General features: G+C 53.0%; 45 protein-coding genes and 2 pseudogenes. 32 read left to right on the forward strand and 15 right to left on the reverse strand.

From position 1 onward, the window contains the following. Positions 1 to 167: 167 nt before the first annotated feature. Both FD30_RS05785 and FD30_RS05790 read right to left on the reverse strand, forming a co-directional pair. Positions 168 to 1,406, reverse strand: a complete 1,239-nt coding sequence (locus FD30_RS05785) for an MFS transporter (protein WP_056944247.1) — start codon at positions 1,404 to 1,406, stop codon at positions 168 to 170. A 573-nt stretch (positions 1,407 to 1,979) separates the two neighbouring features. Then, the gene (locus tag FD30_RS05790; RefSeq protein ID WP_056944248.1) at positions 1,980 to 2,690 is read right to left on the reverse strand and encodes a B3/B4 domain-containing protein; all 711 of its coding nucleotides are present in this window, start codon (positions 2,688 to 2,690) and stop codon (positions 1,980 to 1,982) included. A 328-nt stretch (positions 2,691 to 3,018) separates the two neighbouring features. Between FD30_RS05790 and arcA the strand changes: the two genes are divergently transcribed. The 5 genes from arcA (at position 3,019) to FD30_RS05815 (ending at position 8,882) form a co-directional block, all read left to right on the forward strand. Next, positions 3,019 to 4,251 carry an arginine deiminase gene (arcA, locus tag FD30_RS05795; protein WP_024747426.1) on the forward strand — a complete coding sequence of 411 codons (1,233 nt, stop codon included), beginning with the start codon at positions 3,019 to 3,021 and terminating at the stop codon, positions 4,249 to 4,251. 56 nt (positions 4,252 to 4,307) lie between these two features. Continuing rightward, positions 4,308 to 5,339: an ornithine carbamoyltransferase gene (argF, locus tag FD30_RS05800; protein WP_056944249.1), complete on the forward strand. Its 1,032-nt coding sequence runs from the start codon at positions 4,308 to 4,310 to the stop codon at positions 5,337 to 5,339. A 216-nt stretch (positions 5,340 to 5,555) separates the two neighbouring features. After that, positions 5,556 to 6,500: a carbamate kinase gene (gene arcC, locus FD30_RS05805; protein ID WP_024747428.1), complete on the forward strand. Its 945-nt coding sequence runs from the start codon at positions 5,556 to 5,558 to the stop codon at positions 6,498 to 6,500. A gap of 134 nt (positions 6,501 to 6,634) precedes the next feature. Further along, a complete protein-coding gene (gene arcD, locus FD30_RS05810; protein ID WP_056944250.1) occupies positions 6,635 to 8,104 on the forward strand; it encodes an arginine-ornithine antiporter in 1,470 nt (489 codons plus the stop codon). 91 nt (positions 8,105 to 8,195) lie between these two features. Further along, entirely contained in the window at positions 8,196 to 8,882 is a 687-nt protein-coding gene (locus FD30_RS05815) for a Crp/Fnr family transcriptional regulator (protein WP_024747430.1), read from the forward strand. A 315-nt stretch (positions 8,883 to 9,197) separates the two neighbouring features. On the opposite strand, the gene FD30_RS05820 is transcribed toward FD30_RS05815, so the two are convergent. From FD30_RS05820 to FD30_RS05830, 3 genes are all read right to left on the reverse strand, one after another. After that, positions 9,198 to 9,647, reverse strand: a complete 450-nt coding sequence (locus tag FD30_RS05820) for a hypothetical protein (RefSeq protein ID WP_056944251.1) — start codon at positions 9,645 to 9,647, stop codon at positions 9,198 to 9,200. A 544-nt stretch (positions 9,648 to 10,191) separates the two neighbouring features. Further along, positions 10,192 to 11,025, reverse strand: a complete 834-nt coding sequence (locus FD30_RS05825; RefSeq protein ID WP_056944252.1) for a DNA-binding domain-containing protein — start codon at positions 11,023 to 11,025, stop codon at positions 10,192 to 10,194. A 2-nt stretch (positions 11,026 to 11,027) separates the two neighbouring features. After that, the gene (locus tag FD30_RS05830) at positions 11,028 to 12,323 is read right to left on the reverse strand and encodes an ATP-binding protein (protein ID WP_056944253.1); all 1,296 of its coding nucleotides are present in this window, start codon (positions 12,321 to 12,323) and stop codon (positions 11,028 to 11,030) included. 109 nt (positions 12,324 to 12,432) lie between these two features. On the opposite strand from FD30_RS05830, the gene argF (FD30_RS05835) reads away from it, so the two are divergent. From argF (FD30_RS05835) to FD30_RS05850, 4 genes are all read left to right on the forward strand, one after another. Continuing rightward, positions 12,433 to 13,431, forward strand: coding sequence for an ornithine carbamoyltransferase (gene argF, locus FD30_RS05835; protein WP_024747433.1), 999 nt, complete (start codon positions 12,433 to 12,435; stop codon positions 13,429 to 13,431). Positions 13,432 to 13,444: 13 nt separating this feature from the next. Beyond that, positions 13,445 to 14,371: a carbamate kinase gene (arcC, locus tag FD30_RS05840; RefSeq protein WP_056944254.1), complete on the forward strand. Its 927-nt coding sequence runs from the start codon at positions 13,445 to 13,447 to the stop codon at positions 14,369 to 14,371. A 186-nt stretch (positions 14,372 to 14,557) separates the two neighbouring features. Then, the gene (locus FD30_RS05845; protein ID WP_056944255.1) at positions 14,558 to 16,114 is read left to right on the forward strand and encodes a YfcC family protein; all 1,557 of its coding nucleotides are present in this window, start codon (positions 14,558 to 14,560) and stop codon (positions 16,112 to 16,114) included. A gap of 179 nt (positions 16,115 to 16,293) precedes the next feature. Next, positions 16,294 to 17,880, forward strand: coding sequence for an ATP-binding cassette domain-containing protein (locus FD30_RS05850; RefSeq protein ID WP_056944256.1), 1,587 nt, complete (start codon positions 16,294 to 16,296; stop codon positions 17,878 to 17,880). 58 nt (positions 17,881 to 17,938) lie between these two features. Here FD30_RS05850 and FD30_RS05855 read toward each other — a convergent pair whose 3' ends face one another. The 4 genes and pseudogenes from FD30_RS05855 to FD30_RS05870 all read right to left on the reverse strand — a co-directional run bounded on the left by FD30_RS05855 (position 17,939) and on the right by FD30_RS05870 (position 23,127). Beyond that, complete coding sequence (locus FD30_RS05855) at positions 17,939 to 19,108, reverse strand: MalY/PatB family protein (protein WP_056944257.1); 1,170 nt, start codon at positions 19,106 to 19,108, stop codon at positions 17,939 to 17,941. Beyond that, positions 19,098 to 19,958, reverse strand: a pseudogene (locus tag FD30_RS05860) (DUF3737 family protein). Before FD30_RS05860 ends, FD30_RS05855 begins: the two are co-directional and overlap by 11 nt. A gap of 187 nt (positions 19,959 to 20,145) precedes the next feature. Continuing rightward, positions 20,146 to 22,101, reverse strand: a complete 1,956-nt coding sequence (locus tag FD30_RS05865; RefSeq protein ID WP_056944258.1) for a hypothetical protein — start codon at positions 22,099 to 22,101, stop codon at positions 20,146 to 20,148. Between the two features lie 12 nt (positions 22,102 to 22,113). Then, positions 22,114 to 23,127: a glycosyltransferase family 2 protein gene (locus FD30_RS05870; protein WP_056944259.1), complete on the reverse strand. Its 1,014-nt coding sequence runs from the start codon at positions 23,125 to 23,127 to the stop codon at positions 22,114 to 22,116. Positions 23,128 to 23,661: 534 nt separating this feature from the next. Here FD30_RS05870 and FD30_RS05875 point away from each other — a divergent pair. From FD30_RS05875 to FD30_RS05905, 7 genes are all read left to right on the forward strand, one after another. Continuing rightward, positions 23,662 to 24,858, forward strand: coding sequence for a GH25 family lysozyme (locus FD30_RS05875; protein ID WP_056944260.1), 1,197 nt, complete (start codon positions 23,662 to 23,664; stop codon positions 24,856 to 24,858). A 30-nt stretch (positions 24,859 to 24,888) separates the two neighbouring features. Then, positions 24,889 to 25,539, forward strand: a complete 651-nt coding sequence (locus FD30_RS05880; RefSeq protein ID WP_225426525.1) for a hypothetical protein — start codon at positions 24,889 to 24,891, stop codon at positions 25,537 to 25,539. Positions 25,540 to 25,958: 419 nt separating this feature from the next. Next, on the forward strand, positions 25,959 to 27,263 hold the full coding sequence (locus tag FD30_RS05885) for a GH25 family lysozyme (RefSeq protein ID WP_162255431.1): 1,305 nt from the start codon (positions 25,959 to 25,961) through the stop codon (positions 27,261 to 27,263). Between the two features lie 17 nt (positions 27,264 to 27,280). Then, positions 27,281 to 27,931: a hypothetical protein gene (locus FD30_RS05890; RefSeq protein WP_056944286.1), complete on the forward strand. Its 651-nt coding sequence runs from the start codon at positions 27,281 to 27,283 to the stop codon at positions 27,929 to 27,931. Positions 27,932 to 28,634: 703 nt separating this feature from the next. Further along, positions 28,635 to 29,849: an AI-2E family transporter gene (locus FD30_RS05895; RefSeq protein WP_056944263.1), complete on the forward strand. Its 1,215-nt coding sequence runs from the start codon at positions 28,635 to 28,637 to the stop codon at positions 29,847 to 29,849. Positions 29,850 to 30,032: 183 nt separating this feature from the next. Further along, positions 30,033 to 31,475 carry an ABC transporter permease gene (locus FD30_RS05900; protein WP_056944264.1) on the forward strand — a complete coding sequence of 481 codons (1,443 nt, stop codon included), beginning with the start codon at positions 30,033 to 30,035 and terminating at the stop codon, positions 31,473 to 31,475. A 12-nt stretch (positions 31,476 to 31,487) separates the two neighbouring features. Beyond that, the gene (locus FD30_RS05905; RefSeq protein ID WP_056944265.1) at positions 31,488 to 32,153 is read left to right on the forward strand and encodes an ABC transporter ATP-binding protein; all 666 of its coding nucleotides are present in this window, start codon (positions 31,488 to 31,490) and stop codon (positions 32,151 to 32,153) included. A gap of 154 nt (positions 32,154 to 32,307) precedes the next feature. Here FD30_RS05905 and FD30_RS05910 read toward each other — a convergent pair whose 3' ends face one another. Continuing rightward, a complete protein-coding gene (locus FD30_RS05910) occupies positions 32,308 to 32,787 on the reverse strand; it encodes a pyridoxamine 5'-phosphate oxidase family protein (RefSeq protein WP_056944266.1) in 480 nt (159 codons plus the stop codon). A 151-nt stretch (positions 32,788 to 32,938) separates the two neighbouring features. Here FD30_RS05910 and FD30_RS05915 point away from each other — a divergent pair, with 151 nt between their 5' ends. From FD30_RS05915 to FD30_RS05955, 9 genes are all read left to right on the forward strand, one after another. Further along, entirely contained in the window at positions 32,939 to 34,333 is a 1,395-nt protein-coding gene (locus FD30_RS05915; protein WP_056944267.1) for an FAD-binding oxidoreductase, read from the forward strand. Between the two features lie 679 nt (positions 34,334 to 35,012). Then, entirely contained in the window at positions 35,013 to 36,653 is a 1,641-nt protein-coding gene (locus tag FD30_RS05920; protein WP_056944268.1) for a glycoside hydrolase family 13 protein, read from the forward strand. A 268-nt stretch (positions 36,654 to 36,921) separates the two neighbouring features. Continuing rightward, the gene (locus FD30_RS05925; protein ID WP_147000051.1) at positions 36,922 to 37,344 is read left to right on the forward strand and encodes a MarR family winged helix-turn-helix transcriptional regulator; all 423 of its coding nucleotides are present in this window, start codon (positions 36,922 to 36,924) and stop codon (positions 37,342 to 37,344) included. A gap of 350 nt (positions 37,345 to 37,694) precedes the next feature. Continuing rightward, positions 37,695 to 38,474 carry a nicotinamide riboside transporter PnuC gene (gene pnuC, locus FD30_RS05930; RefSeq protein WP_056944270.1) on the forward strand — a complete coding sequence of 260 codons (780 nt, stop codon included), beginning with the start codon at positions 37,695 to 37,697 and terminating at the stop codon, positions 38,472 to 38,474. Positions 38,475 to 38,591: 117 nt separating this feature from the next. Then, entirely contained in the window at positions 38,592 to 39,509 is a 918-nt protein-coding gene (locus FD30_RS05935; protein WP_024747452.1) for a magnesium transporter CorA family protein, read from the forward strand. 734 nt (positions 39,510 to 40,243) lie between these two features. After that, entirely contained in the window at positions 40,244 to 40,657 is a 414-nt protein-coding gene (locus tag FD30_RS05940; protein WP_082604816.1) for a MarR family winged helix-turn-helix transcriptional regulator, read from the forward strand. Between the two features lie 18 nt (positions 40,658 to 40,675). Then, a complete protein-coding gene (locus FD30_RS05945; RefSeq protein ID WP_056944272.1) occupies positions 40,676 to 42,073 on the forward strand; it encodes an MFS transporter in 1,398 nt (465 codons plus the stop codon). Positions 42,074 to 42,244: 171 nt separating this feature from the next. Beyond that, positions 42,245 to 42,670: a hypothetical protein gene (locus FD30_RS05950; protein ID WP_056944273.1), complete on the forward strand. Its 426-nt coding sequence runs from the start codon at positions 42,245 to 42,247 to the stop codon at positions 42,668 to 42,670. A gap of 224 nt (positions 42,671 to 42,894) precedes the next feature. Beyond that, positions 42,895 to 43,302 carry a hypothetical protein gene (locus FD30_RS05955; protein WP_056944274.1) on the forward strand — a complete coding sequence of 136 codons (408 nt, stop codon included), beginning with the start codon at positions 42,895 to 42,897 and terminating at the stop codon, positions 43,300 to 43,302. 666 nt (positions 43,303 to 43,968) lie between these two features. Here FD30_RS05955 and FD30_RS05960 read toward each other — a convergent pair. The 3 genes from FD30_RS05960 to FD30_RS05970 all read right to left on the reverse strand — a co-directional run bounded on the left by FD30_RS05960 (position 43,969) and on the right by FD30_RS05970 (position 46,367). Beyond that, positions 43,969 to 44,217 (reverse strand): hypothetical protein, encoded by a 249-nt coding sequence (locus tag FD30_RS05960; RefSeq protein ID WP_024747457.1) that lies wholly within the window; start codon positions 44,215 to 44,217, stop codon positions 43,969 to 43,971. A gap of 72 nt (positions 44,218 to 44,289) precedes the next feature. Then, positions 44,290 to 45,675, reverse strand: coding sequence for a sensor histidine kinase (locus FD30_RS05965; protein WP_056944275.1), 1,386 nt, complete (start codon positions 45,673 to 45,675; stop codon positions 44,290 to 44,292). After that, on the reverse strand, positions 45,672 to 46,367 hold the full coding sequence (locus FD30_RS05970; RefSeq protein WP_056944276.1) for a response regulator transcription factor: 696 nt from the start codon (positions 46,365 to 46,367) through the stop codon (positions 45,672 to 45,674). Before FD30_RS05970 ends, FD30_RS05965 begins: the two co-directional genes overlap by 4 nt. A gap of 235 nt (positions 46,368 to 46,602) precedes the next feature. Between FD30_RS05970 and FD30_RS05975 the strand changes: the two genes are divergently transcribed. Next, entirely contained in the window at positions 46,603 to 46,890 is a 288-nt protein-coding gene (locus FD30_RS05975; RefSeq protein ID WP_024747460.1) for a hypothetical protein, read from the forward strand. 142 nt (positions 46,891 to 47,032) lie between these two features. On the opposite strand, the gene FD30_RS05980 is transcribed toward FD30_RS05975, so the two are convergent. After that, positions 47,033 to 47,692 (reverse strand): SDR family oxidoreductase, encoded by a 660-nt coding sequence (locus FD30_RS05980; RefSeq protein ID WP_056944277.1) that lies wholly within the window; start codon positions 47,690 to 47,692, stop codon positions 47,033 to 47,035. Positions 47,693 to 48,005: 313 nt separating this feature from the next. Between FD30_RS05980 and FD30_RS05985 the strand changes: the two genes are divergently transcribed. The 4 genes from FD30_RS05985 to FD30_RS06000 all read left to right on the forward strand — a co-directional run bounded on the left by FD30_RS05985 (position 48,006) and on the right by FD30_RS06000 (position 53,030). Beyond that, on the forward strand, positions 48,006 to 49,208 hold the full coding sequence (locus tag FD30_RS05985; RefSeq protein ID WP_056944278.1) for an NAD(P)/FAD-dependent oxidoreductase: 1,203 nt from the start codon (positions 48,006 to 48,008) through the stop codon (positions 49,206 to 49,208). A 454-nt stretch (positions 49,209 to 49,662) separates the two neighbouring features. Continuing rightward, positions 49,663 to 50,229, forward strand: a complete 567-nt coding sequence (locus FD30_RS05990) for a TetR/AcrR family transcriptional regulator (protein WP_056944279.1) — start codon at positions 49,663 to 49,665, stop codon at positions 50,227 to 50,229. Positions 50,230 to 50,537: 308 nt separating this feature from the next. Beyond that, positions 50,538 to 51,956 (forward strand): NAD-dependent succinate-semialdehyde dehydrogenase, encoded by a 1,419-nt coding sequence (locus FD30_RS05995; protein ID WP_056944280.1) that lies wholly within the window; start codon positions 50,538 to 50,540, stop codon positions 51,954 to 51,956. 324 nt (positions 51,957 to 52,280) lie between these two features. Then, on the forward strand, positions 52,281 to 53,030 hold the full coding sequence (locus FD30_RS06000) for a glucose 1-dehydrogenase (protein ID WP_024747465.1): 750 nt from the start codon (positions 52,281 to 52,283) through the stop codon (positions 53,028 to 53,030). Between the two features lie 340 nt (positions 53,031 to 53,370). Here FD30_RS06000 and FD30_RS06005 read toward each other — a convergent pair whose 3' ends face one another. Next, on the reverse strand, positions 53,371 to 54,747 hold the full coding sequence (locus tag FD30_RS06005; protein WP_056944281.1) for an Nramp family divalent metal transporter: 1,377 nt from the start codon (positions 54,745 to 54,747) through the stop codon (positions 53,371 to 53,373). A 425-nt stretch (positions 54,748 to 55,172) separates the two neighbouring features. On the opposite strand from FD30_RS06005, the gene FD30_RS06010 reads away from it, so the two are divergent. Together FD30_RS06010 and FD30_RS11770 are read left to right on the forward strand one after the other, a co-directional pair. Then, entirely contained in the window at positions 55,173 to 56,027 is an 855-nt protein-coding gene (locus tag FD30_RS06010; RefSeq protein WP_024747467.1) for a DegV family protein, read from the forward strand. A 491-nt stretch (positions 56,028 to 56,518) separates the two neighbouring features. Then, positions 56,519 to 57,394, forward strand: a pseudogene (locus FD30_RS11770) (alpha/beta hydrolase). The last annotated feature ends 277 nt before the right edge of the window (positions 57,395 to 57,671 follow it).

Consider the following 57,671-nt stretch of genomic DNA (forward strand, 5'->3'; position numbering starts at 1 on the left):
CAAAGGCCGAGCTTGAAGACCTGGGGCTTTCAGGGCTCCAAGTCGTGCCCACCACGTTCCAGCCTCTTCAGGGCCAACCGGTAAGGCGGGGGGATTGCTACCGTCTACCTCTTAGCTAAACGTAAGAAAAAGCCTGGGCACTAGTCCCAGACTCGATGATGCGACTTTTATGAATGGGTGGTGGCGGGAGCTTGCCGTTTGCGAATCTCGGGAACTAACCACCAGACTAGGGTCAGGTTGATGACCATCAGGGCTGCCGTTGAAATGAACACGGCGTTGTAGTTGAAGATTCCGGCAATCCAGCCACCCAGGAGGGAACCTAACATGTTCCCAATGGATTGGAAGGATTGGTTCCAGCTGAAGACGGTCGAGGTCAATTCGACCGGGGTGTTCTTGGTCAGCAGGGTCTGAATCTCGGGAAACAGGGCCCCGTCGGAGATACCGATCATGAACCGTAGAATTCCCAGCATCCAGACACTGGTGACGAACCCTTGTGGCAGGTACATTAGCGTGGCGAAGATGTAGCCGAAGATCAGGACCCGGCCGGACCCGTGTTGATCCCCGTACCGTCCTAGCCGCGGCGAGGCGATGATGTTGGAGATCCCGGGCAGCGCCGCGATGATCCCGGCGACCACGGTGATGGGTCCCACGTTATGCATCAGTTCCTTGACGTAGAGACTGATGATTGGTGAGATGGAAATGTTCCCGAACTGGACGATCAACGTGGAGGACAGGAGCACTAAAATCAGTTTAGGGTTCGGGAAGGCCGCCAGAGGGTTGTGAGAAGTCGCTTGACCCGACTGGTGAACCACCGGCTTGAACTTCTCTTCGACCAGGCCCCAGCTCATGAAGAACGTGACCAGTAAGAGGAAGCCCGTGATGAAGAAGGTGATTCGAATCGAGAAGACTTGGGCCAAGATTCCCCCGAAGACGGGTCCCAGCAACATTCCGCTGGTGGGACCGGTCATGAGGGTACTTAGGGAGGCCCCACTGTGTTTCCGGGGGGTCTGGGAGGCGACCAGCGCTTGGGCGTTCGAGATGAACCCCGCGAAGACGCCTTGGAGCGCCCGCAAAGCGACCAACTGCCAGACGCTGTTGGCGAAGCCCATTAAGGCCATGGCCACGCCCATTCCTAACGAAGACCGTAGGAGCATGATCTTCCGGCCCTTTCGGTCGGCCACGATGCCCCACAGAGGTGAGGCGATGGCGCTGACGAAGAAGTCGGCGGCGTAGACCAAGCCACTGTACATGGTGACCTGGGCTTTGGTGTAGTCGCCAAGACTACTAATATATAACGATAAAAATGGCATGATTTCGCTGAAGGCCATACCGGCGACGAACGTACAGAACCACAGGACGTGGAGGTTACGTTGCCAAGGGCTGCTTTCGCGTTCAGCTTCATCCAAACTGCGTCAACTCCTTCTATAGTAGATTTAGTAATCTTCCGTGTGGCGGATTGGGTCGTCCTAAGCGACCCCGCCGCCTACTCAGCGGAAGTTAAGTGACCGGGTGTTACCGCTGTAACGACCCGGAAACGAACATTTTTCGTTGAAGACAACGCTATTTAAGATACGCGCATAGCGCCGAAAGGTCAACGATTAAGCAATTGTTGTATGCGCTCGCAATTGATAATATTATAGCATGGTCGCCGATGGACGGAAGGCAAAAAGGCCCAGTGGAACCGGTCTGAACGGTAACTGACCATTCACAGTCACAAAATATTACAATGTGGTTAAGTTTGAGCGGGACAGACTGCAGGCCCCCGCGCCGGTGTTCCCTTAGTCTGGAAGAGATAAAGTGAATAAAATCACACAAAATATTAGCCAAACTGAAAAACCCGTGTAAACCGGAAACGGCTTACGCGGGTTTTAAGATTTTTGTATATACAAAATTGTCCCAAATATATACATTTTCTGAAATTAAGCGAATTTAACTGGAAATTTTTGCAGATTCGAAGAAACCTGGTTTTCAAGCACTGATTAGAAGGTAACTTCGGGGTGGTCGCGGGTGACCAGATGGTCTTCGAGGTCCACGTTCAGGTATTCCTTGAAGCTGTCTTTGAGCATCTGAACGGCTTTTTCGTGGTCTTCCTTGCGTTCCGGTTGGATGTTTTCCATATAGAAGAGAATGTTTTGGGTGTCTTCCGTGGATTCGACCCGTGCGCTGTCCCGCCAAGCCCAGCAACGGGAGATTACGCCCTGGTCATCGCGGTAGATGACCTCACCAGGGAGCGCTTCTTCGGGTTCTTCGTCGGCTTCACCGATCGGGTAGAAGGGTTCGCCCCCCTTAGCAACGCCCAGGTGGACGTCGCCAACGATCTTATCCATGTCTTCGGCCGCTAGTGGGAAGGCGTAGGTTAGGGAGACCGTGTTGTAGAGATCCACGACGGGGTTGATTGCACCCACGCCGTTGCCCTTGCTGGCCCGCTTGAGCAGGGCTTCGACGGCACACCGCGCGCCCTTCTTGGTCTTGAACTTCCGGAAGGCTTCCCGCCAAGCTGCGATGATCGGGTTCTTACTGATTGGGGAGTACGGGACCCAGTCCTCAGCTTTTTCGTTAGCTTCCATTAACCGGGACTTTTTGAGGTGGCCGTAGCTGTGGTTATCCACACCGTGGGCGGTCAAAAAGGCAATTTGAACGTCGGGGAAGATTTCCCAGAACTCAGGATCGACAATGAATTTCTGTGACATATAAAACGCCTCCATCAATAGTTTACCCTAAGTATACCAAATTATTGAAGGGCCACAACCGTTGACCTGCGGGGGAATTCGGGACGACTCGGTTTGACCGGTCGACAAATTATCATCAAATTTTAATGAACAAATTTTATGCAGTTAAAAGTAAGTGTTTTCATTGAAAATATGCAAATATACAGCTTAAATGCATAAACGGCAATTGATATTCATCGGCCGACTTAAAGTGTACAATCCTTCACATTTTGAATGCCAAGCACTACTAGAAAGCGGTTACATTCCGGGTTATGATGGTCACGTAATCAAGTGATGGGAGGAAACAAACATGACCAGTCCAATTCACGTAATGTCCGAAATCGGCAAGTTGAAGGTTGTTATGCTCAAGCGGCCAGATGTTGAAGTTGAAAACTTCACGCCTGACATGATGCCTCGGTTGTTATTCGATGACATTCCATACTTACCAATTGCTCAAAAAGAACACGATAACTTCGCTGACGTTCTTCGTCAAAACGGTACTGAAGTGCTCTACTTGGAAAAGCTGTCTGCTGAAGCTTTGGATGACGGTGGTGAAGAAGTTAAGCAAAACTTCTTACAACAAATGTTAGCTGAAAGTGGCTACATTGCCGGCGTTACCCACGATGCTTTAAAGGAATACTTACTGTCAATGTCCACCCAAGACATGGTCAACAAGATCATGGGTGGGGTTCGGAAGAACGAACTCGACTTCGTCCCAGCTGACTTAGTCAGTGCAGCCGAAGAAGACGACTACCCATTCTTCATGGACCCAATGCCTAACTTGTACTTCACGCGGGACCCTGCGGCCTCCATCGGTGATGGGTTAAGCATTAACCACATGACCTTCGCTGCTCGTCAACGCGAATCGCTCTTTATGGAAACCATCATTAAGTACCACCACCGGTTTGCTAACAAGGGCTTGAACGTCTGGCGCGACCGGAACCACGATACTCGGATCGAAGGTGGGGACGAATTAGTTCTCTCCGACCACGTCTTAGCTATCGGGGTTTCCCAACGGACGTCTGCTGATGCCATTGAAGACATCGCCAAGAACCTGTTCGCGAAGAGCCACTTCGACAAAGTCATCGCAATCAAGATTCCACACAACCACGCGATGATGCACTTGGACACGGTGTTCACCATGATTAACAAGGATCAATTCACGGTGCACCCAGGAATCTTAGGTGAAGGCGGCCACATCGATACCTGGACGATCACGCCGGGTAAAGATGGCGAACTGAACTTAGACCACCGGACGGACTTGAAGCAAGTTCTGAAGGACGCCTTAGGTTTGGATGACCTGGACTTGATTCCAACGGGTAACGGTGACCCAATCATCGCCGGTCGTGAACAATGGAACGACGGCTCCAACACCTTAGCCATTGCCCCAGGTGTTGTAGTGACCTACAACCGGAACTACGTTTCTAACGAACTGTTACGTAAGCATGGCTTGAAGGTTATCGACGTCTTATCAAGTGAATTATCTCGGGGCCGTGGCGGTCCTCGTTGCATGAGCATGCCACTGGTTCGGGAAGACCTCTAATAAGCATTAATCCTTAAAATTCGAAACATTTAAAGAGAATAGGAGCGAGAAAGATTATGGCAAAAGATTTTCGTGAAAATGTATTCCAAGGACGGAGTGTTCTTGCAGAAAAGGACTTCAGTGCTGCTGAACTCGAATACTTGATCGACTTTGGACTGCATTTGAAGACGTTGAAGAAGATGGGTATCCAACACCACTACCTGGAAGGTAAGAACATTGCCTTGCTGTTCGAAAAGTCCTCAACGCGGACCCGTTCAGCGTTCACCACGGCGGCGATCGACTTGGGTGCTCACCCAGAATACTTGGGTCAAAACGACATTCAATTAGGTAAGAAGGAAACCACTTCCGATACGGCTAAAGTCTTGGGTAGCATGTTCGATGGAATCGAATTCCGGGGCTTCAAGCAATCCGATGCTGAAATCTTAGCTCGCGACTCAGGTGTTCCCGTTTGGAACGGCTTGACCGACGAATGGCACCCGACGCAAATGCTGGCGGACTTCATGACGGTTAAGGAAAACTTTGGTCACCTTAAGGGCTTGACCTTGACCTTCATGGGTGATGGCCGGAACAACGTTGCCAACTCCTTGCTGGTAACCGGTGCCATCTTAGGGGTCAACATCCACATCGTTGCACCTAAGGAACTCTTCCCAACTCAAGAAACGCAAGACTTAGCCAAGAAGTTTGCGACTGAATCCGGCGCTAAGCTGTTAATCACGGATGACCTCGACGAGGGGATGAAAGGTTCCAACATCGTCTACACCGACGTCTGGGTATCTATGGGTGAATCCAACTGGGAACAACGGGTTAACTTGTTGAAGCCATACCAAGTTAACATGGAAGCCTTGAAGAAGACTGGCACGCCAGATGATCAACTGATCTTCATGCACTGCCTTCCAGCCTTCCACAACACCGACACCAAGTACGGTGAAGATGTGAAGGAAAAGTACGGAATCACTGAAATGGAAGTTACGGATGAAGTCTTCAACAGTAAGTACGCTCGTCAATTTGAAGAAGCTGAAAACCGGATGCACTCCATTAAGGCTATGATGGCTGCAACGTTAGGTAACTTATTCATCCCACGTGTTTAAAGCTTAACGGGATTGAAAAAGGGGAGTTAATCCGTGTTGATTAACTCCCCTTTTTGCTTGAAAACCGCGATGCTGTGCTGGCTTAGGAGAATTATTAAAAAGTGAGCTAGTTAAGTCAACTGATGTTAGTTCTTCTAACGTCATTACTACAGCCACACGAGTCAAAATTGTACGCATTAATCTGATTAAATTGCACACTAGAAGGAGAATTCGACTATGACAAAACGTCGCATTGTAGTGGCCCTTGGGGGTAACGCTATTTTATCAAAGGATGCTTCCGCTGAAGCACAACAACAAGCCCTGCGGGACACGGCGAAGTACCTGGTTCAATTCATCAAGCAAGGAGACGACCTGATTGTCTCCCACGGGAACGGTCCGCAAGTCGGGAACCTGTTGTTGCAACAGGCCGCCGGCAGCACGGCTAAGAACCCGGCGATGCCGCTGGATACGGCCGTGGCCATGACCCAAGGAAGCATTGGGTACTGGATGCAAAACGCGTTGGGTGAAGAGATCACCAAGGCGGGTCTGGACAAGGATGTCACCACGGTGGTCACCCAAGTCGAGGTCGACCCTAACGACCAAGCCTTCACCAACCCAACCAAGCCCATCGGCCCGTTCTACACCAAAGATGAAATTGGCGCGATCAAGGACGCCCACCCGGACCAGACCTTCGTCGAAGATGCGGGTCGGGGTTACCGGCGGGTAGTGCCTTCTCCACGGCCAACCGGGGTCAAGGAATACAAAGCTGTGAATGCCATGGTCGAAGCCGGCATCGTGCCTATTTCCGTTGGGGGCGGTGGGGTACCCGTTGTGCAAGAGGGTAACCGCTTAGTCGGCCGCGAAGCCGTGATTGACAAGGACTTCGCTTCTGAAAAGCTGGCAGAACTGGTCAACGCCGACCTGCTGATCATCTTGACGGCGGTGGACAACATCTACATCAACTTTAACCAGCCAGATCAAAAGAAGCTGGAAACGGTCAACGTTGCTGAGTTGAAGCAGTACATCGACCAAGACCAATTCGCCAAGGGGAGTATGTTGCCTAAGGTTCAAGCTGCGATCGACTTTGTCGAAAACAGTGCCAATGGTAAGGCGGTCGTCACGTCACTCGAAAACGTCGGGAACTTCCTGAAGAATGGTGACGGGACCATCATTACCAAGTAGTGTCACACAGTTAGAGCCACGGAAGATTCAGTGAACATTGGGTTTGCCGGCAGCAGTTGGCAGATCCTAGCTATTATATTTTTCCATATTCAATCATCTTGCTGAATCCCGTCCGTGGTAAAGGAGATGTCACCATGGAGGAATCCAAAGGGAAACTTAATTTACTTGAACTAATCGCGTTGGTCGTGGGATCAATCGTCGGTGGTGGGGTATTCAACTTAATGCACGATATGTCCGCCAACGCCGGTGCCGGGGCCATCATCATTGGGTGGATCATCACCGCTTTCGGGATGATCATGTTAGCCTTGACCTTCCAGAACTTGACCATGAAACGGCCGGACCTGGATGCCGGGGTCTACTCGTACGCTGAAGCCGGCTTCGGGAAGTACATGGGGTTCAACTCCGCTTGGGGTTACTGGGCCTCCGCTTGGTTGGGGAACGTGGGGTACGCGACACTGTTAATGAGTGCCGTGGCCTACTTCTTCCCAATCTTCGGCGATGGTCAGAACATCTGGTCCATCGTTGCGGCCTCTTTCATTCTCTGGGGCTGCCACTTCATGATTTTACGCGGAGTCGAATCCGCGTCCTTCGTTAACACCATTATCACCATTGCCAAGTTGATTCCAATCTTTATCTTCTTGGTCACCATGATTATCGCCTTCAAGCTGGGCGTCTTCACGCACGGCTTCTGGTTCACGCCTTCCGGGAGTTTCCAGTTCGCCGATGTCATGAAGCAAGTTCAGAGCACCATGTTAGTGACGGTCTGGGTCTTCATCGGGATCGAAGGTGCGGTGGTCTTCTCTGGCCGGGCCAAGAAGCGTGAAGACGTTGGTCGGGCAACCGTCTTAGGAATCATTACGGTTATCCTGATTTACATGTTGATTACCTTGCTCTCCTTAGGGGTTATGCGTCGGGGTGGCTTAGCCAACTTAGGTCAACCAGCCATGGCTTACCTGTTACAGAGTGTCGTGGGTAAGTGGGGTGCTGTCCTGGTTAACGCCGGACTGATCATCTCCGTTGTCGGGGCCTGGTTGTCCTGGACCATGTTCGCCGGGCAACTGCCTTACGAAGCCGCTAAGGAAGGTTCCTTCCCGAAGTTCTTCGCGAAGGAAAACAAGAACGGGGCGCCCGTCAACTCCCTGCTCTTCACCAATATCTGTGTTGAAATCTTCATGTTCTCTTACCTGATTACGGCCAGTGCTTACAACTTCTTCTACTCCGTTGCGTCGGCTGCGATTCTGATTCCATACATGTTCTCAGCCTTCTATCAACTGAAGTTCTCGAAGAACGAAAGTCTGGACACACCGGGTCGGAGCTGGAACATCACCGTTGGGGTCATCTCCAGTATCTACGCCTTGTGGCTGTTATACGCCGCTAACTTAGGCTTCATCATGCTGATGTCCTTGCTCTTTGCCTTGGGGATTCCGGTCTTCATGCAATTGCAGAAGAAGGATAACCACGCCGAAAAGGTCTTCACGTCGGGCGAACGGATCGTGGCTATCGTGATTGGGGTCTTAGCCATCATCACGATTATCGAACTGTTCCGTTTAGGCATGAACGACTTCTTAGGCTTAACTTGGGGCGACTTCGGGAAGCTGTTCTAGTTAACCTTTAAAATGCAAAATCATTAACATTTAAGGTCCCCTTCATTTAGGCTATACTAATGGTATTAGCCTAAATGAGGGGGACCTTTTCATGATTCGAAAAAGCGAATATCCACGTTATTTGCAATTATTGAAACGGCGACCAGAATTCAGTGCGTTTACGGCAGAGCAGTTCGCCGAGTTGGCGCACGTGATGCGGGTCAAGCAGTTACCCAAGGGTCAACTCCTGTTTGACCAAGCCGATCCCCGGGACCGGTTCTTCTTCGTCTTTTCTGGTCTACTACGCACGGAACGTATCGATGAATCGGGGGACTTTACGTTTTATTCGTTTATTCCTAAGGACAAGGGATTTCCGTACCGGGGCTTGTTCCACGATCAGGAGTACGCCTATTCCGTGAACACGTTGACGCCGGTGGAAATCGTGTCGTTTCCCATGACGGTCTTCGAGGGACTCTTGACGGAGAATTCCGAGGTCATGCGGCGAGTGATCGTTGAGATGGGTCAGATTATTAACGAGAATGAAAACCAGCTGCAGACCATGGTCACGTCGAGCGCCAGTGACCGGGTGCATAACGCCTTGAAGATCTTAAGTCAGCAGATGGGGCAGCCGTTGGATGATGGCCGCATTCTGATTCCCTATCCCATCACGTTGATCGAGCTCAGTCGGATGGCGGGAACCACCCGTGAGACGGCGGGGCAGGTGGTCCAGCGGTTAGAAACGGCGGGCCGGGTGGTCTACGAACATAAGCGCTTCACGTTTAATCCTTACATCGAGTAGTCTTAGTGAGCGCCTTAAGGGGAAAGAGGGGGCTGTAGTTAGCCTCTAGACACAAAAAATAGACGAGAAAGCGTATTTTGGTTTCTCATCTACTACTTCCCCTAAAATGGATGATCACGTTGACTAATTTTTAGGGCCATTACGATAATTCTAGTTTCTTTACTTAGCGGACTAGTGATTGGCAGATTAAATTACTTTGAAAATAGGCCTCGCACTTGCGAGGCCTATTTGATGATGAAATATTGGACTTCTATACACATTGATTAATTATAGATAAGAATATATGTCACGCTAGTACTGAAAGTTGAACTATATCTATTTAATCTTAGATGGATACCATATTCTAGTGTAATCATGTTTAAGGCCAGGATATGAAACCAGCTCTTTGAGTGCGTGCATTTTTTTACCTTTTTTAGTGACCGTTACTCCCTTGTAAAAGGCCTGATAAGCGTCACTCTCACCAAGCTCAGTTACATAATAAGAATTAAATTTTGAAATGCTTAATTGTGGGTATGAACCATTAAGTATTTTCTTCCCTGATAGTTTGTGGGACTTGCCAATTTTATAGGTATACTTGGTAAATTTAACTCTAGACCATTTATGACTTTTCTTAAAATAGTGATGGTAAGTTCCCCGTAAGTTCTTGGGAACAACAGTGTATTTTACGTGGGCACTAGCTGATGGCGTGTTAGTAATATTTAATAAAAACAAGCCAAAACTAAGTGTCGCTAGAAATAATAAGCCATAGTAATAACTTCTATGCATGTGATCTCCTCCTGTATGTATACGTAATTAAAGCTTGTCACACGTTTAAAGTATAGAACGATAAATGTAAATAGTCTAATTTGAAGCCGCGTGTAATAGTGTTACTAATTTCGTAACTAATATTGTTAACCGTTCGTAGCCATGAAGTTAACTAAGCAAGTGTATGATGATGCATACCAACGATTCGAGTTTATCTGATTGTTTGGTTTTAACGGCCCCCCATGTTGATATTTTCAATTTCAAACATTGAGAAGTCCTGTTTTGGGTCCGTTCAATTTAGCCGTGAGGTTGGGCCTGAAGAGGCTCAGTGGTGTCGTTTGGGTTAGTCAGCGTTTTGGGCTGGCTTACCCAAAGGCCGAGCTTGAAGACCTGTGGGTTTCAGGGCTCCAAGTCGTGCCCACCACGTTCCAGCCTCTTCAGGGCCAACCGGTAAGGCGGGTGATCGCCACCGTCTGCCCCTTGACTAGATGTAAGAAGAAGCCTGAGTGTTGTCTCAGGCTTCTTTTGCATCTAAATTGCAGATAGGTTTTGGCCCCGTCAATCCTCAGATCTCGTGGGTCAGTCCGTCGAAGAAGTGTTGTAGGGAGACCTTGCCGCCAGATTCGCGCTTGCCTTGGTGGTAGGCCATCTCGGCCCGCACGTTTTTATATTCGTAGAGGGCGTTGGCGTATTCGACCAGGATCTCGTCGCCCATGTTATCGATGTACAGACTCGCCAGGTTGGTCAGCCCCGCTTTGACGGCGCGCCGAATCCGCTGGAAGAGGATCTTCTTTTCGTGGTCGTCGATGGCGTATTCCTGGTTGAAATCGATGGCTTTAAAACTCAAGTTCTTGTCGATCATCAACTGGCAGACGGAGAGAATGTCGGACGACCCGGACTCGGAGGTGATTCCCAGGTAGCGGAGGATGGCGAGAATCTTTTCCTTTTGCTCGGCGTGCTGGTTAACGGCGGGTTCACTGTTGACGATGCCCCCATCGACTAAGGTTTGGATGTTACTCAGCTTGGCGGTCATCTGGATGTTTTGGACCACCTTTTGAATCACGGTCTTGACCTCGACGATGTTGATGGGCTTGTCGATGAAGAACTCGATGCCGGCCTGGTAGGCTTCCGCCCGTAAGTCGCTGTCGCGGACCTGGGAGATCATGATGAAGCGCAGGTTGGGCTTGGCCGTCTTCAGCTTCTTGACCAGCTCGGTTCCCGAAATCACAGGCATCAACAGATCAATCAGGACAATATCGACGTTGGTCAGCATCAGGTCGGCCAACGCCATTTTGGCATCGGTGGCGGTGCCCACCACGTCATTTTGCGGGTCCTGTTCGAGAATTTGTTGCAGAATCATGGGAATGGATGGGTCGTCATCAACGATGTAGAATTTCATGATTATTCCTCCTGAAGAAGATGGGCTTTATTCAGACGAACTTGAAAGTCGGTGCCGCGCCCCAGCTGCGAGTCAACGGTGATGTCGCCATCGAACTGTTCTTGGGCGATGATTTTGACGTGGGATAACCCGATGCCGCGGTAAATATTGCCGGTCGTCGCGTTGAATTTAGTCGAGAACCCCGGCTGAAAGATCATGGACTGGGTCCGATCATCCATCCCCTGGCCGTTGTCACTCACGGTCAGCAGGATGTCGGCACCGGCACTGGTGACCGTGACTTGGATACAGCCGTTGAGTTTATCCTTGGGCAACGCGTCGACGCTATTGAAGATCAGGTTAGACAGAATCGTGACCACGTAATAGTGCTTGGGAATCAAGAGGTCGACCTGGTTATGGACTTCGATCACCACATTGGGGTGGTGGTGTTTGATGGCCGCTTGGATGTAGGTGGTGGTGACCTTCAAGATGTCTGAGAGTTGCATGGGTGCGTCCTGGTTGCTCCCGAAGTATTCGCCTAGTTCTAGTGTAACATTGCGGTAGTCTTTTTTGATTTCGTGAACATCGCGGGCCACCGCCAGCGCCATGTCGCGGTATTCCTGGGGGACGTCTAGGTCCTCAAGCTTCTGGTTCAGGAGGTAGGCGTTCTTCATAACCCGTTCGATTCCCCCCAGACTCTTCTGCATAAAGTACACGTCGCTCTTCACGGAAGACGCCACCCAGATGAAGTGGTAGTAGCGTTGTTCGTGGCTTTCCTTGCGCATCAACAGGGTGAAGTAATGGTAGGCGAAGGCCAATAGGCAACTGAACAGGCTGCGGACCAATGCGGCCACGAAGAGGAGTTGGAACAGGTGGTAGCTGTAGTTGTGGAAGTCGGTCAGCAGGCTGACTTCTAAAAGATTGGATAAATAATCACAAAGGACGATGGTTAGGAAAAAGGAGCTGTTGTTGCGCTGGGTCCGCCGCCAGTAGAGCAGGTAGTACAGCCCGCCGTAGCAGAGGTAGAAGGCCATATCGGTCACCACAAAATGGAGGATGGTCTCGGTCTGAGAGGCGTGACCGATAAACAGCAGGATCCCCCGAAAGATGGGGGAGGCGATGGCGATCATACCGGACAGTAGCAGGGGATTCAGGTCAGCGTTGAAGTAGAGGAAGATGGGCAACAGGAGCGCCGAGAGGGCGATGATGAAGCCGGGGGTGTAGACCTGAAAGCTGACCTGGGAGGCCAGGGCGATACAGACCGCGGCAATCAGGATGCGTTGCCGGCGACTGCGATGGATAATTGAGGCTTGTTTGAACAAAATAACCCACTCCTAGAGAATTTTTTAACAAAGAATTGAAGCTTCTTGAAGCTTTATGAAACCGCTTACTAAACTAATACTTGTAAATATCAATTAGGAGGAACACAACATGTTTAATTTACGTAACCGGAATTTCTTAACCTTAGCTGATTTTACCACGCGCGAAATGCGTTACATGCTCGATTTAGCCGAAGACTTAAAAAAGGCCAAGTACGCGGGCACGGAACAAAAGAAATTATTAGATAAAAACATTGCGTTGATTTTTGAAAAGGCTTCCACTCGGACGCGTTGTGCGTTTGAAGTTGCCGCTAAAGATGAAGGGGCTCACGTCACTTACTTAGGCCCTTCCGGTTCCCACATGGGCAAGAAGGAAACCGCTAAGGATACCGCTCGGGTCCTAGGCGGCATGTTCGACGGGATCGAATACCGGGGCTTCTCCCAACGGACGGCCGAAACCTTAGCCGACTACTCCGGTGTGCCAGTCTGGAACGGATTGACCGATGAAGATCACCCAACCCAAGTCTTAGCCGACTTCTTGACGGCCCACGAAGTCCTGAAGAAGGACTACAAGGACATCAAGTTCACCTTCGTGGGCGATGGCCAAGACAACGTGTCGAACGCCTTGATGTTAGGGGCCGCTGTAATGGGTATGACCTACCACGTGGTATGCCCTAAGGAATTAGCGCCTAAGGCTGACCTGTTGAAGCGAGCAAACGACATCGCTGCCAAGACCGGTGCTCAGATCGAAGTCTTCAACGACATCGCTGAAGGGGTCAAGGGCTCTGACGTCATCTACGCCGACGTATGGGTCTCCATGGGTGAACCTGACAGTGTCTGGGCTGACCGGATCAAGTTACTGAAGCCTTACCAAGTGACCCAAGAAGTCATGGACCAGACGCAGAACCCGAATGCCATCTTCGAACACTGCTTGCCAGCCTTCCACAACACGGATACTAAGGTCGGGAAAGAAATCGAAGAGAAATTCGGAATCTCCGAGATGGAAGTTACGGATGACGTCTTCGAAAGTGACGCTTCCGTAGTCTTCCAAGAAGCCGAAAACCGGATGCACACCATCAAGTCCGTGATGGTCGCAACCTTAGGCGAATAACGGGAGGCAGAACATGGCTAAAATTGTTGTGGCCTTGGGCGGGAACGCCTTAGGCAAATCACCAGAAGAACAGTTACAGTTAGTCAAGCACACGGCGGCTTCCCTAGTGGGGTTAGTGGCTGCGGGGCACAAGGTCGTCATCAGTCACGGGAATGGTCCCCAAGTCGGGGCCATCAACCTGGGGATGAACTTTGCCGCGGAAAACGGCAAGACGGCAGCCTTCCCGTTCCCTGAATGTGGGGCCATGAGCCAAGGCTACATTGGTTACCACCTGCAACAAAGCTTGCAAAACGAGTTGCACCGGCAAAACATCCAAAAGGACGTGGCGACGGTGGTCACCCAGATTGAAGTGGATCCTAGCGATGCGGCCTTTGAAGACCCTACCAAACCAGTCGGTGACTTCTACTCTAAAGAAGACGCGGCCAAGATTCAAGCCGAAAAGGGCTACACCTTCAAGGAAGACGCTGGTCGGGGCTACCGGCAGGTCGTGCCATCACCGCTTCCAAAGCGAATCATTGAACTCAACAGTATCAACAACTTGATCGAATCCGGCAGCTTAGTGATTGCCGGCGGTGGTGGCGGGGTGCCCGTCGTTCAGACCACCCAGGGCTTAAAAGGTGTCCCAGCCGTAATCGACAAGGACCGTTCCAGTGCGCTGTTAGCGGCTAACCTCGATGCGGACCAACTGATCATCTTGACGGCGGTCGACGACGTGTACGTCAACTACGGCCAACCCGACCAGAAGGCTCTCCGGGAACTGTCCGTTCAAGACGCCCAGAAGTACATTGACCAAGGTCAATTCGCACCAGGCAGCATGTTACCTAAGATTGAAGCTTGCTTGGACTTTGCCAAGTCCGGCGCGCAACGGACGGCTTTGATTACGTCCTTAGACCATCTCGACGACGCACTCGCCGGAAAAGTCGGGACCCTGATCAAGTAATCCGGGTCAATCAACCATAGAACGCGGTCTAAAGGATGTGGTGGGGAATCAGTAACGTCTTAGTCATCCAATTGCTCAGAGAAGTGAAGCGGATAGTGAGACGGACGCCCCAGTACCTCCTGGTGACCGCGTTTTCTGGTGCGTATTGTTAGCGAAACTGCCATCATATTTTAGAGGTAAAAACTTATGAGTGATAATCCAACAGTAAAAAAGCGACATTTTAAATTAAAAATGCCCGGAGCGTTCTTCATTCTGTTCATTCTGACCGTGGTCGCGGTGATTGCGACCTGGACGATTCCGGCCGGAAGTTACTCGAAGCTGTCGTATAATAGTGCCAACTCCGAGTTGCGGTTACAGAATCCCCACGGACACGTGACCAGCTTACCTGCGACCCAACAAGAGCTAGATAAGCTGGGGGTTAAGATCAAGATCGGTCAGTTTAAGTCGGGGGGGATCACCCAAGCCGTTTCGGTGCCCCACACCTACGAACGACTGGCGCAACACCCGGCGAAGTTAAGTGACATCACGGGAAGCATGGTCAACGGGACCATCGAGTCCGTCGATATCATGATCTTCATCTTCGTCCTAGGGGGCCTGATTGGGGTGGTTAAAGCCAGTGGGGCCTTCGAGACGGGGCTGATGGCGCTGACCAAGAAAACCAAGGGCCACGAGTTCTTACTGATCTTCTTAGTCTCGGTTCTCCTGGTCCTCGGGGGGACCCTGTGTGGGATCGAAGAAGAGGCCGTGGCCTTCTACCCGATTCTGGTGCCCGTCTTCATTGCGATGGGCTACGATTCAATCGTGAGTGTCGGGGCCATCTTCCTGGCCAGTTCGGTCGGGACCTCGTTCTCTACGATTAACCCGTTCTCCGTGGTGATTGCCTCCAACGCGGCCGGCATCAACTTCACGGAAGGGATCATGTGGCGGGCCGGTGGTCTGGTCATTGCCACCATCTTCCTGTTGTTCTATCTGCATTGGTACAGTAAGAAGGTTAAGGCGGACCCTGAGTTCTCCTACACCTGGGATGACCATGAAGAGTTCAATAAGATGTGGTCAGTGGAATCCACCAGCGGCGGTCAAGAGACCGGCTTTACGTTCCGGAAGAAACTGATTCTGATTCTCTTTGTCGTGACGTTCCCGATCATGGTTTGGGGAGTTATGGCCAAGGGTTGGTGGTTCCCAACCATGGCCTCATCCTTCCTGACCTTCGCCATCATCATTATGTTTATCGCCGGAACCGGGAAATACGGTTTGGGTGAAACGGGCGTGGTGGACGCCTTCGTTGCCGGGTCATCCGGTCTGGTCGGGGTTTCCCTGATCATCGGGCTGGCACGGGGAATCAACCTGGTCTTGAACAACGGGTTGATTTCGGACACGATCTTACAATTCGCGTCCTCGCTGGTTACCCACATGAGTGGCCCAATCTTCATCATTGTGATGTTGCTGATCTTCTTCGTGTTAGGGTTTATCGTGCCATCCTCATCTGGTTTAGCGGTACTGTCGATGCCGATCCTGGCCCCCCTGGCAGATACGGTCAACATTCCCCGGTTCGTGGTCGTTACGGCCTACCAATTCGGGCAATACGCGATGCTCTTCTTAGCCCCAACCGGGTTAGTCATGGCAACGCTGCAGATGTTGCATATGCGCTACTCCCACTGGTTCCGGTTTGTCTGGCCCGTTGTGGTCTTCTTACTGGTCTTCGGTGGCGGGATCTTAGTGACCGAAGTGTTAGTTTACAAGTAATCAGATAGATGTAAAATGCCGTCCTTTCGTTAGAAAGGGCGGTTTTTGTGTCGGGGTTATCATCCGCCGACTATGCTGGGCGTTTGTTAGGTCAGTGACGTTTTAAATTAAAATATGGTTAAAGCTAGCGGGCTGTTTTATAATTAAATCTCAATGGAAATTGAGAAGGGATTGATTGGATGGTTTACAAATATTACCCCCATTGGAAGTTCTTTTTAATGAACTTGACGGGATGGATTTCGAGTTGTGAGAATCTGGTGATTGCGACCGTTGTGGCAACGCTGACGACCTTTGCGACCCGCCGAGAGTTTGACCGGTTACCAGAATTTTTAGGGGTGGCATTCGGGAGCCTGTTAGTGACCTATCTGGCACAGGTCTGCTTTAACTGGTTCACCACTGATGCCGTGCGCCACTTGAACCGGACCTTGCGTGCGCAGGCCTTTCGGGGGATGGTCACTCAGCCGACGGGGACGGACGACGCGGCGTTGGGATTCCTGACCAACGACTTTAAGTTACTGGAGACCAACCGCTTCCAAGCGGAAATCAACATGTTGATTTCCGCGTATACGCTGGTGATGGCGTTCGGCTACGCCCTGTACCTGAACTGGCTGATTACCCTGATCTTTTTCGTGGGCAGTTGTGCACCTATGCTAGTCTCCAACCTATTTCAAAAGCCGTTGGAGCAAGCCTCGGAGAACTGGTCGCATCAAAATGACCAGTACGTGAACCAGACCAAGAATTTCTTGGCGGGAGCCGGAACGATTGCCCGGTATCACGCCCAGGACGCCTCCGTGGCGAAGAACCAAGCCATGGTCGATCTCCTGGAAGCCGCACTGGCGAAGATGAATCTGCGGAACCTAGTCGGTAACGCCTGCATCAACGTCACGGCCAATCTGTGTACGTTCCTGTTGCCTTTCTTAGTGGGGGTCTACTTGATCGTTCGCGGCCAGACCACGTTAGGCGTCTTGTTCGCTATCGTTCAGTTATCGAATTCTTTCGTCAACCCCATCTTGACGATCCTCGCACAACGCAATAACCTGGCCACCACGCGTCAAATCGTTGAGCGCCTGAACGGATACGTTGCCGCTGGGCAACAGACGGTACCCGCGCCCGCACCGGCCTTAGAGGAGCTGGCCTTTCACCAGGTAACGCTCCAACGTCAGCAACGCACCTTACTACATAACTTAGACCTGACGATCCACGCAGGGGAGAAGATTGCCGTGATCGGTCGTTCGGGGAGCGGTAAATCCACGCTTTTAACGTACTTATGGTCCGGTCAATTTGGGCATGCCCAGACGGTTCAGCTGAACCATCAGCCCGTCCAAGCCAGTCAGTTAGCGGGCGTCTTTGCCTACGCCAGCCAAAGTCCGGTCATTTTCGCCGGGACCTTGCGCTTTAACCTGACGCTGGGGGCTCCGGTAAGCGATGACCGGTTGACCGCGCTATGCCGGGAGCTGGACTTGGGGGACTTGGTCGCAAAGGAGGGCCTGGATTACTCACTGGGCAGCAACGCCGACCAGCTATCCGGGGGGCAGTTGGCCCGGATCGAGTTAGGTCGGGCCCTGTTGTCCCAGCGGCCGATTCTGTTGCTGGATGAAATGACGGCGGCCCTGGATAAGCAGACGGCGTTGGATATCCACCAACGACTCTGGCACTCGAAACTGACCATCATCGAGGCGATTCACCATTACACGCCCGCTGACCTGGTGCACTATGACCAAGTGGTCAACGTGGATGCGTTAGTCACCGCTTCGGCTGGTCGTTAGGCGAATGAAAAAACAGCCCCTGGAAGATCACCATCTTCCGGGGGCTGTTTGGGAGTCATTAAGCCTGTTTTTCGAATTGGTGAACGCCATCGGCCAGGCGGTTCAGCCCGTCTTGCAGCCGTTCTGCGGGGCAAGCTACGTTGATGCGGATGAAGTCGTGACCGTCACCGCCGTAAACGGCCCCGGCAGTGATGAAGAGTCCGGTCTTTGCCCGGATAAAGTCCGCTAGCGCGGTGGTGTCGGAAGTGACGTGGCGGCAGTCGATCCAGACCAGGTAAGTGGCGTGACCTTCAATGACCTGGAGTTCGGGCAGCTGGGCGGCGATGAACTGGGTCAGGGTCTGCTTGTTGGCCGTGACCTGCGCGTTCATGGCGTGTACCCAGTCGGAACCGGTGGTGTACGCGGCGATCACGCCGGGGATGGCGAATGAGTTGGGTTCAGCTAACTCGTCGGTGTTGATGCCCCGGTCGACTACGTTACGCAAGGCCTCGTTAGGGACAATGACCGTCGCCGCGTGCAGGGCGGCCACGTTAAAGGTCTTGCTGGTCGAGACACAGGTGATGCTGTTTTGGGCGTTAACATCGTTGACGGAAGCGAACGGCGTGTAGGGGTGACCGGCGTCGGTGATGTCGCCGTGAATCTCGTCGGACAGAACGGTCACGTGGTGCTTAGCGGCTAATGCGCCGATCTGTGCCAGTTCGTCGGCCGTCCAAACCTTACCCACGGGATTGTGGGGGTTGCAGAGAATCATCATGGTGGTCAGGGGGTCTGCCAGCTTGGCGTCTAAGTCGTCCCAGTCGATGGCGTATTGGCCGTCGTGGTCGACTAGGTCGCTGGAAAGGACGTGCCGACCGTTATTGACGATAGAATTGTAGAAGATGTTGTAAACGGGGGCTTGGACTAAGACGTTGTCGCCCACGTTGCTGACGCGTCGAACCGCTGACGAGATGGTCGGGACGACCCCGGTCACGAAGCGCATCCACGCCGTGTTGGGCGCCCAGTTATGTTCCGTGGCGTACCAGTGTTGGACGGCTTCGAAGTAGGCTTCGGGAACTTCCTCGTAGCCGAAGATACCGCTAGCGGCTTTGTCCTGGAACGCTTTGATGATTCCGGGAGCCGTGCGGAAGTCCATGTCGGCGACCCACATGGGCAGTTCGTTATCCTTCACGTCCCACTTAACGGAGTTGGTGTGCCGACGGTCAATCATTTCTGAAAAGTTATTTGCCATGAGTTGTTTCCTCCTGAGTCGTAATCGTGGTTTGCTTAGGGTCAATGGCGGGGTCGTCAAAGATAATCTGGCCAATCTTAGGGGCGGTGATCTGGCCGTTGACCGGGTTCTTTACACTATCAATGCTGGTTTTAATTGTCGCATCAATGTCGGTGCAGTACTCGAACGACAGGTCGGTGTTGATCAGTGAACAGTTGCGCATGGTCAGGTGATCGACGTAGCACAATCCCTGGTCGCTTTCGAGCCAACAGTCGATAAAGGTGATGTTCTTGGCGTTCCAGGCCAGGTACTCCCCGATGATGGTCGAGTTGTAGATGGTGACGTTCTCGCAGTTCCAGAACGCGTCGTGGGTGATGAACGTGGAGTCGTGGACTTCGATGTTCTTCCCACCGTCGAAGACGTAATTCCCGGTGACCTTGAGGTTGTGGGCCACCACGTTATTGGTGTTCATCCCGAAGTAATCGCCATTGACCGTTACGTGGTCGAGTTGGACGTCGTCGCACCACCAGAGGGTCTCCCCGGCGTCCGAGAAGTCCACGTTCTTCAACCGGAGCTGCTGGGCGTGCCGGAAGGTCTTGGTGGCCCGTACCGTGGTGTTGGTCATGGTCATGTCTTGAGTGTACCAGATACCGGCGTGGGCGTCGGGTTGCCAAGTTGTGTGATTCAATTTGGCGTGGTGGGTGTACTACAGGGGGTACTTCCATTTAAAAATCGTGTGGTCGATGGCAACGTTTTGACTGTGTTTGAGCGGGGATTCCCCGTCGACAAACGTACTATTGGTGATGTGGAGGTCGCGCCCCTGAAAGAGGGCCCGTTCTCCAGTTAGAACTTGTTGATTAATTTCCTTCAAATTTCTCGACTCCCTTTGTCTGGTAAAAACGTTTAAAACGTCTAAAACGTCAACGGTGGTAAGCATCCGCCTTACCGGGCGCCCAGCTGGTTAAGGCCATCCGGTCCAGCCAGCCGATTGGCAGGGCCGTGACGCCAGTGGGCACGACTTTAAGCCGCGCAAAGCCCGCCCGTCTTAAAGCTCGGCCTTAGCCTAAGGCCACAAAACGGAGATATTGGTGCGGGTACTGCCGCAATGCGTGGGGCAATAACGGGTAGTCCGCCGGCGCCGTGACCACAGCTAGCGGTTGCCTGCCCGAATTGGTCACCCGGAGTTGGTAAGTCCCGGCGGGTTGATCGGGGAGCTTCACGTTGGCCAGGGAGATCTGTTTTGCTGAACGCCAGATAAGCTTGCCTTGGCGAGTCTCGAGGGTCAGTTGCCCCCGGGTCCCCCGGTTAGGGTCCACTACCAAGCGGTTGAACGTGACCGGAGCGGTGAAGGGTTGCGTCAGGTGCTGGCCCGCGCGTAGCCGAATCCGGTGGTCTTGGTAGTACCGGCCCTCGTTTTGACTGACCGCATCGACCAATTGCGTGACGGGGCGCGTGTGCACCACACCGCCCCAAGTCAGTGCGCCAACCATTAGGACGCTAAAGCTAGCGACCAGGGTTCGCGACCAGACTTGAGGACGACGGACGGAGTACCTTTCGGGGAGGCGAAAGCTGCTGGCGGCCCCCGCTAATAGGAGGGGCAAGAGTGGCAGGGCGTAGCGTTCCTCGGTTTCCCAGAAGATCACGTGAAAGGCGGTCAGCCCCAAAGCGAAGAGCCCCCCGACCCAGAAACCGGCGGAGAAGTGACGCCGGCGCCATTGGGCCCAGCCCCAGCAAAGGTTGATCAGGAGCAAGCCGCAGTAAGCCGCCTGGGTCAGGTTGGCCAACAGCCATTCGCAGACGGGTTGGTGCCGGCGGTAGGCTGTGGGTAAGCGGTCAAAGGCCGAGTTGACCTGAAAGCTATCGAAGGTTCCGGTGGCCAAGAAGAGCTGGGCCTTACGGAAAAGGTGGACGGCCACGCCGCTGGGACCTAGCTGGTCGAAGTCTCGGGTCAGATGTTCCTGAGCCAGCGTGGTCTTGGCTTGCGCCGTCGGGGCCGCAATTACCGTGTCGGCATCTTGCTTATTGTAATCACCGTGGTAGGCGGGATTCCAGCTCATCGCGATCCAGCTGAGGGCTGGCAAGGCTTGGTTAGGGTCGGTTTGGTAGCCGGCAGTCGTCTGGGTCCACCGGTTGGCGCCCAATCCGCCCGCAAAGCACAGCGCAATCAGGAGGGTCACGCCCAACTTTCCCCAGCCGACCCGGGGTAAGTGATTGGGGAGTAGCCACAGACCCAGTAACACGGCGATGGTGAGCACGATGAAGTTTGCCTTGAAGAGGTAGCTGACGGCCAGAAGCAGGCCTAAGACCAGTCCCCGTCCCAGTCCTTGACGCCAGGTGACGGCCCGGCGGAACCGGAAGAGGGCGACTAGGACCAGATACACGGCGGGTAGGACCACGGTGTCGCTATAGGTGTTGAGCGCGTAGGCGTAGAGCGGCACGCTGGTCGTGACCAGAATCAAGAACAGGTTGGCTCGTAATGGGGCGACCTGGCGGCGAAGGTGGTGGGCCATCACCGCGATGCCCGTATCGAGCCAGGCGAACTGGACCAGGTTGAGCCAGACCCCCGAATCGCCACCGGTGATCCAGCGCCCCAGCTTGAGGACCCCCGCTAATAAGAGGGTGAGGGGCACATTGTTGGGATAGGTGTAAAAGTAGGCGTTCCACTGGTGGTCGCCGTTGAGTAACGCGACGGCTTGCTGGTGCACGAAGTACAAGTCGGCCCGGGGCGCGGCGACCCAGTGATAGGCAATGATCAGTTGTCCCGTTACTAGGACGGCCCATAGCCCCCAGCCAATCCACCGGTGGGTGCGGGGGGCGCAGCGGTGCAGGTACCAGTAGGCGATGCCCAAGAGTCCCAGATAGATTAAACTAGTTAGCCCCACCAGTAATGGGGACCACCAATGGCGGTCAGCGCGATAAGCCACGGGGCATATCAGGGCTAGTAGTCCAGTGATTGCCAGGAGGCCAGTGATCAACAGACCGCCACTGGTGCGTAATTTTTGACGAAGCGACATAGAACGACTCCTCTATGAGGGTTGGTGCTGGAACCGCGTCCCCTCAGTGATTTTTTGGGCGAACTCGTTGGAGTAGGTATCGGTCTCGACGATGAAGGCGGGACGGTGCTTACTCTGAGCGAAAGTCCGGCCAACGTATTCCCCAATGATGCCTAGCGCCATCAGTTGAAGACCGCCAAGTAGCCACAAGGAAGCCATGATGGGGCCGACGCCAGCGGTCGTAATCCCGCGTAACGCATCGATTCCTAACCAGCCGAACGCCACTAAGGCGGCCAGGCAGACCAGACTGCCTACTCCCATAATCGCGCGAATTGGCACTAATGAGAAGGAAAAGATCCCGTTTAAGGCTAATTTGAGCATCTTACTGAACGGATACTTGGAGACGCCAGCCGTTCGGGGACGCCGCTTATAGTACAGCTTGGTGGACGGGAAGCCCAGTTGTGGCACGATACCGCGAATGAATGGGTCCGTTTCGTGGTAGCGTAGTAAGGCGGTCAACGCACAACGGGTCATCATCCGGTAATCCGCGTGGTTGGGAATCAGGTGCACGCCAATCTTATTCATTAACCAGTAGAAGCGCTGAGCCGTGGTGCGCTTGAACCAGGTGTCGCTGGAGCGGTCGTTGCGGACACCGTAGACGATGTCGAACCCGTCGGCGGCTTGTTGGACCATGGTCGGAATCAAGTACGGGTTGTCCTGTAGGTCGGCATCAATCGTGATCGTGAGGTCCGAGTAGGGCGCGGCGGTCCGGAGACCGGCCATCAGGGCGACCTCTTGGCCGTAGTTTCGACTGAACTTTAAGCCGGTGAACAGTGCATTTTGGGCCTGAAGGGTTTGAACGGTCTCCCAGGTCTGGTCGTGACTGCCATCGTCGACGAACAGAATCTTACTGTCGGTCGTGACTTGTTGACCGGCAATCAGTTTGGTTAAAATCTCACCCAGGGTTTTTGCACTGGATGGTAGAACAGCTTCTTCGTTATAGCAAGGCACCACGATAGTTAACCGTGGTAGTTTTTTGGTCATCATAGAACTTCCTCCCCAAAGTAAACCATGCGCGCTGGCTAGTTCCCCCGCCAGCCAAACGTCTTTCCTTAGGATAGTGCCAAACGGGTGGTAGGGGACTAAAAAACACTCGCAAGCGGGGGCATGATACGGGGAACTAACTTTGCGACTGAATCACTGGGGTGGGGCTGGGGTAACTTGGCCTCCAAGCGCGGTCTTCAGGATTGACCTGAGGGTAAGCTAACCCCAAGGGACGCCACTGAGCCGCTTCAGGTCCCACCTCACGGCCAAATTGAGCGTCCCCACCTGACGCTTGAACTCGGAAATGTTAACAGGTGGCTCACAAAATAGCTTTGCGGCAAAGGGATTGGGGGCGAGTATGATTGGCCGACTTATCAGTTTAACGAATAACTAATGTTATAAAAACTTTTAACTAATGGTAACCGAATTGAAACCTTCCTGTCACCTAAGCGGGGTGTTTTGGACCTACAGTAGGACCTGAGGTGTTATCGCGAGAAACGTGATGCCCTTATCGGCAGGGAGAGGGGAGTTTTAACCATGTTTAAAAATCATCATCGCTTCGGTCACCGGGTAGTTCAAACGGCGGCCATGGTTGGTGCACTAGCGGGGTTGGCTTGGGGAAGCCAGACCGTGGCCCACGCCAGTACATTAGCCGTTCCAGATATTTCTGAATGGCAGGGCCGACTGTCGGCCGGCGAAGTTGCCGGTCTTAAGAATCAAGTTTCCTTTGTGATCAACCGGCGGCAATATGGTGCCGGCTACCAAGACCTGTATGCCACCAATAATACGAACCTATACGTTCGTTATGGCGTTCCGTTTGGCGAATACGACTACGCGCGGTTTCACGATGCCGCGAGCGCTCGGCAGGAAGCCCAGGACTTCTATGCGCGGTCGAATAAGCACGCCAACTTTTACGTCTTGGACTTTGAGGAGAACGACGTGACGTCCGGGTCCACCAACGCCGCCGTTCGGGCTTGGGCGGATGAGATGCGGTCGTTGACGACCAAGCACTTAGTCTTTTATTCCTATCAATCATTCGCCACGACCTACGCCAACAGCGCACGCCAAGCGTTCGATGCCCAATGGATCGCCAACTACTCGTCAACGCCAACGATTCCGTTTGCCCTCTGGCAGTACACGGATCATAACTACCTATCCGCGCTGGGGCAGTATACGGATAACAGTCGGGTCGCAACCAGCGTTCACCCGGTTTCGTGGTGGGCGGATAGTGCGGCACTGGCCTTGACGCACGCACCAGCCACCTCCAGTGTGACCACGCCGCCGGCTAACACGAACGTGAACCCCACGGTCGCGGCCCCGAGCACCAGTGGTACCGGCGCAACCTTTACCGGCTACCCAGTTGGGGCGTACGCGGAGCTGCATAAGCACGCGACCCGCTACACGGATGGCAAGGCCATCCCCGTATCCCGGCGCCAACGGCTCTACAAGATCACTAAGGTTTCCGGGCAGAAGCTCTACCTCAAGACCCTGCATCACTGGGTCTGGGCGCGGGACGTGACCGGCTACTGGGGTGGCAGTCACCAGAGCTTCAAGTTGACCCATAAGCTGAACCTGTACCGCAACGCTAGCCTGACCCGTCGGACGGGTGGGTATTACGTGGCCGGCGATACGGTGCACGGAAGCCTGGTTAAATCACCGAATGGACGTGCTTACCGGATCAAGACTAAGTTGGGTTACTTGACGGCGAACGTCCGGTATTCGAATTTGGCATAACGGTCATGATGTGAATCGAGGGAAAAAATCATGAAGAAGACAAAAAAGATGTTCGTGACCAGTGTCGCCGGTCTGGCGTTGGTGGCCACGTTAGGCTCGGGGACTCTGATGACCATGCACGCCGCTAACGACGTCAGTTCGGTCAGTCAAACGGCCGCGCCCACCACGGCAACGACGGCCGGGACTAAGTTGGCGGCAACTAGTGCGAGTGGCACGCGCCAGAATTACACCGTGCAGTATCACGGGAATGGTCAGCACGCGACCTTCCAAAAGCGGACCTTAGGTAGTGCCGCCACCGCGGCCGACCAAGTCGACTATGTCGGCCGGGGCACCCAGGGCGCAACGGTCGCTTTGAATGATCAGACGCATGCGGTGATGCAGGGGGTCATGGGCCACACCTACGTTCACTGGAACACGGGGAATTGGTCAGTGACCGCGATTACGAGTAATGCGGACCAGAGTGGGACCCCCACGCAGTTCGCCAAGCAGGTCAATGCGCAGTTGAAGCAGGCCAAGTTACCGGATAACGCGACGACGGGGGCGGTGACGGTCTATAGCCAGACCACCGCGGCCAATACGCCGACCAGTACGGTCAAGTGGCAACAGGGTCATCAGCTCTATACTGTGAGTGGTCAGACGGCAAACAGCGCCGTTAAGTTGGCCCAAAATAGTGCGAAGTAGCGGGACATGGCCCGCTTGTGACCGGTTTAAGTAATTGTTTGAAGCCTAATTTAATTAATCTGAGACGTCTCTGCATGCGACAGAGACGCCTTTTTTGATAGAGAAGAAAATAGTGGTAACGGTTGATATGCCGGCATTTCAGCCGGATGAATTATCCGTCAACTACTCAGTTGAGTGCCTGATTGGTGGTCAATCAAACTGTAACTTGGGGTAACGGAATTGCAAACGGCTTGTTACGGGATGCACACCTAAGTTCGTTACAGTAGAAACCGTGATACCACGGAGGTGAAACGGCATACGGGTCACGAGACGTCGTGAATGGGCGTCTCCAGAATTCAAAATTAACCTTAGTAAGGAAGTGCCAAGATATGTTTATCACGCAACATCCATGGGCGCGGCGCCTGGCGCAGACGGTCGCGATGGTCGGGGCCATGGCGGGACTGGCCTGGGGCAGTCAAACACCGGTACAGGCCAGCACGCTCGCGATTCCCGACATTTCAGAGTGGCAGGGGAAGTTAACCGCCAGCCAGGTCGCCAACTTAAAGAGTCAAGTGTCGTTCGTGATCAACCGCCGGCAGTACGGGTCCTCGTACGTGGACCTTTATGCGGCCAACAATACGGCGTTGTACGCCAAGTACGGCATCCCGTTTGGCGAATACGACTATGCCCGGTTCACCAGTGCGGCCAGTGCCCGGCAGGAAGCGAAGGACTTTTATAATCGGTCGAATAAAAACGCCCAGTTCTATGCATTGGACTTCGAAGAAAACGACGTGACGTCCGGGACCACGAACGCGGCAGTCAAGGCTTGGTACGATGAGATGCGGTCATTGACGGATAAGAAGCTGATCTTCTACTCCTACCAAAGCTTTGCGACCAGCTACGCCAATACGGCCCGGCAATCCTTTGATGCTCAGTGGATTGCCAACTACTCGTACACGCCCACGATTGCCCACGCTTTGTGGCAGTACACGGACCACAATTACCTGTCGGCGTTAGGCGAGTATACGGATAACAGTAAGGCCATTACGTCCGTGCATCCCGTCTCATGGTGGACGGATAGTGTCACCACGGCGTTGAGCCATACTACCTCGTACGCTTACAGTAGCTATAAGAAGGGGCAACACATTTATTTACATAAAAATGCCTCGAGCTACCAAGACGGGACCAAAATCCCAACCAGTGCCCGCCAGAAGTTCTATAAGATCAGCAAGGTCAAGTCCGTCGCCCAGTCGAAGTCACTTCAGGCCCTGTACATCTCCTCGCTAGGGAAGTGGGTCCTCTCGCAAGATGCGAGTGGGTACTGGGTCGGCCAACACGGGTCATTTACCCTAAAGCACAAGCTGAACCTGTACTCGGATTCTAGTTTATCGAAGAAGACGGGGAGCTACTACGTCAAGGGTGACCAAGTTGCCGGTAAGGTGGTCTTAGCACCTAGTGGCAAGTCCTACCGCATCAAGACCAAGCTGGGCTACATCTCGGCGAACAATCAGTACTCTAACCACGCGTACTATGAGTCGTTGAATAGTAGCCGGCAGATCAAGACCAAGAAGAAGGTTTACCAGTACACGGGGTCCAGCTTTAAGAAGAGTCAACGTGCTGTTGCGGTACCTAAGGGCAAGACCTTAACGGTGACGGCGGTCAAGAAGCGTTCGACGGGGTCGCGTTATTTCGTTTTGAGTAACGGCCGATACGTCACGGCACTGCACAGTTACGTCAAAGAATAGGAAGGTGGAAAATGAGCATGCGACGAACCAAAAAACTTTTGTTGGGGACTGCCACGGGCCTAGCCGTCCTAGCGACCCTGGGTTCCGGGACGTTGTTGACCATGCACGCGGCCAACAACGTTAGTTCGGTCACTCAGACGGCCGCGCCCACCACGGCCACGGCTGACGGGACTAAGCTGACGGCCACTAAGGCCAGTGGAACCAAGCAAAATTACCGGGTCACCTACCATGACCAGACCGGGGATAGTCAGGCCACGTTCAAGCAACAGACCCTAGGTAACGCACAGACGGCCAAAGATGAGGTGGATTACGTGGGGAAACAGACGACCGGTGCGCCGGTCAAACTGACCAAGCAGACCAAGGCCGTGGCCCAAGGCGTCATGGGCCACACCTACGTCCACTGGAATACGGGCAAGTGGTCGGTCACGGCGGTCACGGATAATGCGGACCAGGCGGGGACTCCTGAGCAGTTTGCCAAGCAAGTTAACCGGCAACTGAAGCGGGCCAACTTACCTAGCCAGGCCAAGCGTGGGGCGGTCACCGTCTACAGTGGGGATGAAGCTGAACAGGCCAACACGGTTCAGTGGCAGAGCGGCAAGCACCTCTACACGGTCAGTGGCCAGTCCGCAGCCACAACGGTCAAGTTAGCGCAGAATAGCCAAGACTAAGGGATACCTGTAATTTTGTGACGTTCTTTAAAGGATGAAGCAGCCACTAATCTTCCAATGATTACCTGTCATTGGAGGACTAGTGGCTTTTTCGTATTGGCAAAGTTAGGATGAGAGTTGGCCGCCCTCCGGCGCTTAGGGGCTGGAACGCCTGCGGGCACGATTTTGGACCTCGCAAGACCCGCGAGTTCCAAAACTCGGCCTGATGGTAAGTCAGCACAAAACGCTAACTAACCATCATTTCGCTGGCTGAGCCCCTGCTCGCCTCCGGGCTGAATATTGGTGGGTTAAATTAATTTTGATTTGACGGGTATTCCTAGATTGTGTTTTTAAGCGAGCAAAAATTGGACTTTGGTAATACCCACTAAACGGTAGTTGGAGATCATTGTAGAACGGTTTTGCGTGATGGTAAGCCGTGAGGGGGGCCAGACAGGGCTCAGCCGTGAAATTTTCCTTGGTGAGCGTTCCTCAGCTCGCCTAGGAAAAGGCCCAACTTCGAGACCGCTCTGTGGCTCGAAGTGGTGCCCACGGCGTTCCAGCCCTGTCTGGCCCCCCGGTAAGGCGACGCACCGTGTTCAGTTTGAATTTTCAGTTAGAACTATGGGAAAATCAAAACATTTGTATCAGAAACGCTCGGAAGACTGGTCAGGGCGGGGCGGACGCCGTACACTAGGGGTACTGAAACCTTACAGGGGGAATTGTCGTGAATAAGTTGCACCAGTCCCAATCCGGGTTATCCTGGTTTTACCAACGCTTCTTAAATAATCACATTACGATTTTGCTATTAAACGTGTTCTTATTTCTACTAGTGGTCAACGAAGTGGTCCAAAATGCCGGTCTGCTGGACCCGGTGTGGAAGTTCATCGGAATCGCCGCACCCGCCATCATCGTCGCCGGTATCCTTTACTACGTCTTGGATCCATTGGTCCACTTACTTGAACGGCGCTTACACCTGAAAGAGGGGTTCGCCATTGCCATCGCGATGGTGCTAACGGTCGCCATTTTAGTTCTGGTCTTCTTGAACCTGATCCCGTTTCTGACCAAGCAGACGGCGGGGGTAATCGGGTCGCTGCCCCAATTCTCCAACGACGTGATTCAAAAGCTGAACCACGCGAACCAGCAACACCATTGGTTAACCAATGACAACTTAGCCGAGATCAACCGGCGGGTCAGCACCTACTTCTCTAAGCGGGGCTGGAACCTGTTGACCGGGACCCTGAGTTCAATCGGCAACGTGGTCACGACCGTCAGTGACTGGGTCATCACGTTGATCACTGCGCCGCTGGTCCTGTTCTTCATGTTAAAGGACGTTAGCCGGTTTCCGCACTACTTAAGCAAGGTGGTGCCCACGGCTTACCGGGGCCGCTTCGTGACCATGCTGGACCAGATGAACGTCAAGGTCAGCTCCTACATCCGGGGACAACTGACCGTAGCCTTGTGCGTCTTGATCATCTTCACCACCGGGTATTCGATCATCGGCCTGAAGTACGCGTTGCTCTTAGGGGTGATTGCCGGGCCGTTGAACTTGATTCCGTATTTCGGGTCCGCCATCGCGTTGATCCCCGCCTTGATTATCGGCGCGATTACCAGTCCCTCGATGCTGCTGGGAGTGGTGATCGTGTACCTGATTGAGTGGGTCTTAGAGACGCAGGTCCTGTCGCCGTTGATTATGGGAAACAGTCTGGAAATGCACCCCATCACGATTGTGTTCGTCCTGTTGGCGGCCGGCAAGATGTTCGGCCTGACCGGGGTGATTCTGGGGGTTCCCGGATTTGCGGTGTTGAAGGTCTTCGTGACCACCATTTTCCACTGGTACCAAGAATATTCGGCGCTCTACCCCGACGTTTTGCCCGATGAGGAAGCCCTTGCGCAGGTGCCCCACTTGCCTACGCCGAAAACGAAAGACTCATCAGATTAACGTGAAGGTCGCTCCCAACTGGGGCGGCTTTTTTCTATGGCGTCATCCCGTGGTTTGCCGGGAACCTTAACGGGAGGTTAACCGACGCGTCTTCGTTTTAGGTTGCGATAAGCCAGGTTTGCTATAACCGAAACATGGCTTTTGACGAACCTGTCAAGCACACGAAATGGAGGCGACCACCACATGAATTTTATCAAACGTGCCGGACTGAACGTCTGGGCGAAGAAGGGCCGGTCACTGTTGTTGATTCTGGTATCCGCAGCGATCCTGATGTTTGTCCTAGCGGGACTGCTGATTCGCAGCGCTGCCGTGAAGGCGACCAATCAGGCTAAGGCGGATGTCGGCGCGACCCTGACGCTCTCGGCGAACCGGCAAGCGGCGTTTAAGAAGATGAATCAGAGTAGCAGTTCCACCACCAAGCGTAGTCGGCCTAAGCTGACGTTGACGCCGGTCAAACTCAGCGATGCGACCAAGATTGCCAAGCTGAGTCACGTGGGCAGCTATAACGTGACCAGTAGTACTTCGGTCAACGCCAAGTCCTACGATACGGTCTCGACCAGTACGGGGATGGGCAGTAGTGGCGGCGGTCCTGGTGGGATGAAGTCGGCCGCCAGTTCGGGCGACACGCAGATTAACGGGGTCAGTGCCACCAGCCTGACCAGTGACTTTAGCAATCAGCAAAGTAAGATTGTGAAAGGTCGCGGCATTACCAGTACCGACCGGAATACCAACCACGTGGTGATCGAAAAGGAACTCGCCAGTCAAAACGACTTGAGCGTGGGCGACACCCTGACGGTCAAGGAGACCAGTGGGAGTAAGGACACGGTCAAGCTGAAGGTGGTCGGCATCTACCGGGCCAGCTCCAGTAGCTCGAGTTCGGCCGGCCCTATGAGTACGGACCCGTCGAACACCATGTACACCTCATACACCTTAGCCAACACGGTTAAGGGCAGTAAGTACGCCAACACGGCGGATTCGGTGACCTTTAACGTCACGGCACCTAGCCAAGTCAGCAGTGTGAAGAAGTCTGGAAAAGCGTTGATCAATACCAGCAAATACACGCTGAGTACCGACGATGCCAGCTACCAGATGGTTAAATCTTCCATGGCGAGCGTTGAGAGCTTCGCCAACAAGATTGTCTGGTTGGTGGCGATTGCGGGGACCATTATCTTAGCGTTGATCGTAATCTTGATGATTCGCGAGCGGCGATTTGAAATTGGGGTACTCCTCTCCCTAGGGGAAGCCCGGTGGAAGATCGTAGCCCAGTTCTTGACGGAAATGATTATGGTCTTGGTCGTGGCCCTGGTCATTGCGGGTGCCGGTGGTAAGTTGGTCGGGAACCAATTGGGCGCCCAGCTGACCAAGCAGACAGCGCAGACCACCCAGGTCACGCAAACGCAGTCCGGCGGGCAAAACGGTGGTCAACCGGGCGGTCAATCCGCTGGTGGTCACGGTGGCCCGGGCAGTCGCACCCAAAGTACGCAACAGGCTAAATTGGCGATTACGGTCAGTGCCGTTGACTTAGCGGAATTGGGAGGCTTCGGTCTGGCCATCATGTTTCTGTCGATTATGTTGGCATCGGGCGGCATTCTACGCCTGCAGCCGAAGAAAGTCTTGATTGAGTAAGGAGGCGTCGCGATGTTAAAAACCAAAGATTTAGGATACTGGTACCAGACGGCCAATGAGCCGCTCTTTAAAAACGTGAACCTGGAATTTGAGACCGGCCAATCTTACGCCATCTTGGGGCACAGTGGGACGGGAAAGACCACGTTTTTGTCCCTGATAGCGGGCTTGGATCAACCTAAAGCGGGGGAAATCACCTTGGATGACCGTTCCCTCAAACAAATTGGGTTGACCGCTTACCGCCGGCACCATGTGGCCATCGTCTTTCAGGCCTATAACCTGTTCACCTACATGTCGCCGCTGAATAACCTGATGACGGCCATGGCTATCACCAACGCCAGTCACGCGGGCGATACCGACTATGCCCGACAGATTCTCCGGAATCTGGGGATCGGCGAGGATCAGATGACGCGTAACGTCCAGCGCCTCTCCGGGGGGCAGCAACAGCGGGTTGCCATTGCGCGGACCATGGCTTGCGACGCCCAGCTGGTGGTGGCCGACGAACCCACGGGGAACCTGGATGAGGACAACACCCGAGCGGTAATTGCGCAGTTTCAAAAGATTGCGCATGACCAGCATAAGTGTGTGATTATCGTGACCCACGAACCCGACGTGGCCGCCCAGTGTGACCACCAGTTCCGACTCGAGAATAAACAGTTTAAGGCGTTAGATCCGGCTTAAACGCGAATTAGACACCAAAGCGTCTGGGATAAAATGCCCAGACGCTTTTATTTTTGGTAATAATGATCCGGTGCTGAAACGTGCGACCCAAGGCAGCCAGCTCCGCTTACGACGTTAATGCTCACTGCCTAACCGTCTTTTGTCCCACTTTCTTCTAGGACTGAGGCTGGTGTTGCTTGGCGGTCAGGTGGGTCACGTCGATTCGGATGGCGCCCAAGTGGTCCAGGTTTTTCCCACTGAGGTCCAGGTGAGCTTGGTCGCCGGCTTCGTGTTGGAGCAAGCGCTGTAGGGCCAGTTCTTTGGCTGGGCGGTCGGTCAAGAGCGTGGCCAATCCGGTCCCTAAGACACTCTTGAACCAGTAAGTGCAACTGTTAGCCGAGTGTTCGAACGCTTGGTCCGCGACGATGCTAAAAGCAACGTGGGGGTCGTGGGCAATCAGGTCGCGCTTCTGGCCCACGGGTGCGCCGTGGACGTAGAGGTGTAAGGTCTGGTCCGAATCGAAGATGTAGCCGTAATTCACGGGGACAACGTACGGGTAAGTCCCGTTGTTGAGTGCTAAGTTCAGGACGTGCCCGTCTTGGATGAAGTGGCGAATCTGAGTAAAATCGGTGACTGCTGATTGTGGCTGATGCATGCTACCGCCTCCCTATCCTTTTAGTATAGTCGCTTATTCTGTAAGCGGTTTAGATAAATGGTTAAAAACCATTGACGATGGGGAAACGCTGGTTCTATAATAGTCAACAATGTCATTAATGACATGGTTATCAAAAAAGAAGGTCTTAGGAATGACGGTATTTAGTGCATTTTCAGACGAAGAGATTTTGACGTTTCTCAAGCAACAGGTCACGGACGGTACGGTGACGACCGACCCGCAAACCTTGCGGCAACAGTCGTTCAACGGTAACGCGACCGGGGGCGAGGGCGGTTTGGCCCGGGCATTTGTTGAAGTCGGCAGTGTAGCTGATATTCAGGGGGTCTTGAAGACGGCCCGCAAGTTCCATTTAGCGGTGGTTCCGCAAACTACGGCGACCAGTACTGTGGTGGGATCCGATGGTATTACGGGCGCCATCATTCTGTCCACCCGGAAGATGAATCGCATCTTGGAGATCAGTAAGGACGATTCCTTGGCCGTGGTCCAACCGGGCGTGGTCAACGGCGATTTGGACCAGGCCGCGCGGAAGCAGGGCTTGTTCTACGCACCGGATCCGGGGTCGAAGCCCTTCTCATCGATTGGCGGTAACGTCTCCACGAACGCTGGTGGGATGAGCACGGTCCGTTACGGGGCCACCAAGGATAACGTCTTGGGTCTGAAGGCAGTCTTGGCCGATGGTCGGACCATTTCCTTAGGCGGCCGGACCCTGAAGCAGGCCTTCGGGTATGACCTGACGCAGCTCTTCGTAGGGTCGGAAGGTACGTTGGGCATCATCTACGAAGTCACGGTCAAGCTCTTACCGATTCCGCTGGGGCAGTCCATCATGGGGATGGCCTTCTTCGAGAATATGGGTAAGTTAGCGAAAGGCGTGGCCGCGATTCGGATGTCCGGAGTGAATCCGACCATGCTGGAAGCCCTCGACGGGAACACGGTGGTTGCGCTAGACCGGTACGAAAAGACCCACTACGCGGACAATAGTGGTGCCATGCTGATTTTCCGGCTCGATGGTAGCAGTGACAAAAACGTGCAAGTTTTACAAGACTTGTTGACTAAGTATGATGGGCAACACGTTCAGGTCACGGCGGATGCCCAACAACAAGCAGACTTAGAGCAACTCCGGCGCGACATGTTGCCAGCCGTCTTCGCGGGGCGGAACCACTTAATGGAAGACATGGCCTTACCGTTGTCCCAGTTGGCCCCGATGATGGACTACTTGCAAGACCTAAGTCAGCGTCTGGGCGTTATGATCTATACGGCGGGCCATGCCGGTGACGGGAACGTCCACCCTACGTTTGTCTGGGATAAGGCGGAGGATCAGGTGCCCGCAGCGGTCCTGGAAGCCTTACGGCAAGCGTTCCGTAAGACGCTGGAACTGGGCGGCACCATCTCCGGGGAACACGCCGTGGGGATGATGAAGAATCAGTGGAACAATCCCGAGTTGGGCGATAATGTCGATTATCTGCAACACCAGATCAAGACCTTGTTCGATCCCATGAACATCTTGAACCCCAAACGCAAAATCGACTAGGTGCCACGGAGGTGTACGCCTTACCGGGCGCCCAGACAGGGCTGGAACGCCGTGGGCACCATTTCGAGCCAAAGAGCGGTCTCGAAAATGGACCTTTGACTAGGGCGACTGAGAAACGTCACCCAAGTCAAATTTCACGGCTGAGCCCTGTCTGGGCGCCCTCACGGCTCACGGTAGCGCCTGGTTTGGTCATCCGCACCATAAGTTATCATACCGTCACGTGAGGTCCCGGTAACTAATAGGAATTAGCCAGCGACATTAGCGTTAAAACAGGGGGTTACTGGCCTCAGGCTAAGGCCGAACTTTGCGTAAATCGAAGTTGAGTCCATTCACGTTCCAGCCCTAGCTGACCGCCCGGTAAGGCGGAGGACTATCACCTCAGCAAGTTCACATCAATTTAAGCGGGGGACTCCTGGTGGGGTGCCCCGTCTTTGTGAAATTTAGACAGCGGCATGGTGGGGAATGGTCTGATGGCTTGTAAGGGGAATACAGGGGGCTATCGGTGACTTTACTGGAATTGGTAAGGGTTGCCCCTAGCGCTTTGACGGAACCAACCAGGGAGAAATTTGCTAAATTGGCGGACAAATGCGCAAATGTTCGTTACAATTGGAAGCGAATGCAAACCGGAATTACCGCGAAGACAACCGGTTGTTGACCAGGGCACGAAAGGAAGAGCAGGATGACCGATACGCAATGGTGGCGCCAAGCCGTAGGGTACCAGATTTACCCCCAAAGTTTCTTTGATAGCAACCAAGATGGCATTGGGGACCTCCCCGGCATCCAGGCTAAAGTCGCGTATCTCCAGTCGTTAGGCGTCGACTTTGTCTGGATCTCTTCCTTCTACGCCTCGGGACACGTGGATAGTGGGTACGATGTGACCAACTACCGGGACGTGGACCCTCAATTTGGCACGTTGGCGGATTTTGACGCCCTGATTCAAGCCCTACACGCCGCGGGGTTGAAGGTGGTCTTGGACTTAGCACTGAACCATACGTCAGACCAACACCCTTGGTTCCAAGCGGCTCGGCGCGCGAAGGACGACCCGCATCACGACTACTACATCTGGCAGCCTAGCGATGGGCAGACTCCACCGAACAACTGGGAGTCGGTCTTTGGCGACTCCGCGTGGACCGCTAATCCGGCGACGGGCGAAGCCTACCTCCATTCGTTTGCGGTCGCCCAACCCGACCTGAATTGGGAGAACCCGGCGGTCCAACGGGAAATGCAGGCCATCATTCAGTGGTGGGCCGATCGGGGCGTCGACGGGTTCCGCTTAGATGGCGTGACCCACTTGAAGAAGAACGCAGACTTCGCCGACGTGGCGAACCCACGGACGGACTACGCCCGGGACTTTGCCGGAACAGCACCGTATTTGGCGGCACTCAAACCCGTCCTGACGCGAAATCACTTATTGGTGATTGGCGAAGCCGGGGGCGTGGACATGGCAACGGCTAAGCAATGGTTGGATCCAGAACAGGGTATCTTTGACCTCTTATTGGAGTTCGACCACGTCCACTTCTGGGAGGCCAACGAGTCGAAGCTGCCCATGACTGCGTTGCGGGAGAACCTCAGTAAGTGGCAGTTGGCCTTAGAGAACCACGCGTGGAATGCGCTCTTCATCGAGAACCACGACCTGCCGCGGGCCGTATCCTATTACGGTGACGGGACCGCGTATCCTCGTCGCTCTGCGCAAGCACTGGGCATGTGGTACATGTTGATGAAGGGGACCCCCTTCATCTATCAGGGACAGGAACTGGGCTTGCCGAACGCCCACTTCCACCATATTCAGGATTATCGCGACCTGGACAGTCTGAACTATTACCGGCGTCAGCTGGCAGCCGGGACTCCGGAGACGGCGGTGCTGGGACAGCTCGCTACCAAGAGTCGGGATAACGCCCGGACGCCGATGCCGTGGACCCCGGACCAGTATGGGGGCTTCTCGACTCACCAACCCTGGATTGGGTTGACCCCGGGCCTGGCAACCCGCAATGTTCAAGTGGAACAATCGGACCCGCATTCTGTACTGACTTTTTATCAGCAGTTGATCCAGTTAAAGAAATCAGTGCCGGCATTGCAGTTGGGACGATACGAATTAATTGATACTCACGATAACCAACTTTATGTATATCGGCGTAGTTATAATGGTGACAATTGGCAAGTTGTGGTCAATATGAGTAGTCAGCTGGCCACCACCCAGGAGTTCGACTTGACCGCGAGTGAATTGATTTTGACCAATCTACGGGTCGATGCCGATTCGGATGATCAGGAGATTCAACCCTGGGAAGCCCGGCTCTACCACTTGCGGAAGTTGGAACAATAGGATTATCACGTGATTACCCCAGAAACTGGAAATTGGTTCATAGGGTAGAATCGTTAAAGTCGTTGCTTTTTCTTAAAATTCATTGTTGACCTTGCATTTCAGCTGAATATTCTTTATTATCAATTGTATAGATAATTCTGTGGGGTAGTGAATTATTCTAAAGATAATTGGTCGAAACTATGTGCAGTTCGACTAGTTTACGGAGATTGGATCTGATACGATGGTAGAGAGTAAAGCAGTGCATGCAGAAAGCTTCTTCGAATCCTACATGCAACTTAAACGAGAATTGGAAAAGTCAGCGACGCGTTTTCAACGGAAGACGGGGATTTCGGTGGACCAATACGCAATCCTGCATCAAATCCTAGAACAACCCGGGAAATTAACATCGGCGGCAGTTGCCGACAGCCGGGGGATCTCCCGAGCCGCAGTTTCACGAGGCATTTCACAACTGATTCGGCGAGGCTACGTTCAACAGAGTTATGAGACCACGGATCGGCGAGTCCGCCCCTTATCGCTGACCGCTAGTGGTGAACAGTTGGAGATTGAGTGTGCCAAGCTAGTTCAAGCTTCCACGAAGCTGATGAACCAGGTTGATTTAGCGGATAGTGGGAGTTCGCTGACGATGGGCCAGCTGACCCAAATGTTAGCGGCTTTGACCACCCGAGAAGGCGCCAATGCCAGCGAGAGTTAACCTTAAACGATGAGAGTAAAACGATTTACAGAAAACTTATTTTAAAATAAGTTACCTAATTGAAAACGGGGCCGGAATTTTTCCGGCTCCGTTTTGATTTAACCGCAATCGGGAAAAAATTAAAGCACCGGTGGTCCCTGTTTCACAGCGCTACCTCCTGGATGGAATCGTTTTCGATGACCTATTTGGCCATGAAACAAATTATGGATTAGTGATTGGCAGGGGACATTTTTATGCTATACTCGTAAACGTTGCTTAAACGACACTACTAGATGTGGTAGTGATTTAGCGAAGCTTTCCGGAAAGCATACTAAATGTGGCAAACTAATAGGTGAGGGAGCATTTTTGGTATGCAGAATTATTTCAAATTTTTAGGTCACCAACTTAAGGGCTGGCCACAACAGAACTATTACTTATTCTTCTTTAGTCTCGGGTGTCAGGTTATGACCTTGGTGGGTCAGACCATCACGCCACTGACGATTCTGACCTTCATCGGGACCACGCTGGGTGTGCTGTGTGTCCTGGCCATCAACGCGGCAAAGTCCGTGAACGGGGTCTTAGGGGTTCTGTCTGCCCTCTGCTTCATCATCACGGGTTACGCTGCCAAGAATTACCTGACGATCTTCGAACAGATTGCCTACGTGATTACGCTGGATATTCCGGTCTTGATCAGTTCTAACTGGAACGTGAACATGGCGTCCAAGATCCGGAAGTTCACGGGCCGGAGCTGGGCCGTGGCCTTGCTCTCAACGGTCGTGATTTACTTGCTTTCCGGTTGGGCGATTGGGGCCTTTACCGACGACCCACGGCCATGGGTCGATGCCATCAGCTTTGCGATTAGCTTTACGGCGGGCATCATCTGCTTCCTGCGGTTCAATAACCAGTACATCTGGTGGTTGGCTTCCGGATTGGCACAGATGGTCCTGTGGTTCATCTCCTTCCGGCAGGGTTCCGCGACGCTGGCGATGTTCATCAACAGTTCCGTCTACCTGATCAACGACGTGTTGGCCTTCACGGTCTCCCCGTGGTACAACGAGAAGGAACGGCAACGGGTCGCAGCGGCCGAATCAGCCTACGCTGAACAGATGGCCACGCAATCTGCTGGTCAGTTGGCTCACGAAAATAACTAAAAGTGCTTCGAAGCGGCGGTTACCAGATGGGTGACGCCGCTTTTTTTGCGCATCCCGGCGGAGAGGACAAGGAAAGTGGTACACTAAGATTATCGCCTGGTAAAGGAGGAAACGGACATGATTGTGGAACATGATCTTGGCGGCGATGCGCATGCGTTAACTTGGGTCACGGCGATGGTCGAAGACGATGCGGATCGGCAAAAACTACAGACAGTTTATGGATTAACCGATGAAATCTTGACTTACGTGACCGACGTGAACGAACGCTCCCACTATGACCGTGACGAGTACCTCAACACCCAGTTGTTTGTCCTCCACGTCCCGGTCGTGGTCGATGAGGTCGCACAACGCTACATTACGCGGCCCGTGACGTTCCTCTTGAAGGGTAACCGGGTCATGTCGTTCACCACTAAACGTACGCAGTGGGTCAACCAACTCCTGATGGACCGCTTAAAGTTAGACCAGATTACCGATACCAACGAGTTGGTCATGATTAGTTTCTTCATTCTATTTGACCAGTTCATTGCGCCGATTCGTAAGATTAACGCCGAACAGAACCGCTTGGATAAGCAGTTGAACCAGTCGCCCGACAACAAGGATTTGATTGCGTTATCGAACCTCCAGCAGAGCCTGGCGTACTTCGTCAGTGCGACCCGCAATAACGCGATGATGGTGGTCAACTTGAACAGCACGCCGTTTGGCAAACAGTTGTCCGATAAGAACCGGGAACACCTAGCCGATGCCGTGATCGAAGCCCGGCAGACGTCCGAAATGACGGCGATTGAAGCGGACGTGGTGGACCGTATCTCAAGCACCTTTAATAACGTGTTGAACAATAATCTAAACGACACGATGAAGTTCCTGACCATCTGGTCGTTGGTCTTAACGATCCCGACCATTGTGACCGGGTTCTACGGGATGAACGTCAAGTTGCCGATTGCCAATAGTCCGCTATCATGGGTCTTCACGGTCGGCATCATGTTAGGCATCATGGCTCTAGTCGCGTACGTCCTCCGGCACCAACATTTCTGGTAAGTTCCCTAAGCCGCTAAGCTAATCCTTAGTGGCCTTTTTGTTGGGGTGGTGGTGGGGTCAGTCGCCTTACCGGGCGGTCAGACAGGGCTGGAACGCCGTGGGCACAACTTGAAGCCCACGGCCCAGGTCTTCAAGCTTGGCCTTTTCCTAGGCGAGCTGAAACCCGCTCACCAAGGAAAATTTCACGGCTGAGCCCTGTCTGACCGCCCTCACGGCTTACCATCACGTTTGAATTTTCGGTAACTGCGTTCTGGCAAGCCGCATGGTAGCTATCAGGATTGGATTTTTATCACTTTTGAAATAGTCGGAGGTTGCAGTTTACCCACTAGTACTTAGGAACTGTTTCATCAATAGGAAATAGCTACATATTGTTTAATGTCCGCTAATCTCTTGGAAGGCGTGGACTGATTGTGTCGGCTAACCAAAGTCTATGTGAGTCGCCATGACTAACATCAGTTATCCAGATACACCACTATGGTGAGCCGTGAGGGGGGCTAGCTAGGGCTCAGCAGTGTCGTTTGACTTGGGTGACGTTTCTTAGTCGTCCTAGTCAAAGGCCCAGCTTCGAGACCGCTCTTTGGCTCGAAGTGGTGCCCACTGCGTTCCAGCCCTAGCTAGCCGCCCGGTAAGGCGACTGATCCCATCAGTGTTGAAGGTCACATCAATCCACTCTTGAATTTCAGCTCAACTGCGTTATAATTGTTAGCTGACTAACAAAAAGGAGTGCGGATGAGATGACACCAAGATTAGGTGGACTTTTGCGGGATGCAACCAATCAGATGAACTTAGAATTGAACGCCTTTGCGCGGCCGTACGGGATGACCGGCATGCAGATGTCGGTAATTGACTACCTGCAACGGCAGGGGACGGCGGTGAGCTTTCAGGTCGATATCGAACATGAATTTCATATTCGCCGGTCGACAGCGTCACTGTTGATTGGCCGGATGGTCGAACGGGGGCTTTTGACCCGGGAAGTCGCGGCCAGTGACAGCCGGAAGCGCCAGTTGCAGTTGACCGCAAAGGGACGAGAATTAGTCCCCATCATCACGCAACACCTGACCGCGCAAGACGCCAAGATGGTTGCGGGACTGTCGCCGGAAGCGGCGGCCGGTTTTCGGCAAGCTCTGCGACAAATTGCACGGTGGTAGTCAGAAAGGAAGTTTGACATGGCAACTGAAAAAATTAGTCCCCGGGTGGTCGGTGCCGTCCTGGCGACCGGCCTGATGTCCCTTAGCGGGGTGATTGTGGAAACGGCGATGAACATCACGTTCCCCACGTTGATGCGGCAGTTTGGCATCACCACCGGCACGGTCCAGTGGATGACCACGTTGTACCTCTTGATCGTGGCCTGCATTGTGCCGATTTCTTCATACTTAAAACGCCGGTTTCGGATGCGGTCGCTCTTTATTACGGCCAACCTCCTGTTCATCGCGGGAATCTTGATCGACGCCTGCGCGACCAGCTTTCCCTGGCTGTTGATGGGTCGGGCGATTCAAGGGTTCGGTACCGGGATTGCCCTTCCCTTGATGTTCAACATCATCTTGGAACAGGTACCCCTGAGTCGCATCGGGATGATGACCGGGATTGGGACCCTGGTGACGGCAATTGGTCCCGCGATTGGGCCCACGTATGGGGGAATCTTGGTCACGAACCTGAACTGGCGGTATATCTTTTGGATTCTGGTCCCGTTCCTGGTGGTGTCGTTCTTCGTCGGTATCAAGACCATCCAGCAGGTAACGCCCACGGAACCGGTACGCTTCGATGTCTTGAGTATGGTGGGCATCGTGGTGATGTTCAGTGGTTTCATCTACGGCTTTAGTGCCGTCAGTACCCACGCGTGGGTGAGCTGGCCGGTTGCCGGAGCGTTAGGTTTAGGCGTCGTGGGGCTGGTGGGCTTTCGCTACCGTTCCCTTAAGCTTTCAACACCACTGATTCACCTTCAGGCCTTGAAAAATCGGGCCTTTAGCGGGACTCTGGCGGCGTTCTTCTTGATTCAGATCGCCAGCCTGGGCCTGTCGTTTATTCTGCCGAACTTCCTCCAGCTGGTGACCCACCAGACCGCGTTCATGGCGGGCCTGATCGTCCTACCGGGCGCGGCCATCGGGGCCATGTTTGCGCCGTTGGGTGGTCAGATCTTAGACCGCTGGGGGGCTAAACGTCCGATTTTGCTGGGGCTAGGCTTAGCGGTACTTGCCCTGATTGGGATGGCCGCAACGGCAGCCCACCGGCTATCTGCCGGTGGCGTTTTAGGTCTGTACGTGCTCTACATGATTGGGATTGGACTGGGCTTTGGCAACATGATGACCAGTGGTCTCAAGAACCTTTCCGCTGACCTTAAGGCCGACGGGAATGCGTTGATGAACGCTCTACAGCAGTTTGCGGGCGCCATGGGAACCGCGCTGGTCTCAGCGATTATCGCGGCCAGTCAGGCGGTTCCGGGGTCCACGACGGCCATCAAGACGGCCGCGGGGTCGCAAACGGCGCTGATTGTTCTAGTTGTGACCAGCGGCATTGCCTGGGCACTAATGGTCTGGGCATTGCGGCAATCCACTGATACTGATTAGGGCGCGATGTTTCGGAAAATGTTACGCGTGCGAGCCGTCCGCTCAGACGTTGACCAACTTTAAGCCAGTCCCGAGTTAGTAGGGCCGGTAGCTTTACTGTTGGTTGCTAATCTTGCGGCATTCTTTGACCGGGGTGCTACACTCACCACAAACATAGGTGAGGTGAGTAGCATGCAATTTGATTGGCGTTACGCGTTCCATTCGTTTTGGTTCTTAATGACGTATTTGATTCTATCCAGTACGGCTGTGTTCTTAAGTGCGGCCCACCCCCTCCGGATGGCTATCGGGACCGTGGTGGCCCTCCTGATTGTGGACCTCCTGTTCACGCACAACTACCCGTACTTTAACCGGGTCGATCGGCAGGGCCCCCAAGTGTTGGTCAGCATCGCGATGTTTGCCTTGATCGTGATCCTATCCAAGGCACTCGATCCGTCCTGGGCCAGTATTATCTGGGACTTTTTAGACTTTTGCCTGGCCGCTCTGGGCGGGACCATCGACGGGTACCTAGTACGGCCGACGGAGTTAAAGCCGAACCAGACGTTGCGAAGTTTACGTAAACGAAAAGCGTTACTGAAGAAGATTACGCATGATAAATAGGAGAGACGGGGCGTTGTGCAAGCACGAACCGTCTCTTTTTTTGAAAAAAACGCGAAAAGTTTGTGAATTTTCGTAACGGTTTTCATGGCTTACCTTGACCCAATGAAATCATTTTCACCCTTGCGGTTAGTAGTGCCATTGGCTTAACCATGCGGGTTTTAGCTGTTTCATTTGCTTGTGAAACATGCTAAACTGCAACTACTAATTTAAACGAGGTGAGGACAATGGTATTCGATTGGCGTTACGCTTTTCATTCTTTCTGGTTTCTCTTAACGTACATGATTTTATTGAGCACATCGGTCTTTTTGGATCTAGGCCAAGGGATGGCGTTAGGGACGATTGGCGCGTTGATGGTCGTGGACGGGTTGTTCACTCACAATTACCCTTACTTTAACCGGGTCGATCGCGAGGGAATTGCCATTGTCGCCAGCATTTGTGCGTTTGCCGTTTTGACGTTAGCCGCGGGTGGTGTCAGTACCGCTTGGAGCAGTCTGGTCTGGGACCTGTTAGCTTTTGCGTTAGCGGCCTTAGGTGGCACCATTGACGGGTGCTTGGCACGACCGACCCAGCTTGACCCGGGGGATACGCGCCGGGCATTGATTGCTGAAGGCCGTTTGGTGAAGAACTCCTAATTTGAGATTAAAAGAGCCTGTGCGGCTGCTGAATAGCGATCGTACAGGCTTTTTCTTACATTTGGTCAAAGGGCAGACTGGCAGATTGTGACAATCTCCCGCCTTACCGGTTGGCCCTGAAAAGGCCCAACCTCACGGCTAAATTAAGCGTATCAGAAACAGTGTTTTCTGACGTCCAAAATTGTAAATATCACCGGGGGGACTCTTAAACTAAAACGCTAAAGCGTAAATCTTACCAGACCTCGGATCCGTGGTAGGCATCATCATCCTTGCGTCATGGCTACAAACGGATGGCAGCCATATTCATACCAACCACCACGGCCTGTTGGCAAATCATGTTTTTCTATGGTTACACAACTGTAAGCCGAGAGGACGGCCAGACAAGGCTCAGCCGTGACATTTTCCTTGGTGAGCGTTCCTTAGCTCGCCTAGGAAAAGGCCAAGCTTGGAGACCTGTATTTTGGGCTCCAAGTTGTGCCCACGGCGTTCCAGCCTTGTCTGGCCGTCCGGTAAGGCGGATGACTATCACAGCAGTGTATGACAGACTTTGAGCCCAACAGTCTCTGTCAGATTTTCAGTGCCCAATATGCCATGATAATTCAAAAAGCTCTGTAAAATTGTTTTACAGAGCTTATCTTAGTGTGTTTGTGTTTTTAGGGCTTGCGACTAACTGGTCACCAACATCCAGTCGTAGGACAGAAGCTGGTGGAACCGTTCGCCGATGGGGACCCATAACTGAGCCTTGGCAATGTTAGTGATGGCTTCCCAGAACAGGGGGTCTTGGCGTTCTTGGTCGCTTAAGTTTAGGTTGACGTACTTCCCAGCCTCCGTTTTCGCAATCACGTAGGGGTAGAAGACCTTGGTGATTTGGGCGGGCGTAATGGTATGGATATTAGGGTTTTGATCAATCAGCATCGCGAACGCTTCCTTTCAAAAGATTATGGGATCAGTATACCCAAGAAAGGTTGCGATAGTCTTGGCAGTTGGTTAAGGATTCTCTGAGATTTTCTTAGGATCAGGTGCAGGGGTCAACCTGACGGTAAAAATCGACCCCTGAGGCTGGTTATCTTGAACGGTAATCTGGCCCTGATTCAACTGGACCAGTTGGGAGACGATGGCTAACCCCAGCCCACTACCTTCGACCTTCTGGGAGCGCGAGGCGTCGACCCGGTAGAAGCGTTCGAAGATGTGGGTGCGGTCCTCCGCAGGAATCCCGGAACCCTGGTCGGCTACACTTAACGTGACGGCTTGGTCATCTTGCGCCACGCGGACACTGATGGGGCTGGTGGCCGGCGAGTACTTGTGGGCGTTGTCCAATAGGGCGGTCAGAATCTGGTGGAGCATGTCGGTGTCCCCGTTGACCATGATTGGCGTGGTGGGCGCCTCGAGGCTCAGGGGTTGCTGGACCAGAGGCTGGTAATGGGCCACGACGTTGCGGGCCAGGGTCGCTAAGTCTAAGGGCTGCAAGGCGACCGCCGCCCGGTCCGCTCGCGACAGGTGGAGGAGGTTCTCAATCAAGTGTTGCATCCGCAGGGACTCCTGGTCGATGAATCCCAGTGATTCGGGGATGACTTCGGGGTGTTGCTCGCCCCGACGTTCGATTAATTTGAGATTCCCCCGAATCGTGGCAATGGGCGTCCGGAGCTCGTGGGAGGCGTCTGAGATGAACTGCCGCTCGCGTTGCAGGCGATTATTCTGGGCTGCGAGCAACTGGTTGAAGTCCTGCGCCAGTTGATTGATTTCGACGGGTTCTAGGGGTTGGGGCAGCTTGGGTTGGGTCACGGACGGTGTGGCTGCGGCTGCTTGAGCGGCCTGGGCCAGCTCGATGGTGGGGCGGCTGATACGGTTCGCCAGTCGCCGGACGAAGAACAGCCCCAACAGCAGGCTGAGCCCAATGGCAATAATCAGCATGGCAATCAGGACGTGCAGGTTGCCCAGCAAGACGTGCATCCCGATATAGAGGAGATAGGTCTGGCCGCCCACCTTAAGCGTTTCGGAGAAGAATAGGCCCTGGCCCTTCATATAGATCAGGTGGGTCAGGGGAACCGACCAGGCGTTGTCAGCGTCGATCTTGCGGGCCCCCGGGAGGAAGGACGTGGTGGTGCCGTCGCTATTCTTGATCAGGATAAAGGTGTTGTGGGAGTTCAGCCCGCTCCCCCGGTTGACGGTCAGCCAGTCCTGGAAATTACTGACTTGGGTGGTCTGTAAAGTAGCACTGAGGCGCGCGGCCTGGTCTTGGGCGCGGACCAGTTGGTCGATGGTCAGGGTGATTGAGACGGTCAAAATAATGATCAGGCCAATCATCAGGAGCAGGCTGGTGAAGGAGCGGCGAATGATGTCGGCGTAGGAACGGGGCGTTGTGGAAGTTTTCATGGTTCATCACCAACTTTCAGACTGTACCCGACGCCGCGAACCGTGTGAAAGAGTTGCGGCAGGTCGGCTAAGTCGACTTTATTGCGCAGGTAACCGATGTAGACGTCGACCACGTTCTGCTGGCCCAGAAAATCAACGCCCCAGACATTGTCGAGTAACTCGTCACGGGTGAAGACCTGGCCGGGATGACGCATCAAGAATAGAAGCAGGTCGTATTCCCGCTGGGTCAGTTGGATGTGGGTGGTGCCACGGGTGACCTGGCGGGTCTTGGTGACCAGAGACAGGTCGCCCACGTGGTAGGTCTGGTCCAGGCCGCTTTGGTGGGCCGCTCGGCGTTGAATCACCCGGATGCGGGCCAGGAGTTCTTCAATCTCGAAGGGCTTGGTGATGTAGTCGTCGGCCCCGTTGTCGAGTCCGGTGACTTTATCGCCCAGGTAGTCACGGGCGGTCATCATAATCACGGGTAGGTCGTCGTGCTTACGAATTCGGCGAAGGACCGCCATCCCATCGACTTTGGGCAACATCCAGTCCAGGAGGATCAAGAGTAGCTCGTCGCGGTGTTCTTGGTACAGGTTCCAGGCTTTCTCGCCGTCATCGGCGGTAATCACGGTAAAGTCTTCAAAGGTCAATTCTTTGGCCACGTAGCTCGCGAGGCCTTCTTCGTCTTCAACTAAAAGAATGGTATTTTGCATGATTGGAAACTCCTTTATTGGGCATCAGAGAATGGAAACGATTCGGGAGACGCAGGTCCCCTAATAATGAGGAATCTGATTAATTACTGGTATGGTAGCATATTCAGCTAAACGAAAAGTAAGAAATTCATATTTTAAGCTTAAGAACCCCTCAAGATTTCGGCGACGCGCACATGGTATAACTAATACATCGAAAGCGAACAGCTAAACGTTATCCATTGAGGAGTGGTTAAGAATGACAAAATTCAGTAAACGTGTCAAAACTTTAGTTTTAGGTCTCATGACGGTCTCAACGGTGATGGCAACTTCCGCGGGGGCTTCGGCGGCCACTAAGACCACGGCGCACATCGAACCTGTCCAAGCCACGGTCACGTTGAACCAACAGCCCGTTGCCCAGGTCGAATTCAACCGAATCCACTTGCGGCGCACCAGCACCAAGCAGATTGCCCAACAGGTTCAGACCACCGTCGATGCCAGTGCCCTGAACTTAGACCAACAACACCGACAACAATTCTTGAAGTAGCGACGTTCCTCCAAACGCCTCAGCTGGCCGTTGCAGCGGCCGGCAAACCAAGATTAGCAGAATAGAAGTCCACCCCTTGGGTTAATAAAACCCCGTCAACGGATACACCGTCGGCGGGGTTTTGTGGACGCTAATCCAGTCATTACTGTAAAACGGCGGCCTGGCTTAGGGCTTGGTCAATGGGCGTCTCACCGTTGACCAGAGTGATAATCTGGCGTGGTAGGGGATGAGCTACGACCGCGGCGACGGTTGCGGCCACGTCGGCACGGGTGATGGACCGGTTATCGCTCTTAGTTGGGTTCAATGCCAGCTTACCCGTTGGGGCGTCGTTAGTTAGAATGCCGGGGCGAACGATGGTGTAGGCCAGGTCCGTCCGGTGCTGGAGCCATTGATCGGCGTAGTACTTGGCCACGTAGTAGGGGCGAATGCTGGACTTAGCCCAAGATTCGCGGTTGCCGGTCCCCATGGCGCTGACCATGATGAAGCGTTTGATGCCGGCCTTTTCGGTCGCAATCATGGCCTTGACGGCGCCATCCAAGTCGATGTTGAGCGTCATATCGTCGCCGGTGCTGCCACCGGAACCGGCGGAAAAGACTACCGTGTCGATGCCTTGCATGGCGGGAACCATGGCATCGGCGGTCCCCATCAGATCGAACATCCGGGCTTGGCCGCCCTGTTTATCGATACTAGCGGCTTGTTCGGCGTTTCGAATCCCACCAAAAACCGTTTCTCCATTGGCTGCGAGGTCGTGGACGATGTGCTGGCCCACTTGACCATGGGCACCAATAACCAGTGTTGTCATGAAAAAGTACCTCCTTGAATTGTTGACTTAACTAATGCTTACCTTAAATGATTTTTCATTAGTTGTCAGCTGAAACGACTTCGGGGTAACGGGAAATCAGGACGATTCTTTGTGAAGGAGATTACGAACCCTTTTGAATGGTTTTTCAAGTGATAAGCCGTATAATGAGGTTAAAGACCTCAGGTAATAGTACTATCCAGCGTTCCGATTGGGGGGACGGTGAACATACGCCGGATTGTAACCGGTTTAGTCACAGTGACAAATGGATAAACTATTAACGAGGAGAACTTTAATAGTAAAGGGAGTCGTGATTATGGCAACGATTTTAGTATTAGGCGGCGGTTATGCGGGGATGCGGGCCGTAAAGTTTTTACAACGGGAAGTTCCCAGTGAGCATGAGATTATCTTAGTGGATAAGTCGGGGACCCATACCGAAAAGACCAACCTCCACGAAGTTGCGGCGGGGACCATCGCACCAGAAAAAATCACCTACGAAATCAACGACATTATTGGCAGCCGGGTCAACTTCATTCGCGATACCGTCACGAATGTGGACGTTGATCAGAAGCAGGTCACCCTGGCGGACCATGAACCCATCACCTACGACTACTTGGTTCTGGCGCTAGGCTTTCAGTCCGAGACGTTTGGACTGAAGGGGGCTGAGGAGAACGCCTTGCCGATGGATGATCTGGCCACCTCTGAAGCCGTTTACCAACATATTGAAAAGACCATCAAGGGGTACAACCAGACGCAGGATCCCAACGACTTGACTATTGCAGTCTGTGGGGCGGGCTTCACCGGAATTGAATTGCTGGGTGAACTGACCCAATCCCTGCCGAAGTTACAGACTAAGTACAATACGCCAGCGATTAAGCTGGTCTGCTTGGAACGGATGACCAGTATTCTCCCTATGTTTGACAAGTCCTTGGGTGACTACGCGATGCAGTTCCTGGCAAAGCATAACGTTGAGATGAAGCTGGGGTCCAGTATCACGGAGATCACACCGAATTCCGTGATGTACACGGACGGCAACGACCAAGAACATGAAGTGAAGGCCAACACCATTGTCTGGACCGTGGGAGTTAGCGGGTCGCACGTGATTGCGGACTCTGGCTTCGAACAACGGCGGAACCGGGTCGTGGTCAACGATGACCTGACCTTGAAGGACCACCCTGAGGTCTACATTATCGGGGATGTGTCCGCGGTGATGGATCCGGAGAGCAACCGGCCGTACCCGACGACGGCGCAGATTGCGTTGGCAGCGGGAACCCAAGCAGCGAAGAACATTGGGTTACAACTCCGTGGCCGGGCCACGCAGAAGTTCGTCTACAAGTCTAGTGGGACCGTGGCCTCACTGAGTGACCGTGACGGAATCGGTGAGATTGGGAGTAGCAACCGGAAAGTGAAGGGGTACGTGGCTTCAGCCCTGAAGAAGATCATTACGGACCGATCGCTGTTTGAAAGCGCCCACTTAAGTACTGTCTTTGCCAAGGGACGCTTCGATCTGTATCATTAAAAAAATTTCATAAAAGTGGGTGGGCTTAGTAGCCTACCCGCTTTTGTCATGCTAGAATGGAAAAAACGAGGAAAAATTATCTAAAGTTTGGTCATTAGCCGTTGAGGAGCGACTATTTGATAAATTTCGAGCAAATGGGCAGATAGACCCGCACGACTCGGAAAATTTGGATAAATTTCTTCCGAAAAATCCGGACCCAATGGGGAATTGTGCCCAAAAGTGGCGTACAATTAAATGATAGGTATGCTATAATTAGGCCTGTTCAATGGCGGCAGTGGACGCCATTTACAGGCATCACCACTTGAAATTTGGTGGATGATTCGACCTAGGAATCATTTAAAAAACTAATAAGCACGAGGGTTTAGATTAGTCAATGTGAGTCGTTTAAGCCGTGAACTGTAAGGACGGGACGTCACATTGCCCTAAATGGGTGTGGATGATTGGAGGTAGCACGATGGCAGCATCAGAGACTAAGGAACGGATTGCGGAATCCTTGGCATCGTTGTTGGACCACAATACGTTTGATAAGGTCACGGTTCGCGAGATTGCGGATGAAGCAGAAGTCCACCGGAAGACGTTCTATTACTATTTTGCGGATAAGTATGAGCTCTTGGCATTTGTTTATCAGAAGTTCATCGTGGAGGCACCACGACGGGAGAAACCGGTGACGATTACCCTGGAGAATTGGCGTCCGGAGACGATTCAGTTATTAGAACGGATTGCGGATCATTCGAAGCTCTTTTTGAACGCTTATTCTTATGATGATGGCGTTTGGCGACAATCGACCAACGAGTTTGTGGCGGCGCGCTTATCCATTCTTTTACATGCCATGCCCGAGTATCGATACTTAAAAGAAGATGTGATTGACACGTCAGCGGAGTTTGTCGCTGCCGGGGCCATGGGCATCATTAATAAATGGGCTAATGATGGCTTTAAAGCTACGCCCCGGACGGTCCTGGACCAGATTACGACGGCTAACCGGCTGTTTAATGGGATTTTGGATCGTTGGAAGTTAAGTTAAACTTTAGTGAAAGCACCTGCTGTTGAGCAGGTGCTTTTTTGTCTTGGCGGATAAAAAAATTTTTTAAGAGCAGGGAAAATAATCGCAACCGGTTGCACTTGATTTGACCTATACCAATCTATCCTTGGTATCATCGCTTTTCGCGAAGGTTGTATGTAAAATCGCTTTCATTTTAAAGATTTCACTAGTCCTATTTGAGAAACTAGTCACAAGAAAATCGCTGGCATTATGGGGGTTCAAAGCGTATGATTTAAAAATGTAAAGGGATACATTGTGAAATTTAAAAGTGCATGAGGAGGATTTGTGTTATGGCCTATCAAACCATTAATCCATATACCAATGAGGTCGTGAAGACCTATGATGAAGCAACACCTGAATACATCGAAAGCAGCTTAGCCCAAGCGCAAAAACTTTATAAACAGTGGCGTAATGATCCAGTAGCCACCCGGATTCCGGTACTCCGGAAACTGGCCCAAATCTTTCGGGACGAAACGGATTCGTTAGCTAAGGTCCTAACGGTCGACATGGGAAAACTGTACAGTGAAGCGCAAGGAGAAGTTCAGTTGTGTGCGATGATTGCCGATTACTACGCAGACAACGCCGAGAAGTTCTTGGCACCACGCAAGATTGATTCCATTGCCGGTGATGCCCAGTTGGAGAATCATCCCCTGGGGGTTCTGATGGCAGTGGAACCTTGGAACTTCCCGTACTACCAGATGATGCGGATCTTCGCCCCTAACTTCGCGGCGGGAGACCCCATCGTTTACAAGCACGCAGCTAATACACCAGCGTCCGCGTTGGCCTTTGAAGATGCCGTTAAGCGCGCTGGTGCCCCAGCCGGTTCACTGACGAACCTCTTCTTATCTTACGACCAAGTTGAACAAGTTATTGCCGACCCTCGGGTTCAGGGAGTCGCTCTGACCGGTTCCAAACGTGGGGGAACGGCGGTCGCGGCGGCCGCTGGTAAGTACCTCAAGAAGAGTACCATGGAATTAGGCGGTGTCGATGCCTTTATCGTGGCACATGACGCTGATATGGCCCAAGTCAATGAGATTGCGCCCCGGGCGCGGCTCTACAATGTGGGTCAGGTCTGCACGTCATCCAAGCGGTTTATCGTTACGGAAAACCACTACGATGAGTTCTTAGCCAACCTGAAGAAGTCCTTCGCGGCCGCTAAGTTGGGTGATCCGATGGACCCCAATACCACGTTGGCACCCATGAACTCGAAGAAGGCGAAGGAAAAGCTTCAAGAACAAGTAGATGAAGCCGTGCAGAACGGGGCCACCTTAGCCTTTGTCCACGACCCGGTCGATAGTGACGGCCAGTTCTTCCTGCCAACCATCTTGACTGATATTGCGAAGGACAACCCGGCTTACGGGCAAGAAATGTTTGGTCCGGTCGCCCAGGTCTACAAGGTCAAAGACGATGACGAAGCCATTGCGTTGGCGAACGATACCGACTTAGGATTAGGTGGGATCGTCTTCGCCGGGAGTGCCGAGTACGGTGCGGAATTAGCGTCTCGGATGGAGACGGGGCAGGTCTACGTCAACACCTTCTTCAGCTCCTTGCCAGAACTAGAATTTGGCGGTGTGAAGCAGTCCGGTTATGGCCGTGAACTGGGTCAAAACGGGATCATGAGCTTCGTCAACCAGGAGTTAGTGGTTAAGCGCGATGCCCCAGCTGACAACCTAGCAGGTGGGTTAGTCACAGCAGCGCATTTCAATTAGTGTGATTCCCCCTGATGGTGCGGTGAAACGGACGATTGGGGTAGGCCCGGAGATTTTCGGTTATCTCCGGGCCTTTTTGATACCTGAAAATCGGACTGACTGGGACCCGTTTTAAACTGACTGGTGATGGTCATCCGTCTTCCTGGACGGTTCATAGTCGTACTAGCCTGATAGTCGGCTGTTCCGGAGGCCCTTTCGGTTTTGAGTCATGATTGACTTACCGATTAGTTTTCAGACAGTTCATAATTTTTTCGATAAAATAATATTCAAAACGGCTTTAATGTGATAATCTGAACAAGTAATCATTGAGAAAGGGTGAATCGTATGTCAGATCGTTTAGCAGGAAAAGTTGCGATTATTACGGGAGGCGTCGCCGGAATTGGTCTGGGTATCGCGGAGTGCTATGTACGCGAAGGGGCCAAGGTGGTCTTGACGGCCAACCATAACGTGGACGGCGGGAAAGCCGCGGTTGCCAAGTTTGGGGACGACGTGAGTCTGTTCGTCCAACAAGATGTGTCGCAAGAGGCTGATTGGCAGAAAGTCATCGACGCGACGATCGCCAAGTTCGGTAAGCTGGACATCTTAGTCAACAACGCCGGCATCGGACCCATGATGCCCGTGATCGAAGACGTCTCCTTAGCCGACTGGCAAAAGGTCATCGACGTGAACCTGACGGCTAACTTCTTAGGTGAGAAAGCGGCCATCAACGCCATGAAGCAGACCAACGATGCGCAGGGGTCGATCATCAATGTCTCCTCAGTAGCCGGCTTAGTGGGCTTACCCACGGCACCCGCTTACTCTGCCAGCAAGGGGGGCACGCGCCTGTTGACGCACGCCACGGCCCTGAATCTGGCCCAACGGAAGATTAACATTCGGGTCAACTCCGTCCACCCTGGTTGGATCGACACGTCAATCGTGCCGGCCGCTGCTAAGGAACAGCTGATCAAGACCATCCCCGTAGGCCACATGGGCCAACCTAAGGACATCGGCGAAGTCTGCGTCTACTTAGGCAGCGATGAATCCAGCTTTGCTAACGGTGCTGAGTTCACGGTCGATGGTGGGCAACGCGCCTAACCGTCCGGTAACTCGTCCAGCGTAGTTGCTGGTTCCGTTTAGTTGTGTAATTAAACCAACCACAAATTCTATTGAACTCATCAATTTATTAATAGTGTGGTTGCAACCGATTGCTCTACATGGTAAGATGGCCCACGTATTCACATGCTCAGTCCTGCAACGATAAGATCGTTGTACGCGCGAACGGGGTCTAACCAACCCATGAACGATGTTCGCCATCAATTGCCTAACCTTTCGGCTCCCACTAAACCACATCACGATGAGTTTGCAGTCACTGAGTTTCATTGAGATCAAAAAAAGCCCCCACCGAATTTTCGGCGGGGGCTTTTAAATTTAGCGGTTAGGCCAGGCCTAACGTGTTTAAAATCAGATAAACGTTCAAGATAATCAGAATCACCGCAATGATCCAAGACAGGATCTTGACCCAAGTCTTGTTTACGAACTCACCCATCAGCTTAGAATTACTGGTGAAGATGACCAGGGGAATCATCGCGAACGGTAACGCGACACTCAAGAAGACTTGCGAGAACGTCAGAAGCGATTCAATCTTGGCTTCGTTGTCGTGGTAGTACAACGCGAAGATGACCACTGGCGTCACGGAGATCAACCGGGTCAGTAACCGTTGTGCCCACAGAGGCATCTTCAGGTTAATGAACCCTTCCATGATAATCTGACCAGCCAAGGTCCCCGTAATGGTCGAGCTTTGTCCGGAAGCCAATAGGGCTAACGCGAACAACATACTCAAGATGGGACTGGCAATGGCGCCGACAATCTGACTGTTGCTTAAGGCGTTGTACAGATCGACGAACCGGCCTAAGTCACTGTCCGTGCCGAAGAAGAGGGCGGCCCCTAGAATCAAGAGGAGACTGTTGACGACAAAGGCGATGGTCAGCTGAATGTTGGAGTCAATCGTGGTGAACTTGATGGCTTGCGCCACACTCTTCCGGTTCTTCCGGTCGAAGTTCCGCGTCTGGGAGATGGAAGATCCCAGGTACAGGTCATGGGGCATCACGGTCGCCCCCACGATCCCTAAGGACAAGTACAGCATCCCTTGGTTCGTGACCACGTGGCTAGATGGTAAGTAGCCCTTGACCACTTCGCTCATCTGGGGCTGGGAGAGAATCACTTCGTAGAGGAAGACAAAGAGGATCACGGCGACTAACGTGGCCACGATGGCTTCGATCTTCCGGAAGCCTAGTTTCATCAACACCAGCAGTAACAGCACATCGGCAGCGGTGATTAAGATCCCGACCAGTAGGGGGAATCCGAATAAGAGCTTTAACGCGATCCCGGAACCGATGATTTCGGCGACGTCGGTGGCCACGATGGCTAGTTCGGTGATGATCCAGAGGACGAACCCGGTGAATTTACCCGTTCGCTCTCGTGTTAATTGGGCCAAGTCTTTGCCCGTCACGATTCCTAATCGAGCGGACATGGCTTGGAGGAGCATCGCAATCAAACTAGACATCAGGACCACCGTCAGTAACGTGTACTTGTATTGGGCCCCACCGGCAATGGAGGTAATCCAGTTCCCAGGATCCATATATCCGACGGCGATCAGAGCGCCAGGTCCGGTGTAGGCGGCCAGGGTGCGCCAGAATCCCGCATTTTGGGGAACGTCGACACTGCCGTTGACTTCGTCCAGACTCTTTTGGCCAGCGTCCGTCGATTTGAGCATGTGGTGCTTGGTCGTTGCATCGGTTTCATGTTTCTTCATATAAAACCCCTCTTTTCTATCTGTCTAGAAATTCAGGTAGTCGCATGACTTCTGCCTTTCCAAATCCTATCCCACCGCGCACCAGTCGGGGGCAACGCGATAATGGTGCCCCTTAACTGTGCCTGATGGCATAATATTTCAACCGTAAGTATAGGCTAAATCCCTACAAAGTCAACCGTTTACGGGATTAGCGAATCCCCGAATCCCAGGGGACTATGTGGATGGTGGCCACTGGGCAACCCATTGGTGACGATTTCATGCAAGGGCTGGACGGTCCGAGAAAAAATTTTGCCACTCAATTGTTTTCACTATCATTAGTAAAGATAGGCATAGTGATTCAATCAACTAGTATCAAAAACTAGATGATTGCGGTATAATGGCAAGTACCAGCGAGAAGTGGAAACTCCTAGAAATGAGGAACCAATATGCAAACTGAAAAAATTGCGATTTTAGTCGATTCTTGTTCGGACGTCCCAGCTTCTGTCCTCCAAGCGGCTGACATGGCACTCTTACCGGTCAACGTGATCTTTCGTGACCGGGTCTATGAAGACCGCGTGACCATCACGCCGGCGGAATTCTACCGGCGGCAGGCGACCGAACAGGCCACTACGGCCAGTCCAACCGGGAAAACGGTACTCGAGGCCTTCGAGCGCATCCAGGAGTCTGGCTACACCCACGTGTTGGGTGTCTGCATCTCGGATAAACTCTCGGGAACCTTTCAAGAAGTTAAATTATTAAGTGAAGACTCACCCTTAAAAGTTCATATGGTGAATACTAAGAATATCGGGATTGGGAGCGGCTTTGCGGCCATTTACGCGGCCCAGCTACGGGATCAAGGATTAGCGTTCGATGACCTGGTCGCGGAAGTCGAGCGAGTCGTTCGTCAGACCAAAGTCTTCTTCTATATTCCTAACCTGAAATACCTGGTGGCGGGCGGCCGGGTCGGCCGGGTCGCGGGGATGGCCGGAACGCTACTGAACGTTAAGCCGATCATCTCGTGTGATCCCGATGGGGTCTTTGCGCCAGTCGCTAAAGCGCGTGGTGAGAAGCGGGCCTTGGCCAAGCTGATCAGCCTGGTGGGGGAAACGATTGGTGACCATCAGCAGGTCAGTGTCTCCGTAGTCGACGGGGCCAACCCCGAGTTACGCGAGACCATCTTGGCCCAGTTACAGGCGGCTTACCCGCAGGTCAGTGACTGGGGCAGTGGCGATATCTCACCAGCCTTGGGGGTTCACACGGGCCCCGGATTGGTGGGCGTGGGGATACAGGTGCGCGATTAGGCTTGTGAAATCACAGATGTAGCCCTTAACATTCAAGCCATACAAAAAGGCCACGATGGCAACGAGGCTATCATGGCTTGAGGGGGGTACGAGCAGAAGTTTAAGACTTTGGGGGAGTGCTAAGTTCTGCTCGCGTGAAGAATCATAAGAATTTGTTTCGGGTCGACAAGCGCTCCTTGTTGACCTGACTGTAGTTTAACCCAGGTGGGGTTGTGGCGCAATCAATTGGTTTAATAAATATATTAATAATAAACCAAAACCATTTGACAGCTGGTTGCTGAAACGTTTATCCTTGAATGGACTAGCCATTAGACCGGGATGACTCACAGATTGTGGGGCTCATTACGGATTTGGCCCCACTGACTTTGTGAAAAGACGGTGGCTCACGACCTAGATATGGGGGCAACGGAAGAGATTTCCGTGCGGCCCCCGGGATAAAACGGCTTCAGGAGGATCGGAAGTTCATGGACTTAAGTTTAGTAGAATTAGCAATGATTTCGGGAGCGACCAGTGCGCTGGGACGGCTACGGACCCGCCGTAAGCTGGCTAAGTGGCAACGCCAACGGCCACGGGTGACTCCGCAGATTCCTACGCTCTTTGTCCACGGACTACGTGGTAGTTCTAAGACCATGGCGGCCATGCTGAAAGCCGCCGTCCACGTGGGTCATTGTCGGCCGTTGACCATTCACGTGACCCACGCGGGCAAGCTGAAAATCAGCGGCAAGTGGGATGACCAAGCCGAACACCCGTTGATTCAGGTGACGTTTGGCAATAACCAAGCCCGGTTGGCGTTTCAGGTCCGGTGGCTCCACGAAGTCATGATCTACTTGCGTGGCCAGCATGGGGTTCAAGCCTACAACGCGGTGGGCCATTCGGCGGGAAGCGTGGCCTTAGTGGCCTACGCGGAAGCCTTTGGCCAAGACACCTGGTTACCCCGTTTGAAAAAGCTGGTGACCATTGCCGGTCCCTTTAACGGGGTGATCGGAATGAACGAGAGCCACAACACCAACTTCCTAACGGAGACCGGTCGACCGAAAATCGTGTATCCCCGGAGCTTCTGGTTGCCCAGTTACGCGGACCTCTACTAACGTCGGGAGGCTTTCCCGACCGACGTGGCGGTCTTGAACATTTACGGTGATCTTGAAGACGGGTCGCATTCGGACCGCTACATTTCGACGGCTTCCGCACGCTCTTTGCGTTACTTACTAGGAACGATCCCCGCGAGTTTTCGGGAGGTCGGTTTCCGGGGGGCCGGAGCGGAACACAGTCGCCTGCACGACAACCCGCAGGTTCAAGCGCTAGTCTTTGACTTTCTTTTCCAGGAACCGGCGCCGACAATCAACCTAGCTTCAGTTAAAATGAGTTAACAAAAAGCCCTGAACGACATGCGGATCGTTCGGGGCTTTTCTACAGAATTAGGAATCATTATTGAAACACTTGTTTTGGGGGGAGTGCATCTTTTGACGCTGATTCCTAGATTAATCACAGTGCTTAACATTGGCGCATAACACGAACCAACTACCAGTATCATAGCGGGATTGGGGGGCGCCCGCAAGCGAATTGTGACGGCTGAGGCAAAGTGGTTAAAGGTCACAATAATTAGTCAGTAAAACCGGTTATTGACAAGGATTCGTGCTAAACTAA

Source organism: Levilactobacillus namurensis DSM 19117 (assembly GCF_001434785.1).
In the GTDB taxonomy this organism is placed as follows: Bacteria; Bacillota; Bacilli; order Lactobacillales; family Lactobacillaceae; genus Levilactobacillus; species Levilactobacillus namurensis.

Excerpts from the sequence above, each read along its gene's own strand:
- FD30_RS05790 (WP_056944248.1), bottom strand. The coding sequence starts at position 2,690 with ATGTCACAGAAATTCATTGTCGATCCTGAGTTCTGGGAAATCTTCCCC.
- arcA (WP_024747426.1), top strand. The coding sequence starts at position 3,019 with ATGACCAGTCCAATTCACGTAATGTCCGAAATCGGCAAGTTGAAGGTT.
- argF (WP_056944249.1), top strand. The coding sequence starts at position 4,308 with ATGGCAAAAGATTTTCGTGAAAATGTATTCCAAGGACGGAGTGTTCTT.
- arcC (WP_024747428.1), top strand. The coding sequence starts at position 5,556 with ATGACAAAACGTCGCATTGTAGTGGCCCTTGGGGGTAACGCTATTTTA.
- arcD (WP_056944250.1), top strand. The coding sequence starts at position 6,635 with ATGGAGGAATCCAAAGGGAAACTTAATTTACTTGAACTAATCGCGTTG.
- FD30_RS05815 (WP_024747430.1), top strand. The coding sequence starts at position 8,196 with ATGATTCGAAAAAGCGAATATCCACGTTATTTGCAATTATTGAAACGG.
- FD30_RS05820 (WP_056944251.1), bottom strand. The coding sequence starts at position 9,647 with ATGCATAGAAGTTATTACTATGGCTTATTATTTCTAGCGACACTTAGT.
- FD30_RS05825 (WP_056944252.1), bottom strand. The coding sequence starts at position 11,025 with ATGAAATTCTACATCGTTGATGACGACCCATCCATTCCCATGATTCTG.
- argF (WP_024747433.1), top strand. The coding sequence starts at position 12,433 with ATGTTTAATTTACGTAACCGGAATTTCTTAACCTTAGCTGATTTTACC.
- arcC (WP_056944254.1), top strand. The coding sequence starts at position 13,445 with ATGGCTAAAATTGTTGTGGCCTTGGGCGGGAACGCCTTAGGCAAATCA.
- FD30_RS05845 (WP_056944255.1), top strand. The coding sequence starts at position 14,558 with ATGAGTGATAATCCAACAGTAAAAAAGCGACATTTTAAATTAAAAATG.
- FD30_RS05850 (WP_056944256.1), top strand. The coding sequence starts at position 16,294 with ATGGTTTACAAATATTACCCCCATTGGAAGTTCTTTTTAATGAACTTG.
- FD30_RS05855 (WP_056944257.1), bottom strand. The coding sequence starts at position 19,108 with ATGGCAAATAACTTTTCAGAAATGATTGACCGTCGGCACACCAACTCC.
- FD30_RS05865 (WP_056944258.1), bottom strand. The coding sequence starts at position 22,101 with ATGTCGCTTCGTCAAAAATTACGCACCAGTGGCGGTCTGTTGATCACT.
- FD30_RS05870 (WP_056944259.1), bottom strand. The coding sequence starts at position 23,127 with ATGATGACCAAAAAACTACCACGGTTAACTATCGTGGTGCCTTGCTAT.
- FD30_RS05875 (WP_056944260.1), top strand. The coding sequence starts at position 23,662 with ATGTTTAAAAATCATCATCGCTTCGGTCACCGGGTAGTTCAAACGGCG.
- FD30_RS05880 (WP_225426525.1), top strand. The coding sequence starts at position 24,889 with ATGAAGAAGACAAAAAAGATGTTCGTGACCAGTGTCGCCGGTCTGGCG.
- FD30_RS05885 (WP_162255431.1), top strand. The coding sequence starts at position 25,959 with ATGGTCGGGGCCATGGCGGGACTGGCCTGGGGCAGTCAAACACCGGTA.
- FD30_RS05890 (WP_056944286.1), top strand. The coding sequence starts at position 27,281 with ATGCGACGAACCAAAAAACTTTTGTTGGGGACTGCCACGGGCCTAGCC.
- FD30_RS05900 (WP_056944264.1), top strand. The coding sequence starts at position 30,033 with ATGAATTTTATCAAACGTGCCGGACTGAACGTCTGGGCGAAGAAGGGC.
- FD30_RS05905 (WP_056944265.1), top strand. The coding sequence starts at position 31,488 with ATGTTAAAAACCAAAGATTTAGGATACTGGTACCAGACGGCCAATGAG.
- FD30_RS05910 (WP_056944266.1), bottom strand. The coding sequence starts at position 32,787 with ATGCATCAGCCACAATCAGCAGTCACCGATTTTACTCAGATTCGCCAC.
- FD30_RS05915 (WP_056944267.1), top strand. The coding sequence starts at position 32,939 with ATGACGGTATTTAGTGCATTTTCAGACGAAGAGATTTTGACGTTTCTC.
- FD30_RS05920 (WP_056944268.1), top strand. The coding sequence starts at position 35,013 with ATGACCGATACGCAATGGTGGCGCCAAGCCGTAGGGTACCAGATTTAC.
- FD30_RS05925 (WP_147000051.1), top strand. The coding sequence starts at position 36,922 with ATGCAACTTAAACGAGAATTGGAAAAGTCAGCGACGCGTTTTCAACGG.
- pnuC (WP_056944270.1), top strand. The coding sequence starts at position 37,695 with ATGCAGAATTATTTCAAATTTTTAGGTCACCAACTTAAGGGCTGGCCA.
- FD30_RS05935 (WP_024747452.1), top strand. The coding sequence starts at position 38,592 with ATGATTGTGGAACATGATCTTGGCGGCGATGCGCATGCGTTAACTTGG.
- FD30_RS05940 (WP_082604816.1), top strand. The coding sequence starts at position 40,244 with ATGACACCAAGATTAGGTGGACTTTTGCGGGATGCAACCAATCAGATG.
- FD30_RS05945 (WP_056944272.1), top strand. The coding sequence starts at position 40,676 with ATGGCAACTGAAAAAATTAGTCCCCGGGTGGTCGGTGCCGTCCTGGCG.
- FD30_RS05950 (WP_056944273.1), top strand. The coding sequence starts at position 42,245 with ATGCAATTTGATTGGCGTTACGCGTTCCATTCGTTTTGGTTCTTAATG.
- FD30_RS05955 (WP_056944274.1), top strand. The coding sequence starts at position 42,895 with ATGGTATTCGATTGGCGTTACGCTTTTCATTCTTTCTGGTTTCTCTTA.
- FD30_RS05960 (WP_024747457.1), bottom strand. The coding sequence starts at position 44,217 with ATGCTGATTGATCAAAACCCTAATATCCATACCATTACGCCCGCCCAA.
- FD30_RS05965 (WP_056944275.1), bottom strand. The coding sequence starts at position 45,675 with ATGAAAACTTCCACAACGCCCCGTTCCTACGCCGACATCATTCGCCGC.
- FD30_RS05970 (WP_056944276.1), bottom strand. The coding sequence starts at position 46,367 with ATGCAAAATACCATTCTTTTAGTTGAAGACGAAGAAGGCCTCGCGAGC.
- FD30_RS05975 (WP_024747460.1), top strand. The coding sequence starts at position 46,603 with ATGACAAAATTCAGTAAACGTGTCAAAACTTTAGTTTTAGGTCTCATG.
- FD30_RS05980 (WP_056944277.1), bottom strand. The coding sequence starts at position 47,692 with ATGACAACACTGGTTATTGGTGCCCATGGTCAAGTGGGCCAGCACATC.
- FD30_RS05985 (WP_056944278.1), top strand. The coding sequence starts at position 48,006 with ATGGCAACGATTTTAGTATTAGGCGGCGGTTATGCGGGGATGCGGGCC.
- FD30_RS05990 (WP_056944279.1), top strand. The coding sequence starts at position 49,663 with ATGGCAGCATCAGAGACTAAGGAACGGATTGCGGAATCCTTGGCATCG.
- FD30_RS05995 (WP_056944280.1), top strand. The coding sequence starts at position 50,538 with ATGGCCTATCAAACCATTAATCCATATACCAATGAGGTCGTGAAGACC.
- FD30_RS06000 (WP_024747465.1), top strand. The coding sequence starts at position 52,281 with ATGTCAGATCGTTTAGCAGGAAAAGTTGCGATTATTACGGGAGGCGTC.
- FD30_RS06005 (WP_056944281.1), bottom strand. The coding sequence starts at position 54,747 with ATGAAGAAACATGAAACCGATGCAACGACCAAGCACCACATGCTCAAA.
- FD30_RS06010 (WP_024747467.1), top strand. The coding sequence starts at position 55,173 with ATGCAAACTGAAAAAATTGCGATTTTAGTCGATTCTTGTTCGGACGTC.